Source organism: Catenovulum maritimum, assembly GCF_001050375.1.
Classification (GTDB): Bacteria; Pseudomonadota; Gammaproteobacteria; order Enterobacterales; family Alteromonadaceae; genus Catenovulum; species Catenovulum maritimum.
In genome coordinates, this window is the sequence record NZ_KQ130482.1 from 602,323 (window position 1) to 659,993 (window position 57,671).

The window sequence follows — 57,671 nt, forward strand, 5'->3', positions numbered from 1 at the left end:
TAAAGATAGGTAACTTAGGTTTTATCGTCTGTGGCTGAGTGTTATCAAAGGTTAAATATAAAACAGGTTCAACTGGTTTAGGTCTAATAATTTTAACCAATATCTTGGCATCTAAGAATTGATTGATGGAGTCGATTAGCTTACCAATTTCAGATGACCATTCGTGTCGTGTTAATAAAGAGGGTGGGGACGATATTTTTAGTTTTAATTTACTCAGCTCTTTGTCAAAGTTATCTATGTTTTGATGTATGTAATCTAGATTCCAAGAAAAAGACGCCGATTTAATCTGGGGTTCATAAAATTCAATTTGACGCGTGATCATCAATTGGTTTGTCATTGGCAGGCTTTTATACAGCAAATCATTGGTTGTATAAACAGACTCACCGAGCTCATTGATGATATTGTTTGCTCTGCCATGTTCGGATAAAAATGCTTTAAATGCGCTTTTCTCTTGGTTTATTGTCAGTATTTGTTGTTTTATTTGTTTAAATTCTTCTAATGATTGAATCAAGATAACCCCAGGGTATCGATTAACATGTTTAACCACTTCTCCGGGTTCTTGCTTAAAATGACTAAAGGCAATATCAGCCAGCTCAATCCCACCTTGATCCATTATTTCAGGAGACTTGTTTAAAGGGTCAAGCACGCTCAGCTTATAGACTTGCGCTGCACTGCCTTTATATAGCTCAGCTAGCTTGTTTATTTCGGTGTTTATCGAGTTAAACATAGTTAACACATGGCTTATTTTATCCATAGCGAATTAAACATGATGTAAATCCAAGTTATGAAGTAGATCTTGGGCTTTTTAAATTCAAGAGGTTACTTGGATTTTGCAAAGATCTTTTTCTAATATTTCCAAGCTAACAGATAGATCTTTATAGCGTTTGTAAGTTAACGATTAGATCTTCAACAACGCCAGACTAAGAACCCCATACATAGCAAGATCTGCGGGGCATCGCAGGTATATAAATAAAATATATACAAATGCTAATAATGTCTAGTTTAAATTGAACAGGTGAAAGGTGGGAAAGTAATGGTGGTGTTTGAAGCGAAACCTATTTTACTTGGTAATTTATTGGCGGAGATCTACATTGGAGACGAAATTGTAGTAGTTTTTCATATGTAATAGGTATAAATATCGGGTAAGTTTTTACGTCACAAGTTTGCCAAGTATACTTTTATCGCTTTTATAACAACGAGCCAACGCAAAGCTAACTTTTCTTTTAACCCGCAATCAGTGAGGTTGAAGATACAAACAGAAAGCGATAAAGGCTATTGGTTTGATGTAGGGCGGTACTTTATAATTGGCAATCATAATATTGTTCAATATAAAAATTTGATTTTGAATCATAAAGGTAACAAGAATCTTTTTTGAACAATAGAATTGTCACCATGGCATTTAAAAGTGAATATTTTAGGCATTCAATAGAAAAAAGGTTTAGTTTGTCTTCTACATTGACGGACAGAAAACTACCGTGTGATTTCTTTTTTCGTATTAATCGCTTATCATCATCCCTTAGCTTTATCAATTTCAAAGCTAAGTCAAAACTTACATCACAGTCTTTAGCTAGCCGATAGATTCGAATATAAATAGCTTTATGCTTTTGGAGTATTTTTTTCATATTCATTATTTTAATAGTAATGTCGAAAGACATTAATTATAAATAGTTCGTTACATGTAACTGTAGCTAACCTTATGTTTTATATAACTTTGTTTAAGGTTACACTTTTGGATGTTTTTAACTATCTCAAAAGTAACCTTAATTTGAAATTATTACCATTAAATTCAGGCAATTAGCTGTATATTAGTTGCGTTACATTGTTATTGTCCGCACGAGCATTGCTCAGAGCCATGTTTTTTCGTATTAACGTAGCATTTTGTGATTGAACTTTAGCGAGCATAGCTTTCAATTCTGCCACCTCAGACCGCAACTCTCGATTGCGGTCTTTGTATTTATTAAGTTCAGTTTGTTTGGCATCACGTTGCTGTCGAATGTCTTTGTTTACACCGCCTTTAATACGCTCTAATAGTTCAGGGCAATCACGGTGAATCAATGCTCGACTTACACCTGCTTCTTCGGCAACGGCAGCGACACTCATTTTACGTTTATGAGAAACAGTATTTGGACGACCTTTTTCGATTCGAACAATGGCAAGTCGAACCGCTTTATGTGTCGCTTTTTCTTTCTGGTTAGACATTTATCACCTCGATATCCTTTCTCTCGTTAATCTCTTGCTTCATAGCTTCAACATCAATACCCAATGCCACTAGAACCTTTTCACAGCGTTCCATGCCTTTTTTTACCGCCGCTCTACCAGCTTCACCAATATCATCCAATTGCATCAGTTTCATTTGCTGCACTAGCATTCCCTCCCAATAAGGCAGGTGTCGCTTATCTACAATGCCGCTTTCACAGCTATCAGGCTTACCACACTTACACTCATCATCATTGGTGCACCACCCAATACCTGTTGAGCGAATTGGTATGGAGCTAGAGTATGCCTTTGCCATAGCACTAAGAGAGCCAAAAGATTTAATTAACTCTTTATCCTCACGGACCTTCATGATGTTTTGAGCTATGTCGCCACCAGTGATAGGCGTGTCTAGTTCAAACCAATCTTGCTTAATTTCTTCTTCAACCAGATATTTCTCTCGAAGCATTTCTTCAAACAATTCAGCATCCAAAGCATCATTAAAGGCATACAAAGTGGTCATGGTAATTGACCAATGTTTAAAGTGATCTTTTAATGCTCTCAAGTCACCTAATTCAGAGTGAACCGCATAATTAGCAAAGGTACGTCTGAATTGGTGCGCTGATAGGTTCCAATTACTCCCTATCTGTTCACATAAGTTTGGCAACCTAGCGTTAGTCATTGCCACCCCTGACAATAGGTAAATTGCGTTTCCTTTTCCCAGGTTTTTCGATAGGCAGATGTGGTTTGATATTTCCTCAAGTCGATGTGCTTCCACATGATCGTTGCTTGCTTTCGCTTTTAGTAAATCACACTCAAGTTGATCTTGAAGTGGAGCGCTCAAACGGCCAAGAATATCAATCGCTTCCGTGGCTATCCTTGGCGCAATCCACTCAGCTAACCCTGTATGTGTTTTCTCAGAGACAGTTTCGATGTGGTAGTAAGTGGTGTCACCTTTCGTTTCAGAGCGATACGCATCACGCTTAATGCCTAATATTTCATGGATACGCATACCCGTTGTGAGTAACAGCCAGAAGATACAGCTATCTCGCAGTAGCAATGTTTCTCTCTTTTTTGACGATTTCAGAATTTCATCAGCTTTATCTAGGTATGATTTAGTAAACTGGCACAGCGGAATTAGCACTTTATTTGGAATAATGGGGGTCTTACCTTTGGTAATGGCTTCCCGATACGCTTCACCAACATACCCTGCTTGCTCATTAGCGGTTGATTGAGGCCAAGGATGCTCTTTGACAAAATCAAACTCTTTGCAGTGGTAATAAAGGTCTTCTAGAATGCGGAATCTATCCACCTTGGTGACTGCTGTCAGTGGTTTAGTCTCGCCTTTTCGTTTTGAGTGCAGGGTATTTACATGCCTAACGTAGGCATTTGAGGTAAAAGCTGTCAGCCCATGTGTAACTGTAGTATCTGAACTTAAAACCCACTGAAAATAACTTTTCAACTTGTCCAATGTTTTCACAAGAGTATTAAGAGCTAACCCCTTTTTGAATTTGCTCCAGATTACCCACTTTGCCATGCGCTTCATTTGAGTATCATCAATCGTAGAAAAAGTAAGGTTTAATGCACTTGCTATAGTTGCTTTCGTACCTTTACTAGCAGGAAACACCCATACATCTTCCTCAAATCGAGATAGCGTTTGGTATTCACCATTGGCGAGTTTAATGTAGGTCACGATACCCGTTAGAGAGCCATCAATGACTTGCTCAAGCGCACTGGTGCTTGGCTTTGGACATTGCTGAATTGCAAACTCAGCTTGTGTGAGTATTAACTCAATTGAACTCATTGCGTCACCTTCAACATATCAAGGTTTTGCCAGTACGGATGTGGATTAGATCTTGCCCGTTCTTTTTCAGTCTCTACACGCTGTAGCTGGCCAAGCTTAGCAAATTCAGGGACAACTTCTTCATCTACGATTCTTAGAACATTTTTTAAATGACGCTTCCAGTCTTTACGACCAAACTCGTCACGGCTTCGAATAATCGCCCAATAAAAACTAAAGAGTTTATACAAATCATCACCTGTAATAACGAAGCTTTTACAGCGGAAGCAGCCTAAAAAGTCATTACAGAACGAGCCATTTTTCGGTGCTTTATCGCCATTCTTAGGGTCTTTACAATGCCCTACAGGGACGCTTGGCTCTGCGCACGTTAGCTCTTTAACTCGTATCTCACCCATTAAGCCCAAGTTGCGCTTTGATTGCTCGGGAGCTTGCAGGTAGTGGTCAAGCGTTCCTGTCCCACTGTGTTTGGCTTGCCGCGCAGCAATTAACAAACTCTCACCACTCAGCTCATAAATACCATTGATGAACGTCTTGCGAAAACGGCTTACATTAAGTTTCATCGTTCGACCATCTTCATCTCTTAAGTCGTACTCTTTGATGAATTTTTTGATGTTATATCTAAGCAGCCTTTCTGCTAGAGAGGAGGCCGTACCTCTCTCGGCACCTATGTGGGCAACTCTAGACTCATAGACAAATAACAAGTCGGAATCGATAGACTTTCTCACTTGGCTATTACGCTCAATGATAGCCTCAATAAGATAAGCCACATCAAGCTTTATTCCTTGCACTACTTCAAGTTCCTGTGATTTTCGTAAATTGTGCAATTGCGTGGAGTTGCCTCTTTTTTTGAATACGGTTAAGAGCTTGCGGCAATCTTTAAGTGGGTGGTCGGTCAATGAGTCGGTAGTCATATTGAGAAGCGGAGATGTGTTGATGCCTGTCTGAATCGCCACAGCTAACAAACACAGTGTTAACTGATAACCTGTTAGTGGTTCGGTCTTTTGATAAATCGGCTTAATTGCTTGTTTTAGCGCAACCACCACCTGCCTTTTTTCATGGGGAGTCAGTGGTTTCTCGCCCTTTGCACGTTTACTTGAATTTGGAAATGGGCTCTTAGGAAAGAAATCACTGTTTAGGTTTATGTCATCAATGACTGACCAATAGCCCTTGTCCCTCATGTGTATCAGCATTGACTTGAGATGAGTGTAGTAACCTTTTAGGGTGTTATACCCTAACTCACAACCTCTAAGGTGCAGTAAATATTGCTCGATCAACTCTGGCGTAATGTCATCTTGTGTTAAGTCCTCACCCGCTGAATACCTAAATAATGTAAGGTATTCAGCGAAATGGAAAAAACCATTTTTAAAATAACCTTTTTGAGTTTCCTCGCTAAGAGCATCGGTATTTTTCAGCAGAGCTTTTGCGGTGTAGTACACTCGATTTGTAATGTCGTCATAACCTTTGCCATAGAAACGAGTAAAATTGACGTTAGAACCATTGCCACCTTTTGAACCGATATTCGGGTAATTCACTACAGGGTTGATTGGTCGGACTATTTCTCGATTTTGAGCAGTGTCAGTTGTTGACTCTACTGCCGATGTTTTCTTTAGCTTGTCTTTGTTAATAGACAGTTTTTTTCTTTGTCTCGCCATATTTCACCTACACAATCGCATCAATCTGTTGTTGATACTCAATCGACAAGTCATCGACCAAATCATTAACCAAATGTAAATATTTCATCGTGGTTGTGATACTTGAATGTCCAAGCCGAGCTTGTAGGTACATCAACGGTTCAAATTTACTGCTTTTATGCTCTAACATTCCTTTCAGCATGTGCGTTGCATAAGTATGCCTTAACATATGCGGTGATACGTGAAAGGGTAATTTAAGCGACTTGAGAGCCTTACCAAAAGCAGAACCTTGAGAAGCCCACCCTTGACCATCAGGCGTTAAAAACAAGCAATTTGACTCCACTTCCGACTCTTGTTGCTTCTGAAAACGAGCCTCATTGACATAACGCCACAAGTCCTCCATCAATCGTGTCGGGATGTGTATTTTGCGCTCTTTCTCACCTTTGGTTCGTGAAATATTGACCTCATAGTAAGCTCTGTTTCCAGTAGGCTTTCTTATTATATTCAAGGGAAACAGCAACAGTTCTTTTCGTCTAATTCCTGTCTGTAGACATAAGCGAACCATCAGCTTTAAGGTTGAATTTTCAATCGCAGATAAAAGATCTCGCACTTCAATTACCGATAAAAATTGAGCTTTTTTCTCAAAGGTTTTCATCATCAAATCAGAGCTGTATTTCTTACCACCATTTCTTTCTGTATGAGCTAAAAACTGCTGGCCTTTATTCACTGAAACGGATTCTAGAGAGTAAGGTAATGACTTAAACCACTTACCGACGCCATAAGAATAGAAACGCACTATCGTTCTTAAATGCTGATTGGTTGAATTTACCGACATGCCAAACTCACCAACACAAAGGTCACGATAAGCACTGACTAACATTTCATCTTCACTGCTTTCTGAAATGTCTCGCCAATCCAAACTGTTCTGCTCACAGAATGTCAGGAATTGAGCTAGGTGATTGCCATACGTCCACCAAGTGTTCTCACTATTCACTCGACCTCGTTTTAAGCACTCATATACCAAGAACTGCAACGCCTCTACACAAAGCATTCCTGATTCAATCCCTAGATCTGAATTATCAACTTCCCACGTTAAGAGGGGAAAGTTAGGGTACTTCACACTTTCAATTTCAAAGTCAGATGTGGATTTAATGCAAAGCATAATCGCCCTAATTCACTGTATATTAACACAGTATAATTGTACGCATTATGCTTTGCTACAAAAATAAACGATTTTTTATGTGGACATTGGTATGTAACACGTTTCTGGACAAGAATGAGCTAGAAGTATTGATCTAGCTCTGGTGATTTGAATTAGAAAATGTATTAATGTTGTGTATAGTTTATCAGCAGGTATTCGTAAGCATCTAGTCAGGAAAAACAACAATACCCAACGCTTCGAGAAGCTGTTCTTGTTGCCAGCTGGCAATTTTGATACCTGATGTATCGACTTTTCGAGGATCTAAACCGTCGAGTTCGGCGTGACATAAATTAGCACCCTGTAGGCTAAACTGTCCCCAGACATCTTCAGAAAAAACACCTCGACTTAAGTCTGACTCTTTCAGTGATGCGCCCGCGAGGTGAGTCCCTATCCAGCGATTTTCAAACAGCTCACATTTTTCTAAACAGACCCGCTCCATATTGGCATAAGACAGGTTACATCCAGTAATAAAGGCTGAGCAAAAGTACATACGATTACTCACTTGATTGGCAAAGTTTGCTCGGGAAAAGTTGGCCCCTTTTAAATCACACTCACGTAACTCAATACCGTAGCAATTGGCGTTACTAAAGTTTGCCATCGCAAGCTGGCATTGTTGGAAACTTGCATCGCGAAGGTCTGCGACATCAAAATGGCAACCTTCGATATCACCCTGTTCAATGAACTTGCAGTTAATAAATGTCGCATCACGCAAGTTAGCACGTCGAAAATCGCATCGGATAAAGGTGCAAGCAGTGAAAGTAATATCACTTAGATCTTGATGTGAAAAACTGTGGTGTCGATATGTGTGACGGTAGGTTTCCATGTTGACTCCTATGATGAACTGGACGCAACACTACCATCAAAGCCACATCACATCAACAAAATAAAAACACTAAAAATCAAGATCTTAAAAACCCTCATTTTGCCTATTTTAAGGGGGTAAAATAGCGCCCTGAGCCTCTATGTTAACGTTCAAAGTACGCGGCACCATTGAAAAAAGTTATCCGCTTAAAAAGCCACAGAGAAAAGGAACCCAATAGATTACTGATGTCCGCCATTAGGTAAAGTAACCTTAAACGGAAGCCTGCAATTTGAAGTAGATACAAGGTCTAAGAAGGAATGGGGCAGAAATGAGTTTGGCAACATCGCCTCTGTTAGATTCCAATCAGCACAGAAAGTACTACCTCTATAAGAACTATGCTTTAGTTCAGTTCACCCTTACAACCGCAGATATTAACCATTAAAGGAGATGTTACACTTTTAAGTATGCATAACAATAAAGATTGATACGCCCGTTTTCCCTCAAAGTCCCATGCTGCCCAACACAGCTTTAATCCGTGATGTGTGTTATTCCGGTAACATCGAGAAAAACACATATGAGAAAAGCAAGATCACTCACCCAATCTGAAATCAAATAAGTTCTTAAACGATGTTTGCTCATGCAAGAACCGGAGCTAAAGCGAGTTGCTTTGGTTTTGTCCCTATCAACTATCAGAGTTAGCAAACTGGCTCAAATCACTATATTGAAATGTTACTAGCTACTGGAAAAATTAAAACGAAGTTGCATCTTAGGGCGGCTTTGTGCAAGCGCAGACGACCAAGAAAGGTTTAGCTTAGTCAGCAAACTAAATTGGTACTCCAAGAGTGGTTAGACTGTCGAAAACTTAGAAAGTGGGCTGTTACCTTTGATCGTGATTACCAAGGGCTAAATTCTAAAAGTAAAGTATTGCTAAATAATCGTGGGCGCAGTTTTTCGATGAAAAGGAAAACCCGTTATAACAAAAATAATGAGCGAGTCGATTACTTGTGATGTTCTTAAATTCTCTCTTAGAAACATTTATCAGCGTTGCGGCTTTCGTGGTGCGTCTTCGCATTCTGGAAGACGTAGTTATGCCAGTAATATGAATGCCGCAGGTGTACCACTGAAACCATACAACGAGCTTTGGGACACAAAGAACCGTCTATGTCGATTGAATATATAGATGTTTATGAGAGCCAATTAATTAATGCGAGTAAATCACTATTTAAAGACCTATTAAAAGGTCTTTTTGATTGACTTAAAGCCATTGGAGACTTATTATTAACACTGTTAAATGGTCATTAAGGATTTAGTTATGACAACAATTCGTCCAATTCTCGCTGATAACTCAACAAGTATCAGCGAACTTAAAAAGAACCCTATGGCAGTTATAGAACAAGCTGACGGGTTCCCTGTTGCGGTACTGAACCGTAATCAACCTGCATTTTACTGCGTTCCTGCCGATGCCTATGAAATGCTCATGGATAAACTGGAAGATATTGAGCTTGCTCAGATAATTAAAGAGCGTGAGCATTCAGAAGAAATAGAGATCAGCATCGATGACTTATAAGTTAGTTTTCAAGGTTGAGGCAGAGAAAGAATGGCGCAAGTTGGACAGCACCATTAAGTCTCAGTTTAAGAAGAAGCTGATTGAACGTTTAGAAAATCCGCACGTACCAGCGGCAAAATTAAGCAGTATGCAGAACTGCTACAAAATAAAACTGAGAAGTGCAGGATACCGGCTTGTTTATCAAGTAAGAGATCAGGAAGTAGTTATTTCAGTTGTAGCAGTTGGTAAGCGAGAACGTAATCAGGTTTATAAAATCGCTGCAAAGCGAGTGTAGAGAGGGAAAATGGCATGTTGGATTTTGAGTTGTTCAAACAGGGATTTGAGAAGAAATACTTCACTCCCTCTCATATCAAATTCAACTATGACACTTGCCTGTATGAAACATGATGTGGCAGCGTATATGCGCTATTACAACTTAGAAAGGCTTCATACGGCTAATGGGGATAAATCTCCAGTAGAGTATGAGTTAAATTCCTTTAGGAAAGTGTCCTGAATTAGTTGTGCAGAACATTTTTACAGATCAAATATCTAAAAACAGTATAAAAACTTTATTAGGTTTGGCCACCGGTTCAACGTTTCCAAATTGGAGTCGACAAACCTTGAACGAGTTTAAGGTAATTCAACCTCAAAACAGTGTTATAGATGTATTCAATCGTTTAATTACTTCAAAAGTACAAAAAGTGGAGTTAAATGTGAATGAATCTCAGTCACTTGTCAAATTGAGAGACACATTATTACCAAAACTCATCTCTGGCAAATTAACCTTGCCCGCTGACCACAGCAAAACTAAGGCCTAGGCAGAAGCATATTTATCATGAAAACCTATGACGACGAAGAACACCCTATCATGAGCCAGCTAAAAAGCTGGTTTAAACAAAAGTCGGTTGATGAGCTCAGCGACATTATTCTCAATTATATTGGTGAGTCAGCCGATGAACAAAGCCGTTGGCAGCTTGCCATGTTAAACGACCAAGGCGGGTTAAGTGGCGGTGAAATTAAAAAAATGATCACCAAAGCTTTACCAAAAAAACAAGCTTGGAGTTATGCCGAGGTTCGCGCCTACTTTCATCATAGCGAGAATATGTTTGTTGATATTTTTATGGCTATCGAGCAGTTACCGATTGATAAACAATGGCAACTTACCTTACATGCGCTTGTTCGGTTAAATACCGTGCTAGAGCAAATAGATGATTCTGGCGGTTACCGCTTTGATTTAGAAGGGCAATTAAATCAGCGGTTAAGTAGCTTGTTTAACCAGCAAACTTGGTCTGACGATGAAAAGGCCCAATGGATATTTGAGCATTATAAAGAATATAAATACGATGTGTTTCCAAGCGTACCGGAAGACTTTGAGTTAACCGAGTCGGTGCAGTGTATTTTTGTCGCCTTGTGCCAAGCAGAGGCAGAAAAACGCCACAAGCAAGGGCTTGATTTAAGTATATGGAAAGAAAAGTATGCCTTTGAGCGTTTGCTTGAACCGCAAATTGAACAGGCGAAAAACAACAACGACTTACCCGCGCAATGCCACTTAATGGCCATGTCAGCTTATGATGAAAGAGATCACCTTAAAATTGCGCAGCTTTGCCTTGATCACAATGAGCTATTAGACGCTGAATATTGGTTAAAAAAAGCCTATAACGCGGTAAAAAAAGAGGCCAATAAAATAAGCTGTCAAAAATTTGAAGTTGAGTTACGCCTTGCGTTAAAAGAATATCAACAAGCATGGCAGTTGGCGTGGCAACTCTTTAGCCAAACGCCTAGTTTTTCGGGTTACAAAGCGTTAATAACACTTGAACAAAAAACAGGGGTGATTGATGATAAATGCAAAGAAAAAGCCGAGCATATTTTTACGCAGTGTTATGCCGAAAATAGCTACGGGAATATTGTGCGTGAGGCGGATGCGCTATTAAGCTTTTACCTTTATCATCAACAAGTAGCCCAAGCTCGTTTATGGGTAAAATCACATAAAGCTGAACCGAGTAAGCTAATTAAATTAGCTGATTTAATTGTTGGCGAACACCCACAAGAAGCTATCGATTTATATGCGCGTGTTGTGCTGCCAACCATTAGCCAAAGTAACAATCAAGCCTATCAACAGGCTACTGATTTATTGCTAAGCCTAGAAAATAAACTGCAAGGTGAAGATGCTGAAGCGCTACAGGTGATGATAAACCAAGTCATCAAACTGCATAAAGCCAAACGCAATATGATGAAGCTACTAAAAACACATTTTCCTGCGTGTTTTTAAGGGTAATAAAATGACAAGTGAGTATATTCCTCCATTTACGCTAACCAATAAAACCTTAACGTTGGTTGCTCAAATTAGCGAAGCGATTGGGCGTTTAACGGTACAAGCCGAACACGAAAAATTATTACGTTTGCGTAAAGTAAACCGTATGCGCACCGTAAAAGGTTCGTTAGCGATTGAGGGAAATACACTAACTGAACAGCAGATTACGGCAATACTTGATGGAAAACGTGTCATTGCACCACCAAAAGAAGTGCAAGAAGCCCATAATGCAATTGCCGCTTATGATGTAATTCGTAATTGGCAACCAACCAAAACCAACGATTTATTGTCTGCACACCAAATATTAATGAAAGGTTTGGTAGAACAAGCGGGCATGTTTCGTTGTAAAGGGGGTTGTGTTATGTCGGGCGATAAAGTAGTACATATGGCGCCGCAAGCAGACCGTGTACCCATGTTAATGACACAATTATTCACTTGGCTTACAAAAACAGATGTTCACCCTTTAATCGCGAGTTGCGTATTCCATTACGAATTTGAATTTATTCATCCTTTTGATGATGGCAATGGCCGCATGGGACGCTTATGGCAAACGTTAATATTATCAAAATGGCATGATGTATTTATTAATATTCCTGTCGAAAGCTTAGTGCACCAACACCAGTCAGACTATTATTTAGCCATTCGAAAAAGTACAGAATTAACGGATTCATCACCCTTTATTGAGTTTATGTTACAGATGATTCTTGATGCAATATACACTAGTGGCTCAAGCCGCAAAATTGGTGTGAATGACGGGGTAAGTGTCGGTATAAATGACGGTATAAATGACGGGGTAAAACTTTCAAAACTTCAACAATTGATCTTATTTAAAATACAAGAAACACCTAGCATTACCATGCAAGCATTGGCAAATCAACTAACTAAGTCAATACGCACCATTGAGCGACATATCAAAGTGCTTAACGACAATAACTATATTGAACGTGTCGGCTCTGCTAAAACAGGCCATTGGAAGGTAAAAAATTCATGAAATTTACCGAAGCACAATTAGAAGCGGCGATTATCGAATTATTGGGTGAGCAGGGTTATCCCTATACCTCTGGTTCAGATTTGGCTAGGCAACCTGAGCAAGTGCTCATTAAAGATGACTTACGAACCTATTTAGCTAATCGTTATGCTGCTGATGAAATTACCACAGGTGAAATTGATAGCATTATCCTACAACTCGAAACCTTGCCTGTAGGTGACTTATATGAAAGCAATAAAACCTTCTGTAAATGGTTAAGTGATGGCTTTTTATTAAAGCGTGAATCAGGTAGTAAGCCAGGTGAAGTTTCTAAAAAAGATTTATATATTCAGCTAATTGATTATGACCAAGTAAACAGCGAAGAAGTAGCTGTTGCTCAAGAGTCATAAGAAGCGTTACCTATGGCAGCTGAGCCAAGCGTACCTTATGTTGCAACAACACAGCACAACATTTTTAAAATCGTTAACCAGTTAGAAATTGATAGCCCATCTTCCGATAACTCCAAACGTATTCCTGATGGTATTTTATATATCAACGGTTTACCTGTGGTTGTGTTTGAATTTAAGAGTGCTATTCGAGAAGAGCAAGCTAATATTCACGATGCATATAAATAACTAACCATACGTTATCGCCGTGAACTACCCGTGCAGGCTAAGTCCTTTTTTACAGAGCGCCTTAAAGAGGCTCGAAATCGAATGAAAATAAGCCAAAAAGATTTAGGTGTAAAAATAGGGATTGATCCCAGCTCAGCTAGTGGTCGCATGAATCACTATGAAACTGGTCGTCATATGCCAGATCTTGCTACCCTAAAAAAACTTGCTAAAGAACTTAATGTTCCGGTGAATTACTTCTTTTGTGAGTCTCAAGAAAGTGCGACGTTGGCGTGTTTAATTGACCAGCTTGATGAAGACGGTAAGCTTAAACTGATTGAGTTACTGCAGTCAGAATAACGACATAGAACTTTATGCTGTGTACTGACCACAAATGACAATCCATAAATGAACCAACTCCATTAAAAGTTTGTCCCTCAACATAAACCGTAACTGCGCCTGATTGTTTTCATGTTGCACCACTTGCAATCAATTTGATTGACTCATTATGATTACATGATATATTGAAATTCATCAGTAACTCACTTGTAGTTAATATGCCTCAAATAGCATTGGATTCGCTAACTCACGCACAAAAGGAACGCCTTGCGTTTATCGACTTTAGCCTTCAATATTTTGGCCAAGTTGCGCGTGCTGACCTAATTCAGCGTTTTAAAACTGGTTTAGCGGCCTCTACACGCGATTTAACCGCTTATCGTGAATTAGCACCACACAACCTTGAATTACTCCATCAAACGAAAAATTACCACCGTACAGAAGCGTTTAAACCTATATTCACCCATAACCCTGAATCAATACTGGCGGGTTTATGTCGTGGCTTTGGTGACGGTCTTTCAAGTGGGCAAGAAGTCAGTGAAAACTGCTTTGATGCAATATCCTTGGTTCATCCAAAAAGTGAAATAATTGCCGCAATAATGCGTGCAATCAACAACCAGCAAGCCATCACATGTGATTATGTCTCATTATCTTCGGGGCCAAGTACGCGCGAAATTGTTCCTCATGCGTTAGTCAACAATGGCAACCGCTGGCATGTACGTGCTTTTGATAGAAAATCGAATGAATTTAGAGACTTTGTGTGTACGCGCATTCAAAACGTCACGCTTTGCTTTCAACCGGTAAACGAACATCCAGAAAACGTGGTCAGCTACCAAAGTGACATGAAGCCTGAAGAGCATAAATCGAATGATCGGCAGTGGAATAAAATTGTCTCGGTAGTTTTAAAACCACACCCCGCAATTAAGCATAAAAGCGCAATAGAGCTTGATTACAACATGCACCAGGGCCAACTTATGCTAGAAGTACGAGCATCTGTTTTAGGCTATTTGCTTAGGCAGTGGAACGTAGACTGTACTGATAACGCATCACTCCAAGGAAACGAATATCAATTATGGTTAAGTAACGTCAACCAAATAAAAGCAGAATTAACAGGCATTGCAGACCTTGCAATTGCACCGGGATACCACGCAGCAATAGTGCGTCCCCAATCAAATATTCAGGAAGATAAATAAATGGCAACTGCTAAAAGCAAAAAGAGCAACACCGCAAATACCAACTTTGAAGAAACCTTATGGGATACTGCCAATAAACTGCGAGGTAGTGTTGAATCATCAGAATATAAACACGTGGTACTTAGCCTTATTTTCTTAAAATTTATCAGCGATAAGTTTGAAGACAAACGCCAAGCATTAATTGACGGCGGCATGGGTGACTTTATCGACCAAGTTGAATTTTACATGCAAGACAATGTGTTCTATTTACCTGAAGAGGCTCGTTGGTCGTTTATTAAAAAGAACATGAAGCAAGACGACATTGCGGTAAAAATTGATACCGCATTACATACGGTTGAAAAGAACAACCCATCATTAAAAGGCGCATTACCAGAAAACTACTTTAGCCGTTTAGGGCTTGTTACCAGCAAATTAGCTTCACTTATCGATACTATTAATAACATCGACACCGCCGCTAGCGAATGTGAAATGACTGAAGAAGATTTAGTCGGTCGCGTTTACGAATACTTCTTAGGTAAGTTTGCCTCAAGCGAAGGTAAAGGTGGTGGTGAATTCTATACGCCAAAATCAGTAGTCGCGTTAATTGCTGAAATGATAGAGCCATTTAAAGGTAAAATTTACGATCCGTGTTGTGGCTCTGGCGGCATGTTTGTGCAATCGCTTAAGTTTATCGACAGTCACAAAGGCAACCGTAAAGATATTTCAATTTACGGTCAGGAATACACCAACACCACCTATAAGCTAGCCAAAATGAACCTAGCAGTACGTGGTATTTCAGGTAATTTGGGTGAAGTTGCCGGTGATAGTTTCTTTAAAGATCAGCATCCTGATTTAAAAGCCGACTTTATTATGGCAAACCCGCCGTTTAACCAAAAGCAATGGCGTAGTGATAGTGAGTTAGTCGACGATGGTCGTTGGGCTGGTTTTGATGTGCCACCAACTGGTAACGCTAACTATGCGTGGATCATGCACATGATCTCAAAGCTAAGTGAAAATGGTACCGCAGGTTTTGTATTAGCTAATGGCTCTATGAGTTCAAATACCGGTGGTGAAGGTGCAATTCGCCAAAAAATCATCGAGCAAGATTTAGTTGATTGTATGATCGCCTTACCGGGGCAGTTGTTCTACACCACACAAATTCCAGTGTGTTTATGGTTTATCACCAAAAACAAGAAAGGCAACGCAGGCTATGACGTGCAAGGAAGCACTAATGTCGCGGGTGCAGGACGCACAGGAGCGACCCGCAACCGCCAAGGTGAAACCTTATTTATTGATGCCCGTGAAATGGGCACCATGATCAGCCGCACTAACAAAGAACTCACCACAGAAGACATCGCTGAAATAGCCACTACTTACCATAATTGGAAATCAGGTGAATGGAATAAAGAAGACGATGAGCAGGATAGCTCAAGTGTCGCGAGAGGGCATGGAGCCCGTAGCGACCAAAGCGGGTTTTGTAAATCAGCATCACTTGAAGACATTAAAGCGAATGACTTTGTTTTAACACCGGGTCGCTATGTCGGCGCTGCTGAAATTGAAGATGACGGCATTCCGTTCGAAGTCAAAATGAAAGAACTAAGCAAAACCCTATACAGCCAAATGGAACAGGCAGAAGAATTAGATAAAGCTATTCGCCAAAACTTGGAGGTGCTGGGTTATGGTGAATAACTGGCCTACAGTAACGCTTGAAGAAGTTGCAAAAATTAAAAGTGGCAAACGTCTACCTAAAGGTCAATCGTTGGTTGGGTATCAAACGGATTACCCATATATTCGGCTAGTTGATATATCGGGTGGCAGAATTCAAACTAATGAACTTCAATATTTGATTCCAGAAACTAGAGAGGCCATAAAAAGATATATTGTAAATGCAGATGATATTTGCCTAGCTATAGTAGGCCATACAATCGGAATGGTTTTCTACATAACTGAAGAGTGGGACAATGTAAATCTCACAGAAAATGCTGCGAGGATTACTGAGCTGGATGAATCGTTTCACCCTAAATTTATTTATTATTTTTTAATTTCAAACTATGGACAAAGTGAAATAATTTCCAGAACTGTCGGTTCAGCTCAAGGCAAGTTACCACTATACAATATTAAATCTTTACCTATTCCTAGACCACCCAAGGTGTATCAAGATGAAATAGTCGGTATTCTTGATTCAATTAGTGAAAAAATAAAACTAAACTGCCAAACCAGCCAAACCCTTGAACAAATGGCGCAAGCGTTATTTAAAAGCTGGTTTGTCGATTTTGATCCTGTTTTCGACAACGCCCTTGCTAGCGGTATGGCCGTTAACAACTTCCCTGAAGCCTTACAGAAAAAAGCGGTTCAGCGTCAGCAAGTACAGCAACAAATGGCTAATGGCGAGCTAGACGCTAAACCACTACCCGAAGACATCAGCCAACTATTCCCAAGCGAATTTGAACAAACCGATGAACCATCAGTCGGCATCAACGGCTGGATACCGGAGGGGTGGAAATTAGACTCTTTCTCTAAGGTTGCTACATTAAAAAATAAATCCATACACCCTAAAAAAGAGCCAGAAAAATTATGGACTCAATTTAGTTTACCCGCTTTTGATGACGGAAAAGTGCCAACTCACGATTTAGGTATTGAAATCAAGAGTGGGAAGTACAAGCTTTCTGAGAATACAGTATTAGTATCTAAATTAAACCCGCATACCCCTAGAATCTGGATGCCAAAAGTTTCAGATACTGATGTTTCGGTATGCTCCACCGAATTTATGCCATTTGAGCCAGTTAATAATGAGCATAGAGTGTTTGTTTACTCCTTAATGAACTCAGAAAACGTCAAATCAAAAATTGCGAGTCGTGTAACAGGAACAACCGGCAGTCACCAAAGGGTTAGCCCTAAAGAAGTCGCAGTGATGCCGATACTTCTACCTTCATTAGATTGTATCACCTCTTTTTCTAACTTAATTAAAAGTAGCTTTGATAAAGTTGAATTGAATTTAGAGCAAAATATTGAGCTAACTAAATTGAGAGATACATTACTGCCTAAACTAATCTCTGGCGAATTGCAGCTTCCAGCCGAAAGTATTAATACCGAGGTTCCTGCTTAATGAGTGAAGTTTTTCAGTGGGAAGATATTAGAGGGAACTTTTCAGATTGCTTAATTGTCGGTAATGGTGGCTCTATTGCGATTTCATCCAATTTCTCTTATAAGAAACTTTATCAATGGGGGAGAGATAACGAGCATATTAAAAAAGCTGCACAAGAAATATTTGAACATTTTTCAGCAAGCCAGCGTGATTTTGAACGAATTTTAAATAAGTTAAATCAAGCTGACTTTATAAATAAAAAAGTTGATATTACTAAGAGTGAGCAAAATAAAGTTCGTAAAGCGTATACTGATGTACGGCGCTCGCTGATTGATACAGTTAAAGGGTTACATCCAGAATGGGCGGAAGTAAAAAATGAAATTGATTTTGTAAGACAATACCTAAGCAATTTTAACACTATTTTTAGTTTAAATTACGATTTGCTAATACATTGGGCTACACAAACTCAAATATCATTAATTGATTCTTCTGATGTTTTTGACGACGGTTTCTCTAAACGTGATAACGTGAAGAACAGTACAAGCTTGTTATTCGATTATAAAAAACTATTACCTACTAACGATAAAACAACTCAACTTTATTTCCCCCACGGTAATTTATTATTATACAGCACCAAATTGGGTGACGAAAAAAAGATTACTGCGAACCATAAAAAAGATTTATTAACAGCATTAACCAAAGCCTGGGCAAATAATGGTTCACAGCCCTTATTTATATGTGAAGGGGATAGTCACGAAAAACTTAAACAAATTAATACTTCAAGCTACCTATCTCATGTATATCATCAAGCATTACCGAAAGCTAAAGAGAATGTAACGATCTATGGTTGGAGTATGGGGACTCAAGATAATCATTTATTAGCACAATTAAAACAAGCCAATCCTATGCGTGTTGCTGTATCTATATACACTGGACAGGATATAGAATCACAGGAAAAAGAAATGAAGCATGCTTTAACTGCATTAAAAAATGAGGTAGGTATTAATTCAAATAACGTGACTTTTTTTGACTCACAAAGTGCGGGTGCATGGAACCAGCCATCAACAGTGTTTTAAAAGAACAGAAAGCAATAGCTGAAGCAATTCAAAAGCTATCACTAAAAAAAGCGCATTAAGTGGTTTTTATATAACTAAGAGCAGAAGTTATAGAGTTGTTGGCTACTTAAAACTTAGCCTGTGACTACTAATAACCAAAAGATATAAACCTGAAAGGTTAACTAAATAATAAGAAGTAAATATGGATATCAAATATTGGGACGGTGGCCTTGAGCGCCACGAAATCGATGCAATTAAAAAAATTGAAAATGTACTTAGCACCCCGAATGTGCAAAAGCATAAAGGAAAAAGTTCAAATCAAGGACAAGGGTTTGAAGCCCTACAAGCGTTAAAGAAGCCCTTTAATGAGGGCTGGAAAGGTTATGCAGACTTTCGTTTTATCAATAAGCATAAGCAAGGCGAAATCGATTTATTAATCGTTACTCACTGCAATATACTGATTGTTGAGCTTAAACATTGGAACGGTAAACCTGTAACTTCAAGTAATGGTAAGTGGTACTGGGGTGATGAAGACCGAGGTAAATCTCCAGTTGAGGTCACTCGTAATAAAGAGTTCCTGTTAAAAAATTTACTAAAGCCATTTGCTGGTAAATTCAGAAACGAAGGCCGCACTCCTCATGTACATTTTTTGGTAGTAATGAGCGGTGATAGTAACTTCTCTAAGCTACAAAAAAATGATTTAGCCCATACCTTAACGTTAACTGACTTTTGTAAATTATGCTCTAACGAGCATCAATTTAATAAACGCTTTACTCCTCACCCTGATGCAAAAGTATTGCTGCAAGATATCCCGCTACTAGAAAAAAGCTTGCTGCTAAATGATAAAAAAGTAAAAGCAAGACCGTTATCCGTTGATGGTTGGTTAGTGCAAGAGCAAGAGCAAGATCGAGATCGAGGGAATATTTTTGAACACCCGAATAAGGTTTATATAGAGTACCTTGCGCAAAGTGAAGCCGACAAAAATGATCGTGCCATTATCCGCAGCTGGGATTTTGATAAACTTTCAAATCATGATGCTAAAACCCCTGATGGCAGACTAAAAATTGTCTCTCGTGAACGTGAAGTACTCACCAAGATCAAAAGAGAAAATAGAGAGCTATACGAGCATTGTGTTTCTTCACTAACCATACCGACTAAAGAGAAGATAACCTCACAATACAATGAGGTTGTTGAACTTCCTCTTGGGCATGAACGCCTTAATGATTTTATTGTTACCTATGGTGAAAACTTATCCATTGATGAGCGTGTAAACTTAGTTAGAGTGTTAATAGCTCGCTTTGCAGACCTGCACCAATTACAACTCGCTCACCGAGATATAGGTAAACACAGTATTTGGTTAAGTACCGGACAACGTGTTGCGCTTTCAAACTTTATTTCTGCATTTGCTCGCAAGAAAGAAACCGTAGGTGATATTCGTGATGAGCTATCGGTTTACAACCAAGCTACGCCTTCGTTATCTCCCTATCATTACGATGTTTCTCGACTTGCCATTATTGCGTGGTCAATTCTTGAAGCTAAACGATTAACACCTGCGCTTGAAAAATCGTTAGAGGTTGAGCTTTCGCAATGTGATGCGTGGTATGGCGACACGTTATTACAAGCATTCAACGGTAAAGCCTTCGCTGATGCGGGTGAGTTATTAGATGCTTTGGTTGAGCAAGAGCCAAGTAAAGAAGGCGATTTTAGCTTTTCAACGCAAGAGCTAGAACGATTTGTTAAACCGACTAAAGTTGGGCGATTGCACCCAGAAGTGACATTTATTTCTGAAACCGATTCGAAAGAAGTTTATAAGGCAGACTCGGGTGTAGTAAAAGTTTGGAATAATATAAACCCTACTGACATTAATGCTGGACTTGGGCTGCGCACGTTATCGTTTTTAGAACGAGTAGAAAAGCTGCAAAGCCTCAATTTAAGTTTTATCCCAACCATTGTTGATTATGGTATTACTGCACGAGATAGTTCGTTGTATTTGGTGAGTGAATGGATTGAGGGTGAAGCTTTAGATCCTTATCGAATGCGTAATCGCAGAAACGATATTGTGAAAAGCTTAGTCGCCCATGTTGAGCATATGCACTCTTTAGGCTTTGCACATGGCGACTTAAAGCCTGATAACGTTCTTGTAGATAAGCATAGTGACGTGTTTATTATTGATGTTTTAGATTTTCATCATGATGCAGAAGAGTTGCTTAATACCGAATATAGCCCCGCAGATGTTGATAATAGTTCAGCCTTTGAACGTGATAACTATGCGGTAATGAAAATAAGTGCAGAGTTACTAGAAATTGACTGGGGCACTGAAAGCTCAAGCTTTGAAGCTATTAGCAAAGCTATTATTCATGAACTTGAAGATGTTGACTTTGGCTTTAGGGAGTTAACTCGTTTTAAAGATGCTGTTTTAAATCCTGAAAAAACAACACAACCATCGGTTGAAATAATTGATATTGAAATAGGAGGAGCAAGAGAAAACTTTGATCCTCTAACAATATACCCTGATAACGGTAAGTTATATGTTTCGATAGAAGAAAGTGATACCAAAGCTTCTGGTTTGGTAATGAGCTTTTGTGGATTAGGTGGCTTCTTTAGGCTTTTCTTCGATCAAGTAAGTTTCACTTTTGAACATGGTTTAGCGCCTAAAACTAGAGATAGTATTTCTCCTAGAGATATCGAAAATGCAGTTTTAGAACTTCCTTTTGCTATTCGGATTACTCAAGGTAGAGCAAGTAATTTAGAAGCACTGAATAGACGTATTCGACAGTTTTATAGTTTTGAAAACGCGGTTAAACAATTTCAGTTAAAACAGAGAAAAGTAGCGCCGCTTTCTATAGAACAACCCACCGATATTATTGAGGATGAGATCAGTGTTGAGCCGATATCGACCAAAGAGCTTTGGCAGGCAATTCTTAAAACAGAGACTGAGTCTCATCCATATGTAGAGCTTATTGGCGAGCCTAGAACACATAAAGATGATAAAGATATTCTAATCCTGCAGTACGAAGCTGAAAAAGATCCACTTGATGGCTTTACCGCTAAAGATCAAGTTGAAGCCATTATCGTTAATGATGAAGAAGACTACTTTATTGGCGAAGTTAATCTATCAGCCTCAGGATTGAATAGAGTTCAGTTATCGCGTTACTCTCATAGAGCACATCGCTTAAAAGAAGATGATGTAATTTTCTTTCGTAGTAAAGCAGATAAATCATCTTTCAATAAACGAAAAAATGCATTAATCCGGATTCTTGATCAAAACTCTGTTATCGAAAATTTATCAGATTATTTTGAGCCTGACTGTGACTTAGCGCCTACAGACTATGATTTAATTGTTACTGATGAAGACTTTAAACGTTATGACCGTAAAGATGATAACGGTAATGCTATTAAGCTTAATGATAAGCAACGTATAGCCTTTCAAAAGCTTCTAAGATTTGGCCCACTTTCAATGTTGCAAGGACCACCTGGTACCGGTAAAACTGAGTTTATTGCTGCTTTTGTTCATTACCTAATTGAAAAACAAGGCACTGAGCGAATTTTATTGGTAAGCCAGTCACATGAAGCTGTAAATACTGCTGCTGAACGAATTCGCAAACACTGTGGCCGTTTAAAAACGGATCTTGATGTTGTGCGTTTTAGTCGAAGTGAGTCAACTATTTCTCACTCTTTGCGTGATGCTTATTCTGACAACATTGTTAGTCAAAAAGTAGAACAATTTGAAACTCAATTAAAATATCGAGTGTTGAACCTAGCTAAGTCATTAAAAGCCCCTGCTGATTATTTAGAAGCCTATTTAACCTTAGATAAGCAAATCCTTTCACACATTATCGAGCAACAAAGTGCATTAATAGCGCTTGATGATGAAGAGTTAGTTGCTAAACAGAAGAAAGTGCTTAAAAAACAAATAGGTGAAAGGAAGTCATTAATTAACAGTAGACTGCCACAGAGTATACGTACTAACAAAGATTGGCATGATAACTTAAGTGATGTTCGTGAAGGCTTAATTAAAGATTTAAACCATGAGTATGCTATTGAACCTAATATCTCTAGCTCAGTTCAACGATTAGTAAAATTGTCGAAAGATATGATACGGGTTATGCAATCTGGCAATGCCAATATCGATGAGTTTCTGGCTCGTTCAAAGCAGTTGGTAGCGGGTACTTGTGTTGGTATTGGTAACTGGAATATTGATATAGCAAGTAATCAATATGACTGGATCATTATTGATGAAGCAGCTCGTTCTATTGCAAGTGAACTTGCTATAGCTATGCAAGTAGGTAAACGAGTGCTGCTTGTTGGTGATCATAAGCAACTACCACCTCTTTATACCGACCCTCACAAAAAAGCGTTAGCAAGACACTTAGGTATACAATCATCGAATGATATTGATGAATTAATTGAAAGTGACTTTGCTCGTGCTTTTGAAAGTGATTATGGAAAACAGGTAGGTGCAAAACTACTTGTACAATATCGTATGGCTCCTGCTATTGGTACTTTGGTTTCTCAGTGTTTTTATGATGGTGAGCTAGAAAATGGTGAGAGAAAGATCCCTGATATTTACCGTGCTGTACCCAAAGCATTGAGTTCAGCTACAACATGGCTTGATACGTCGAATTTAAACAAAAAAGCACATCATCAAACGGGTTCTGGTCGAAGTATTTACAACGATGCTGAAGCTGATGCTATTGTCGATTTGCTTAAACAGGTTGATGAAAACGAGACTTTTGTTCATTCATTACTAGAGCAAGTAAAAGAAGGTGAAGCCGCTATTGGTGTTATTTGTATGTACGCCGAGCAAAAAAGACGTATAAGACAGAAAGTTAAAAAAGCCTCTTTGTCTGATGAACTAACTAAATTATTGAAAATTGATACTGTAGATAGTTATCAAGGTAAAGAAAATCGCGTGATTATTTTATCGGTAACACGTTCAGAGCAAAAGCAAGGTTCAGGATTCTTAAAGCTACCAAACCGAATTAATGTTGGCCTTTCAAGAGCTATGGACCGTTTGGTAATTGTTGGTGATAAAAGAATGTGGCAAGGAAAGAATAGCCAATTGCCATTTGGAAAGGTTATTAAGTTTATGGAAGAAAATGCTAGTGAAGACTTGTATCGCTTTGTAGACATTACAACCAAGAAATTTAAGAAGGCGGTATAACTGTTATGGAAAACACAACGATTGAATTTAATGAAGTTGATTATATTGTGCCTACGGAAACATTTAGCATTGAATATTCTTATTTAAGTAAACAAGGCTTTCCTTTTATAAAAGAATTTTTGCTTAAAGCACTTTATATTTCACCGCTTTCGAAGTTTGAACTGTCTTCGTTTTTTGGCTTTAACCAGCGTGAATTGGCAGCTGCTATTGAAGAGCCTATCAGCAAAGGTGAAGTTGCATATTCTGACGAAGGAAAGCTATTTTTAACTACATTGGCAAAAGGTTATTTTTCATCATTAGATGATAAACCTATGATTGAAAAGCCACAATCTCGAACTTCTTCTGTTTCATTTGAATTAACTGGGTTTAATAAAGTTAAAAACCAGCATGAAAACTGGCACACAGGTCTTCGTTTAAATGTTAATCATGAAGTACAAAGCTTAAGTGAACAGCATGCAAGAGCTATGTTTACTAAACACTTTCAGCAGCTAGTAGAAAGAGGTGAATTGGGTGTTATTAAAACTCATGATAACTCGTTACCAAGCCTTTATTCAGTTGATAAAGTGTCTAGAAAGAAAACTATCGCTCACAGAGTTAAGCGTAAGTTTGAGGTAGATTTAGACAGCCGAATTAAGCCTTTTTACGTTGATAAACTTTACGAAAATGATGAGGCGATAACACAGGCTATTGCACAAGAAACTGACAACATTAGATTGGGTAACAACCTAGATAGCATTGCTGCCGCATGGGATGCTTTTGAAGATATGTCTGTTAGTCGTTTTATCAAAGATGACAGTATCGACTTTCGAGGAATGCTGGCTGAAATGGTAGCGGGCTCTTTTGATAAACCGTATGAGCTTTTAGTTGGTCCATTATATGGTAAGCAACCTTGGAATGTTATTGAAAACAATTTAAAGAAACTCAAGCCCCATAAAAATGTGCAAAAACCAAGAGAGCTATGTTGGTTTGGTGCTAATACTCGTTATTGGGGAATGAGTGAAGGCTTTATTAAAGCTAAAGATAGCCTGAATAACTATAAAACGAATGGAAAAAATACCAATTATAAGCTGAAGGTGTATTTACCTTGTGATGACCATCAGAATGATGAAATGCAAGCTGGTAAAGCATGGAAACACAAATTAGGTAGCATTGAGTTTTGTGAAGGTATTAGAAACGGCTTATTTGATGGTAGCGTTGAGGTTTTACTTTTAGATAATGAATTTGCAGCGGTAAGTTATCACTTATCACTGCCTGACCTTAGCCCTGTTCACGTACCTCTAGGTTTTTTCACTACTGACCAAAAGTTAGTTGCCAAAATAGCTAACGTTGCTAGTGAGTTTTTGAAAGGCTCGGTATCTCACGGTAAACCGAATTTAATCGGTAAGTTATAATAATCAAAGAATTTTCTGAGGCGTATATGAAGTTTACAGAAGCACAATTAGAAGCAGCCATTATAGAGTTACTGGTTGATCTAGAACTTTTATACATTTCAGGTAATTGCATAGTTAAATAATATAGATGAAGACTCACTGAGAAATAACATGAACCAAATTGAAATTTATCAAAACGAAGAGGGTGCATTAGAGCTACCCGTTGCTCTAAAGGGCGATACCGCGTGGTTGTCGCAAGCGCAAATGATATTACTATTTGGACGAGATAAGTCGGTTATTTCTCGACATATTCGCAATATCTTTAAAGAAGGTGAGTTAGAGCGGGAGGCAGTTGTTGCAAAATATGCAACAACTGCCGAAGACGGAAAAACGTATCAAGTAGATCACTATAATCTAGATGTCATTATATCGGTGGGCTATCGTGTAAAATCGCAACAAGGTGTGCGTTTTCGTCAGTGGGCGACTAAAACCTTAAAGCAGCACTTAATTCAAGGTTACACCATTAACCAACAACGCTTTGAGCGCAATAGCCAAGAGTTAGAACAGGCGTTAAAACTAATTAATAATGCGCTTAAAAATCCCGAAATCAATAAAGATACCAGCAAAGGTTTAGCTGAAATTGTTAGCCGTTATACACAAACTTTCTTATGGTTACAGCGTTATGATGAAGGGCTATTGGATGAGCCTGTTGGTAAAAGTGGCGGTCAGTTAATTTCAACCACTGATGCGATGCAAGCGCTCAATACGTTAAAAGCCCAGCTAATAGCCAAAGGTGAAGCGACTAGCTTATTTGCTCAACCTCGTGGTGATGGTTTAGATAGCTTATTAGGTAATTTAGAACAAACGGTATTTGGTGAACCTGCTTACCCAACGATAGAAAGCAAAGCCGCGCACTTGTTATATTTTGTGGTGAAGAATCATCCATTTTCAGACGGCAATAAACGCAGTGGGGCATTTTTATTTGTCGATTTTTTATATCGTAATCATCATTTGTACGCTGACAATGGCGAGCCTGTTATTAACGATACTGGCTTAGCTGCATTGACCTTATTAGTGGCAGAGTCCGCACCCGATCAAAAAGAAACCATTATACGATTAATTATGAATATGTTGGCAAGGAGCTAAACCGTTGAAGTTTACAGAAGCACAATTAGAAGCGGCGATTATCGAATTATTGGGTGAGCAGGGTTATCCCTATACCTCTGGTTCAGATTTGGCTAGGCAACCTGAGCAAGTGCTCATTAAAGATGACTTACGAGCCTATTTAGCTAATCGTTATGCTGCTGATGAAATTACCACAGGTGAAATTGATAGCATTATCCTACAACTCGAAACCTTGCCTGTAGGTGACTTATATGAAAGCAATAAAACCTTCTGTAAATGGTTAAGTGATGGCTTTTTATTAAAGCGTGAATCAGGTAGTAAGCCAGGTGAAGTTTCTAAAAAAGATTTATATATTCAGCTAATTGATTATGACCAAGTAAACAGCGAAGAAGTAGCTGTTGCTCAAGAGTCATATGAAGCGTTACCTATGGCAGCTGAGCCAAGCGTACCTTATGTTGCAACAACACAGCACAACATTTTTAAAATCGTTAACCAGTTAGAAATTGATAGCCCATCTGCCGATAACTCAAAACGTATTCCTGATGGTATTTTATATATCAACGGTTTACCTGTGGTTGTGTTTGAATTTAAGAGTGCTATTCGAGAAGAGCAAGCTAATATTTACGAAGCATACAAACAACTGACCATTCGTTATCGCCGTGATATTCCCCAGTTATTTGTTTTTAATGCATTGTGCGTTATTAGCGATGGTGTAAATAATAAAATGGGCAATGTATTTGCACCCTATGATTTTTATTATGCATGGCGCAAAGTTACGGGTGATGAATCAATTGAACAAGATGGCATTAATGGCTTGCATACTATGTTGCAGGGCTTGTTTGATAAAGAACGTTTGTGTGATGTTATTCGTAACTTTATTTACTTTCCTGATAAATCTAAAGGTGAAGTAAAAATAGTTTGTCGTTACCCACAATATTACGCTGCTAGAAAGCTCTATGAGAATATTAAAAAAGAGCGAAAACTACCTAATGGCCAAGGCGGCAGTGGTAAAGGCGGAACGTATTTTGGTGCAACGGGCTGTGGTAAAAGCTTTACCATGCAGTTTTTATCACGGCTTTTAATGAAAAGCGTTGAGTTTGAAAGCCCGACCATCGTATTAATAACTGATAGAACAGATTTAGATGATCAACTATCTCAACAATTCTCCAATGCTAAAAGCTATATTGGCGATGATCATATTGTTAGTGTTGAAAGCCGCGACCAATTAAGACAACTACTTAAAGGCCGACAAAGTGGTGGTGTGTTTTTAACTACAATTCATAAATTTACTGAAGATATAGAAGTATTAACCGAACGCACTAATGTTATTTGTATTTCTGATGAGGCACATCGTAGCCAGGTTAATTTAGACCAAAAAATCACTATTACCGATAAAGGTGTAAAACGTACCTTTGGTTTTGCTAAGTACTTACATGACTCTTTACCTAACGCGACTTTTGTTGGTTTTACTGGCACGCCTATTGACGCCACGTTAGATGTATTTGGTAAGGTTATTGATGCTTATACCATGTCAGAGTCAGTTAAAGATGAAATAACGGTGCGTATTGTTTATGAAGGACGTGCAGCAAAAGTATTGTTGAACAACGCTAAGCTTGAAGAAATAGAGGCTTATTATAAGCAATGTGAAGATTCTGGTAGCAATGAACATCAAATAGAAGAAAGCAAAAAAGCTACTTCGAGTATGAATTCAATTTTGGGCGACCCTGATCGTATCCGTACTCTGGCTAAAGATTTTGTTGAACACTATGAAGGCCGCATCAATGAGGGTTCTACCATAAAAGGTAAAGCCATGTTTGTAAGTAGTTCTCGTGAGATTGCTTACCTGTTTTATCAGGAACTTGAAGAGTTACGCCCACAATGGTTTGAAGTAAAAGAAGCAGAGGATATTGAACAATATTCAGAACAAGAGCGGAAAGGAGCCGTCAGCGCAGGTAAATTAGCCAAACCTATGGAACGTGTCAAAATGGTTATGACACGTGGTAAAGATGATCCAGAAGCCTTGTATAACTTACTAGGAACTAAAGAGTACCGTAAAGAGTTAGACCGTCAATTTAAGAATGATAAATCTAATTTTAAAATCGCTATTGTTGTAGATATGTGGCTTACCGGTTTTGATGTACCGTTCCTTGACACCATTTATATTGATAAACCACTGCAAAAGCATAGCCTCATTCAAACCATCTCTCGTGTTAACCGTAAGTTTTCTGGTAAACATAAAGGCTTAGTAGTTGATTACATTGGCATTAAAACTGCGATGAATAAAGCGTTAGCGCAGTTCTCAAAGTCAGAAGAAACTAACTTTGAAGATATCAATCAGTCGGTTATTGCCGTTAAAGATCATTTAGATTTACTCAATCGTATCTTCCATAAATTCGATTCCTCGCCTTATTTCACTGGCGAGCCAGTGGCACAGTTAAATTGTTTAAATAATGCGGCTGAATTTGTATTATCAGTTGGCAAAATTGAGAAACGATTCATGGCGTTAGTTAAGCGTTTAAAAGCGGCTTATGATGTTTGTTGTGGTAGCGAGAAGCTATCTCAACAAGAACGCGACTTTATTCATTTCTATCTTGCTGTGCGCTCTATCATCTACAAGTTAACTAAAGGTGATGCACCTGATACGGCACAAATGAACGCCAAAGTGCGTGAAATGATTGCAGAGGCACTAAAAAGTGATGGTGTTGAGGAAATATTTAAACTTGATGGCAGTGATGGTGAAATTGATATTTTTGATGAAGACTATCTTGCCAAAATTGGCAAGATAAAGCTGCCCAATACCAAGATAATGTTACTTCAAAAAATGTTAGCAAAAGCTATTGATGAAATGAAAAAGGTTAATCTTGCTCAGGGTGTTGATTTCACCAAACGCTTTAAAGCTTTAGTTGAAAAATATAATGAACGAAAAGAAGAAGATGTATTGGTGAGCGAAGTATTAGAAGACTTCTCCGATGAGATCATCAATATGTTTACCGACCTTAAAACCGAGATGGACTCTAACGATGACCTAGGTATTAGCTTTGAAGAAAAAGCATTTTACGACATTCTTAAATCGTTAGCTGTTAAGTATGACTTTACCTATCCAGACGGTAAGTTGATTGAGTTATCACAAGCGGTAAAAGAAGTTGTTGATGATAAAGCCAAATATACCGACTGGAATAACCGTGACGATATTAAAGCTGAGTTAAAAGTGGATTTAATTATGCTGCTAGCAAGGTTTGGCTACCCGCCTGTAAGCCGTGACGAAGTATACAAAGAGATTTTTGCACAGGCTGAGAACTTTAAGAAAAATAGAGCGGAATAGAGAACATTATGATAAAAGGACGACAAATAAAAATTTACCTTGCAGATGGAACCGTAACAGGTTTTCGGCATGCTGAAATTATGGGATGGACTGGTCAGGCCCTATCGATACCTAGGAACCGAGTAAAAGAGCTCAGTGATTGGGAAGAAAGTCATAGACCAGGGGTATATTTTTTATTTGGCGTTGATGCCGAGTCTGGAAATAGTGCCGTTTATATCGGTGAGGCTGAGCAAGTATCTTCACGTATTTATCAAAAATTTATCAGGTAAAGATTTTTGGAACGAGGTTGTTTGTTTCACCAATAAAGATGAAAACTTAACAAAACTCACGTTAAATACCTTGAGTCAAGACTAGTCGCTTTAACCGATAAAGCTAATCGCTATGTTCTACTAAATGGCAACCAACCTCCACAAGCTGTACTGTATCAGAATAAGTAAACTCAACTCAACTATAGCTAACACTTCCCAACATCCAATTATTTATAATTGATGGATTTTGCTTGCAGCTATCTAGTATAGATAAACACTAGCGTTGAACTGAAATTCTGAGTATCCAGTTATCAGAGGATTAGTTTTTTGTATGCCCAATAAGTGATTGGCATTGATAGAGTTCTTAAATTATATTGTTGAGATTAAATAAGAGTGAACGGACTAGAGTGTAGTTATCCGTTTTATGTAAGGTTAATATTTCCTAAGCGCTGGAGTTGGAATGGAGTTCGAAATTCGTACGAAAAATGCTGAATTTTGGTTTTCGCAAGCAAGCCAAATGTATGAAGCTTCAAAAATTTTATATGCTGAATTATCCGATAGAAAACAAACCAAAAATTCTTCTGATAACGATAGAAAAGTAGGTGCACATAAAGGTTCTCTATTTTTCCTAGGTATTTCTATCGAAAATGCTATTAAGGTTTTTTTTGCATACAAAGATAAAATTCAGGTAGAAGATGGAAAATTAAAAGTAAAAAACTCATTTCCACTTAATAAGGCAAGCCCGCATGATCTTCTTGCTTTAGCTATTGCTATAGAGCTTGAACTGCTTGATGAAGAAAAAGAGCTATTATCTCGTCTCAGCGTATTTACTATATGGGCGGGTAAATATGGAACACCTCTGAGTGAATCTGATTTAAATAAAGCGCAAGGGTTACTAATTCAAAGCGAAATAGATTACCAAGTAGCTGCATTGTTTATTGACAAATTAAAAAATAAATCAGGGTTTAATCACAATACTGGCTGGCCTCAATTGAACCTATAACAAGTTAATTAGGCTCAAGAGAACTAGTATAAATCAATTTATATTTTAAAAGCCTGTCTCCAAGATTCAAGGATATGTAATGTCACCTGAAAATATAATACAAATATTAACAACAGAATTAGATGGCGTTGCACCTAAAGCCAGTTGGGGTGAAACCGCCTTATTTTATAATCCGGGTAATCTACTCCCGAATGGTGTCTATTTTTGCACTATCAAAGAAAAGGATGGTGATCATGATAAGTCGTCAAATTTAAAACGTGACTCTATCTTTAGGTTGAGTATTGGTGTTGGTAAAGATAATTACGAAAAGCACTTTGGTACTAAACCTAAGCGTCCTGCAAAAGGTTGTATCGTAAATACTGGCCATGACTTTACTAAACTAGATGAATTAATGCCTCATCCAATTTATGCATGGATGTCTTGGGTTCAAATTCTATCACCTTCTAAAGCTTCGTTTGATTTAATCCTACCTTTGATTAAAGATGCTCATGCGATCGCATCGTTAAATTTTAATAAAAAAGTGACTAAAAATAAGGGCCAAGCCGTATAGCTAAATCACAGCTCAGCTATAGCTCAAGTGGTTAAAGTTAGGAAATATCAGTTGGCTTTGTTGAGTGCTTTCTTACTTTACCCTTTAAACTACCAAGACATGTTAAAATTGGTTTTGTGAGTTTAGTAAGGCATACAAAATCTCGCTAAATCATAAAGCGGCTAAATGATTTATTGATCGGATTGTGTGAAGATATCACTTATTTTATCTGGCGATTACTAGCGAATTTAACGCAGTTATCAGGAAAAAGACCTTCCAGAAAGCTAGTTGTTACCCCTAGTAAAGGTTAACGAGCTCGGGTATAAAAACCATACAGGAATTATATTAAATGAAATTAGAAACTTTAGCGTTACACCATGGTTATGAGTCTGAAGCGACAACTAAAGCTGCAGCTGTTCCTATTTACCAAACCACTTCTTTTACGTTTGATAATACCCAACATGGCGCTGACTTATTCGACTTAAAAGTCCCAGGTAATATTTATACACGTATTATGAACCCAACCACAGATGTACTCGAACAAAGAGTATCTGCTATGGAAGGGGGGATAGCAGGTTTGGCTTTGGCTTCTGGTATGGCAGCTATAACCTATGCGATTCAATGTATTACCGAAGTAGGATCTAATATTGTCAGTAGTGCCCAATTATATGGCGGTACTTATAATTTATTCGCCCATACCTTGCCACACCAAGGGGTTGAGGTGCGTATGGTACAGGCCGATGATTTTGACGGTTTTGATGCAGCTATAGATGAAAATACCCGAGCTATATTTTGTGAATCTATCGGTAATCCAGCAGGGAATGTCGTTGATATTGCAAAGTTGGCAGAAATCGCGCATAAGCACGGTGTACCACTGATTGTTGATAACACAGTTGCAACGCCTTTTTTGTGTCGGCCAATAGAGTTAGGCGCCGACATTGTTGTGCATTCTTTAACTAAATATATTGGCGGCCACGGCACCTCTGTGGGCGGGATTATCATAGATTCAGGTAAATTTGATTGGGTTGCTAACAAAGAAAGATTTAAAATGTTAAACCAACCAGACCCTTCTTACCATGGGGTGATATATACCGAGGCTTTAGGCGAGGCTGCTTATATTGGTCGGTGTCGGGTTGTTCCTTTAAGAAACACAGGGGCAGCTATCTCACCTATGAATGCATTTCAAATTTTACAGGGCTTAGAAACATTGGGTTTACGAATGGAGCGCCATTGCGAAAATGCAGAGCAATTAGCCGCATATTTATCTAACCACGATAAGGTTAACTGGGTGAATTATGCCGCATTAGACAACAGCCCATACAATGCGACTTGCCAAAAAATATCGGGCGGTAAAGCGTCTGGTATTCTCAGTTTTGGCATTAAGGGCGGGGCGGAAGCTGGGGCGCAATTTATTGATGCATTGCAAATGATTTTACGCTTGGTCAATATAGGTGATGCTAAATCATTGGCTTGTCATCCTGCTTCTACAACCCATAGACAGCTAGATGCAGATGAATTGAAAAGTGCAGGTGTTAGTGCTGAATTAGTGCGTATATCGGTCGGCATTGAATGTATCGACGACATCATTGCAGATGTTAGCCAAGCCCTAGATGCAGTCACTTCAAGTTAATAAGAGTAGAGAATGAAATTAGATTCAATTGCGTTGCATCATGGCTATGACGCAGAACAAACGACTAAGGCTGCTGCGGTACCTATTTATCAAACGACATCTTATACGTTTGATAATACCCAGCATGGCGCTGATTTAAATAACATGAAAGTTAAGGGTAATATTTATACTCGGATTATGAATCCAACCGCTGAAGTGTTAGAGAAACGTGTTACTGAAATGGAAGGCGGAGTGGCTGGACTTGCTTTGGCATCTGGCATGACAGCGATAACTTACGCGATTCAATCATTGACTGAATCAGGCGATAACATTGTCAGCACCAGTCAGTTATATGGCGGTAGCTATACGTTATTTACCCAAGTATTACCGCGAATGGGGGTTGATGTTAAAATGGTATCAGCCGATGATTTTTCAGGATTCGAATCAGCGATTAACGATAAAACCAAAGCGATTTTTTGTGAGTCCATTGGTAACCCAGCAGGTAATGTCGTTGATATTGCTAAGCTAGCTGAAATAGCGCATAAACATGGTGTGCCGCTTATTGTTGATAACACGGTTGCAACGCCTTATCTATGTAAACCTTTTGAACTGGGTGCCGATATCGTCGTGCATTCTTTAACTAAATACATTGGCGGTCATGGCACCTCGGTTGGCGGTATGATAGTTGATTCGGGTCGATTTGATTGGGCGGCAGATAAAAAACGCTTCAGAGTGTTAAATGATCCAGAGCCTGCTTATCACAATTTAAACTTTGCAGAAGCCTTAGGCCAATTAGCCTACATTACACGTTGCCGAGTGGTTTCGCTAAGGGTAACTGGGGCAGCTATTGCGCCAATGAATGCATTCCAAATATTACAAGGGTTAGAAACCTTAGGGTTAAGAATTGAGCGCCATTGTCAAAATGCACAAAAACTTGCCGCGTTTTTATTAACACACGATAAAGTTAATAAGGTCAATTACGCCGCTTTACCTGATAGCCCTTATTACCAAACATGTCAGAAAATAGTAGGTGGCAAGGCGTCTGGAATTTTAAGTTTTGATATTAAAGGCGGAGCTGAAGCCGGAGCTCAATTTATTGATGCTCTAAAAATGATTTTAAGGTTAGTGAATATTGGCGATGCAAAATCGTTAGCCTGTCATCCTGCTTCAACTACACATCGACAGTTAACCCCCTCGCAATTAGAAAGTGCAGGTGTGAGTCAGTCGCTCGTGCGTATTTCGGTTGGCATTGAGCATATTGACGATATTATCGCTGATGTAAGCCAAGCATTAGATGCTGTGGCCGTATAGTTTTATGATTAAATCCTATATAAGCCATTACTTATATAGGATTTTGATTTTATCCTGACCAAGGTTATGGCTAGCTTTAGCTGTGTTTATCGAACTCGGCTAATTACTTACAAGTTGGAATCGCTAAGCCATCTAATTCTGCTAAGTTGCGATTATGTGCGCCTACAGCAAAGCTTGTTACATTTGAGACGTTAGGCTCTTTCCAGTTTACTTCTAAACGATTGTCCCCTAAAAAAATATTTTGAGCTTTTGTACGTAAAACTTTCGTTATTGCCTTATATGCTGATGCGTAAGCTAGATTGTTGCGCTCATGCGGATCACATTGCATATCATAGAGTGCCATTTCTGCTTCTTTATCTGACGCATTGACGGCCCACATAATGTCTTGACCCGCTTCGTGCGTTTCGCCTGGTTTTCCCATGAATGGGCGAATTTTCATTGAAAAGCCAAAACGTTTTGAGCGTAAGTAAACTCGATCACCGACAATTTGATTCATTTCACCCAATACATAATCTCGTTTCAATTCGGGTTTACGAATCACTTCAGCGAGGTTAAAACCATCTAAGTAGGCATTGTCTTTTTTGACATCAATGCCTGCGGCCGCATATATAGTCGGTGCAATATCAACATACTCGACAAAGTCGCTGTGTATGGTATTTTTTGGAAAATATTCACCGGATGAGTCCATGACTATCATGGCGCCATGTCCAGATTTATTCCATGGTGAAAACTTGGCAGAGATCCCTTGTTCACCTAAGTGCCAGCCGTGGTCGCCAACTGTTGCAATAATTAAATAAGGTCGATTTACTCTCTGGTTGTATGCTTTAAAGTCTTTTATCGCTTTACCAATTAATGAATCGCCATAGGCAGTGAAAGCATAGTAGTCTTGCACCATGCGTAACTTCTCAGCAGGTGTCATGCCGTCTGTTTTCATATTTTTGTAGATCTTAACTAACTGCTTAGGCAATTTTTTTAATTCGTCTTTAGAAAACTCTGGGAGTTTATACGGGAGTTTTTCGAAACGATCTTGAAACGATTTAGGCGGTAATACAGGCGTGTGTGGAAAATGAAAACTTAGACTGATCATCACAGGCTTATCATCTTTTGGCCCTTCAATTTTGTCACCTAACATTGAGCTGTAAGATTTATTAGCGTTATTTAGGTAATTTTGAAAAGCCTGTAAAATTTTACCATCTAAAGTCTTATCTTCTGGCATTGGACTTTCGCCTGCCAAAATTAACGTTTGAGAACTGCGCGTATAAGAACGAATAATATCTAATTTTTTATCTATCGGATTTGGCTCAGTGGTGTACTGACCATCTTTAAAGTATTCAAATGAATCTATCGTACCATCTGGAAAATATAAGTTTTCAGTGATCTTTATTGGTTTGTTGCTCACTTCCCAATTGTAAGTTGACTGTTTTCCCCAATCGCCAATTCCAGCTCGTTCTAAGGCATAACGTTCAACTTCATAATCGTAGATTAACGGTGAACTGCCTTGTTCGGGTGCACTTTTTATCCGTAAACCTGCTTTACCTGCTAACATGGTTTGGTAACCATTTGCGCGTAAAACTTCGGGAATAGTTGGCTTAGCCGTGTCATTTTGTTTATGCGAATATTCAAAACCATATCGACCGCTATGATGCGGATACTGGCCAGTCGCCATAGAATAACGAGAAGGCGAACAGCCTGGCGATTGGTTATAAGCGAGCGGAAATAATACGCCTTCGGCGGCTAATGCATCTAAATTTGGTGACTCGACATAACCCAGTTCACTTTCTTTTGTACCACGCAGGGCTAAGTTTACAGCGGCGACTGAGTCGGCGCGTTGGTCATCAGTTAAAATCCATAATATGTTAGGTTTAATTTTATTTTGGGGTAATGCTTTTGCCGCATTCATGGCAACTCGGTCAGAAGAAATGCTGTATTCATTAACGGCTGGGGTATTTGTGCTGACACAGGATATTAAGCCTACGCCTAAAAGTGAACTTGCACATATGCTCCATTTTATTTTGGTCTTAAAATTATTTGTCATTGTTAGTTTTACGCTTTGTTAGTTAATTTACCTGCCGCACTAAATTAAAATTATTTAATGAAGTAAATGCAGCTTGGTTTAAATATTTAGTGGGATTAATTGATTGGCGAGTAACCGAAGGCAGCTCGCCAATCAATTGCTAAAGACAAATGATTACTTCGGAATTAAATCAGCTGGAATATTCAATGTTTTATCATCCGCACCTTTAGCAAAATTACTGATGTGATAGCTGTTCGCTTTTGACCAGTCGGCTTCTGCACGGCCGTCACCTAATACTATGTTGCCGAGTTTTTGTCTAAACCAGCCTGCAAGTGCTTTATATTCTTCATCGTATGCTAGATTGTTACGCTCAAGTGGATCTTTGGCTAGATCGTACAGGCTCATTTCCACTTTTTTGGCCGGTGCAACTAATGCCCATTTTAAATCTTTACCTAGCTGCTTTTCATTGACCCAATTGTTGAAAGGTCGGGTACGCATAGAAAACCTAAACCTGTCTGTATGTAAATAAGCTCTAGGGCCAGAAATTACATTAACTTCACCTAAAATATAGTCTCGTTTGGGTAAATTTTCGCTGTACACGTCAAACAAGTTTAAGCCATCTAGGTAGCTATACTTCTCTTGATAAACATCGTCACCTGCGGCTGTTAAAATGGTTGGTGCAAAGTCGACAAACTCGACTAAATCTTTATATACTCCGCCTGCCGGTACTATGCTTTTGTCCGATGAAACAACTAAAATGGCATTAGCGACAGATTGCTTCCATGGTCCAAATTTAGCTTCCATACCTTGTTCACCTAAATGCCAACTGTGATCCCCAATTGCAAATACAATTAAGTATTCTTGATTGTTTTCAATACTATACTTTTTAAATGCATCGACTGCTTCACCAATGAGAGCATCGCCATATGCAGTAAAGGCGTAATAATCTTGAATAGCTTGTTGTTTTTGTTCATAGGTCATTTCATCAATTTTACCTGCTGTGTAAATCCGACGAAGTTGTTCGGGTAATTTATTAAGCTCTGATTTTTCAAATTTAGGAATGTCATAGACCTTATTTTTAAATCTATCTCTAAATGATTTTGGCGGTAAAACGGGTGTATGAGGTAGGTGGAAACCTAAGTTTAAAAATTGAGGTTTGCTGGTATCTGCACCTTTAGCATCTTTTCCCCAAGTGGTTTTGAAATTTTTATTGGCGTTGGCTAAATAGTGTTTAAATTCTTTAACTATGTAGGCATCAACGGTTTCACCTGCAGGTTGCGGATTGACACCGCCCAAAATTAAATTTTTATTGCCACGTGTATAAGCACGCAGTATGTCAAACTCTTGGTTTACGCTTTCAATAGCCGTTAAATCTTGTTGAGTTAATTCCGCTTTATGTCTTTCAAGGAAATATTGTTTTTTGCGTCCATCTGGGTACAAAACAGTTTCAACTGTACCTTGTTTATTAGGTTGTTTATTCCAATCGTATAAAACTTTGGTAAAGAGATCGCCTTTACCATTTTTTTGTAAGTCATGTTTAAAATGAACTTGGTAGTCGTATAAGTTAGCATCATTGAAACCTTGCCCTGGGCCCCATTTAAATATATAGCTGTCTTCTTTACCAAAAGTTGCGGTTTGATAACCCAATTCGCGAACCGATTGTGATACGGTTGGTTTGATAAAGTCAGGATTTTGATGAGTTAATTCGAAAGCATAATGGCCGTTTCTAAACGGATAGCGGCCTGATAACATTGAACCGCGAGAAGGTCCACATACTGGTGCTTGGTTAAAAGCATTGGTATAAAACACGCCTTCAGAGGCTAACTTATCAATATTAGGAGATTCGACATAACCTAATGGGCTATTTTTTGTCCATAAACTAATTGGTTATAATAGCTGACTGAATCGGGACGTTGGTCGTCGGTAATAATCCAGAGTATATTTGGTTGCGACTTAAATTTAGCGGACTCTTTCTGAGGCTTAAAAATCTTTTTGTATGCGATAGGTGCTTGGTGAGTGCTTGGGGCGCTACAACTTGCTAACGTTAATGGAATTAAACATGCTGCCAACCAGGTTTGACTCGAAAGTAAACTCAACTTCATAGTTATTTTCTCTTAGTTTATTGTCTATATTTACTTATTGGTCATAAAACAAAAAATTGACACAAATAATTGTATTTTGTTTACAATTATTTTGAGAGGAGTAATAAGTATTTGGAGAACATAACTGGCAAGGGCTATTTACCAGTTATGTTTTAGCTACCTATTCGCTTGGTATAGCGGACAACTCAAAGTTATCGAAATGAACGACAGCACCTTCTTTCATTAATATTTTCATCTCGAATTTTCCGTTTTCTGGTATTTTTTCTGCAGGTATTTCAATTCGCACTCTAATTAGGCCATCATCATCTACCCAATAAATACCACGTTGATAACCGTAGCCTGCCCATTCTGGGGTGTAATAAATACCACCTGTACTGGGTACTTGCCTGAGCGCTGCTTTGCCTTCTATCACTCGCAAATCGTAAGCAAATAAATAATCCGTTTTATTATTGAGTTTATTCGTTTTAAAAGCATCGCTGGTAAATTTTATATGCATTTCACCCGTTGTGCTGTTGGCATATAAACCATAGTTCCCTTCTATGGCAGCTTCTTCTGTTACTTGTAATATGGCAAAATTTTCTTGGCCTATTTCGCGCTGTATTGTTAAGCCTGTACCTAATACACCGTCTTCAAATCCTCTGGTTTGCTCTTTGATAAAGTTTTCAGTCGGCAATATTTCTATCAGCTCAACGTTATCTAAATACCATTCTTCGTTAGGAGTCCAAAACGCAATTTCTACGAAGGTATGTGTATCTGGCCAATCTTGACCATGGATTACTTTTTCATGGTGTTGCCATGTATTGTCTTTTGGCATTCTAAACCATGGGCCATGCGCTGTTGTTTGATACTTAGCGTTAAAACTGTTGTTAAACCGGGTGTAGCCTATGGCGGATTCAGCATTGTCCGTAAGGCGTTTAATGTCGTAACTGAGTTTATATTGTTTATGCTTTTTGACAAAACCGGCAGGTAAATAGGAATGTTTTATTTTTATAAACACCGGGCCTGAGTCCATCGTGCTTATGTGCAAGCCATAATTTCCTGATTTAGCCGCTTCAGGTTTAACTTCGGCATAGCCTAAACTCGTTACGTCTATTAACCAGTGGGTTAAATCCCCTGTTTCAAAACCCATATTAAGGCCACTAACTATATTTACTGGCGTCAGTTTGTTTGTTTCTTCTCTAGGTTTTGCTTCTTGTGGTAATGCATGCCCTGAAGGTACTATTGTTTTGCTTTTGAACCTTTGCGTTTCATTGCTAGCTCGCTTATGTGTGCCGTCCAGTGAAGCTGATGTTTCAACTAACCCTTGGGCGTTAATCGTTAAAGAAAAAGGCAAATTGGGCTGACGATAAATAGGTGTGAAATCGGTTGTATCAGTAGCAGCTAAAGTTGAATTTTGATCATCTGTTACTTGTGCAACGACATAATTTCCGTTTGCAGTACTAATGTAAAACTCTGACGATTTTGCGGCTAAATCAATGGTTAATTGCCCCTGAATAATCTCTATACGCTGTACATCATGAATGTTCAGGTGCGTTGGTGAACTTGCTGTAATTTTATTGCCATTGGTAAATTGTATATGTGCTTTACCACTGAGCATTTGAAAAGGACCCGGAGATAATTGAAATGTTTCTATATCTGATAATTCCGAATCACCGGATGTTTTAGTATATTGTACAGTTGCAAACGCTTGAGCGGTTTCTGTATCTGTAAAAAATACTAATGTACATAATAAAAGACTGGCTGCAACGGATATAGCTTCAAACCAATAATGTTTCTTTTGTTGTTTGTTGTTATCGCGATCACTTGGATTAATCTGACTAACATTATCAGAAGTGGTTTGTTCGGGGTTATTTTGTTCTAACTTGATGCGCTCCATTATGCCATCGGCAAAAGCGTTAGCATTATCGTCTTTGAGTTTTAATTGCATTAGTCTATGGGTTAGTACCTGACGCGCTGACCTTTGTTTAAACTCGGGATCTTTTGACCATTCGTGTCGCAGTTCAGCTCTATTATCTTCACCTGCAATAAAGCGAGCTAAAAGTTCGTCTTGGTACTTGTTCATGCCATTGTCCCGGTTAGACGTTTATCTATACAGTTGCGTAATTTTTCGCGTATTCTATGCAAGCGCATTGTCATTGCGGAATGCTTCACCTGATGTATTTTTGTTAGCTCATCTACTGTGTAGCCTTCTGTATAATGCTGCTTAATCAATTTATGAAATTTATCATCTACTTTTTCTAAACATTGTTCGAGCGCTACTAACATTGAGTTTTCATCTTGATTGCTTAGTTTATTTTCAATTTCATCAGATAAAATCTCTTCAAAATCACTGATATCAGAATTTAAGTGGGCGTTAGAACGACGGTAAAAATCTTTTAATTGATTTAATGCTATACCTTTTATCCAAGGACTAAATGCTCTGCTGTTATCAAAGTCTTTTAGTTTTCTATGCGCAATGATAAAAGCCTCTTGCGCTAAATCGTCGGCATCAATTATGTGTTGCATTCGCACGGCTAAAAAAGCTCTGACATCATCTTGATATTTCATAATAATTTGTGCGAAAGCTGCATTATCTCCGTTTTGTGCCTTAGCAATTGTTTTTCTTTCATCGTCCGAATTCAAAGACCACCCCAATCGACAATTTGAGAAATTTGTTCGTGTTTAACATTTATATTGGTAAAAAAATTGGGTTTTGACACATTTATTTTTAACTATTATGCAAATAATCAAATAACTTCAATCCATGATGTAAGTGGCAGACTAATTTTTAAGTTTTTACAATTATTTCAGGAGCTTCACAGACAGCTAACTTCTGTGGTGTATCATCTTAAAAGTTGCTTACATTTGTGCAATGATACGCCTTAAATTGAACTGTCTTTGATAGCTCTGATACTCGCAATTTATATTGATTTAGCGCTAGATGTTGAACCAAAAAAATCCTATACAAGCAGTTGCTTATAATAGGATTTTTTGGGCTTAAGTTTTACGAAAAACCTTACTTAACTATTTTTTGTAAGCAGGAGCATCGAATTCGCCTTTAAAGCGTTTTTCATACACAGTCGACATAAATGATTTAATTGCATCTACCATTTCAGGGTATGGAATGTCAGTACTAGATACAAAACCAACATTGTATGGTTCGCCATCAAATGCTCGGCCTGTCAGTGGCGAGTCTATATACTGGAACCAATGCGCACCAACCATATTAGGGTGAGCAGCAACACTGGTAATGTAATCTAAATACATTTGTGCTCTGTCTTTATGGTCGTGAGCTTGTACTAAGCCTGCATGGAATACACCAGTATCGGTTGTTGAACCAATATGGAATTCACCAATCGCAACAGGTAAGTCAAACTCGGTTAAAAAGCCCCATTCTTCAGGCTGTACACCTTCTTCATAAATATTGAATGACAATACATCAGAGTATTTAACCGAGGCTTTAATCGTCTCTTTTGGCATACCAAAGTTCGCCATACGTGCGCCCATATATAAATGGTTTGGCAAAGCTTCAGCTAAGGTATCGTGGACCACTTTAAAGTAACGATCTGACAAGGCTTCAAGCATGTAAGATAAATCAGCAACGGCTTCAGTTGAGAACGGCGCTTCTAAATGCACACCTTGTTCAATACTAGCCCAGTTTTCAGCTTTAAAATTCCAAGCTGAGTTTAGCTTTTTAATGTCTCCATATTTACCTTTTAAGTAATCTGTGAAGAAAGTTTTAGCAGGGCTGTCAGCGTTGTTAACGGTTAATGTTGCTAAAATCACCCCATATTTTTGTTCAACTGTACCTTCTGGTAATCCCCAGCTTTTTTCATTATCGACGAAAATACCTGCACACCAAGGTGAACCTTTGATTTCTTCAGCGATGACATCAATCGTAATTTTTGCGCGTCGGACAAACTCAGGATCGAAAGGATCTGGAAGTGGCGCCCAAACGTCGTGTTCAGATTTTAGGGTTTTAAAATCACCAATAATCCAACCATTGGCAAAATATGGCACTTGCTCGTTAGGATAAAATGCTGGATCAACCCAGTTACCAAAAGAGGTAAAACCCCAATTGTTCATACGATCCAAGGTGACTTGTTGCCAAGTTTCTTCAAAATTTTCACCGTAGCGTCTTTCTAAATTTGCTCGATAAAAACTAAAGGTTTCACCTGAAGTTAATGGCCCTTTGTGTACTTCACGGCGGTAGCTATAGTGTTTAGCCATAGGGTTGTCATAACTTGGCAACCAGTTAAACATATCATTACGTAAATCAGACGCAATATAACGTGTTTTTCTGACTTCATCAGAAACTTCTACTATGCCCATTGAATCTTCTGGCGTTACACGACTTGGGTCAATATAACGAACTGAATCATCTTTAAAATCAACACCGGTTAAAGTTGTTAAATTAGCCATGCGTACATTAGCCGGACCGTGTGAGAAGAATATATGTCCTTCTGGATCAACCATCCACCAACGGCCATCAATTTTCTCAGTTCTAAAATAACCAGTCGCTTTCAGTTTAGGACCATCTTTCCAGCCGCCGTATTTAGAGCGATTAGCCATTAGCCCGCCTTGAGCTAACTCTGCTAACTCTTTGTTAGCCACTTGCTTTAGTTCTTCGACAGATGAAACTTTTATTGGAAAATCTTGTTTAGCATTTTGACCAAACTCATCCGCTAAACCTAGGAGATAACTATCATCGTATTCGGGATTCTTACGCAACCTTAAATTTGAAACTTCTATTTGTTTGTCATGTAAGTTACCCCTAACAAAAAGTGCGACTTCAGTAATGCGACTCAAATCGAGCTTTTTACCGAAACGGGTAACAAACATTTCTTCATCTGTTTTCCAAGGATATGGTTTTTCACGTACACCTGCATTGGTGTCGTTAAACTTACCTTTAATTATTGAAAAGTATGTACCTTGTTCACCAGCGGCTAAATTTGCGGTTCTATTTAAAGAACGCGCTCGGCTACCAGTAATTTCCATATCTTCTTTAACACCGGCTTCATCCGTTAATGATAAATAGACTTGGATGGACTCATTGGATAAATTTTTAATATCAACGGCTAAGTTAAATTCATCAAATTTGGACCAATCCCAAGGTTTTTCCGGATGAAATTTCACAGAAGGACGGTAGTGGTCGCTCTGATAGCTGACCTTAACAGATTTGTCTTCTAGTTGAGTTTGGGCACCCCAATTAGCAATTTCAACACCGCTGCTTTTAGAACCATTCCAAATAACCGCAAGTGGTGTGTCGGTTGTTAATGCTGGATTTTGAGTTTGTGAACTATTATTGTCACAAGCTGTTAGCAGTATTGCAGACAAAACGGCTGCAATGGGAAGTTTACGCATTTTGGACCTCATTTAATCTATTTTGTTTTAAATTTATTAGGGATTGATAACTTCCTAGCTATGCTGTTTGTAAAATCATTTACAAACACCTAAAGGATACATTTACTTTTCATTAACCCTTTTTGTTAAGTGTTCATTGTAAACAATTTTTCTTGGTTGTGTTGTAAAAATTTTATCTATTTGTTTTAAAATAGGTTAAGTATATTTGTTATCTGAATTTTTTGATGTTTTATGGAAAAGTTAAATTAATTGTAAGCAGACCCTTGCAGGCATAGATAATATTGTTAGCCGTTAGCTATATAGTTGTCAGTGATAAGCAGAGATATAAGCAATGATAAACAAACTGGGCATTGAGATTGATGATTTAAAGGCGGAAGGTGTTATGTCATAGGAATGAATAAAATGTCACGGCGTGAAGGGCACTTATCAGAAGTATCTTATGTTTAAGTCTGCTCCTAGAACCTAGAGGCTTTATCTATTAAAGTGACAAAATCATTTGTAGCGAATATCTTCACGGTACAACAAAAGATATACTAGTGAAGCCGAAAGCTATTTAACCTCAACTCGATGTATGGTTATTTAAGCGATCTAGATCGCCTAAATAGTTTATAGCTTTCATAATTCTTCGTTTAATGTCTAACTTAATTTATCTAAGCATATTTGCAGCCATAGCGAATAACAAAATAGCGAATATTTTCTTAATGATGGAAACGGGCAAATATTGAGTGGCTTTTGCCCCTAAAGGCGCAGTAAACCAAGAGGTACAGACAATACCAAATAAAGCGGGAAGATAAACAAAGCCAGCGAAACCCTCTGCTAAATTTAAATGTTTATTGCCAGTGCTGATGTAGCCAACGGAGCCAAACAAAGCGATAACGATGCCACAAGCAGCAGCGCAGCCAATGGCTTTTTTCATGTCGATCGAAAAATACGTTAACAAAGGAACTAGTAAGGCGCCGCCACCTATACCTATCATAGCCGCTAAACTACCTATAATAGAGGTTAAAAGGGTTAATAGGCCTTTATTTGGCATTGGTCGATCTGTGGTATTTGTACTTTTAGTACCAAGCAGCATTTTTAGGCCTATCAGTAATACGCTAATCACAAAGACCCAACGAACAATTTTTTCTGGTAACAAAGCCGCCATAAAGCCACTGATAAGGGCGCCAATTGCTACCCCAGTCATAATCCATGGCGCAATATTCCATGGCACATTTTCGTTTTTATGATGCGCTATGGCCGAAGAGGTTGACGTAAATAAGATAGAGGCGAGTGAGGTTGCAATAGCCGTGACAACCACTAAATCCGCGGGCAAAACTTCAAACTCTAGTAAAATAATACTGAGTATAGGCACAATAACTAAGCCGCCACCTATACCTAATAATCCAGCTAAAAAACCAACTGCACTGCCTAATATAGCGCAGCTTAAAATCAACAACCCCAACTCATTCATTCAATGACCTTTCCAATATTTTGTTAAAACTGCCGTTAGCTTAACGGTTTAAATTAGGCTTAAGTTGAATTTAATTCATGATGGGTTTGAAATAAACTCGATTTTATTCATCTAGAGTTAGGCGTATAAATTACACATCGCTCTTAGTTAGGATGAAATCCAAATGGTCATCTTGAAAAGAGCACTCATTAAATTCAAGTTTTAACTTGTTACGCTTTTATTATCTTAAACGGATGCCAAGACATGAATAACACAGATTTCACTTATACCATTAAGCGCGTTAGTTTCGATGAAAATTATCAACCATCGGATAATACCCGTATTACTACTAATTTTGCTAATTTAGCGCGCGGAGAAAGCCGCCAACAAAATTTATCCAAAGCATTAAGCATGATTAATAATAGATTTAATGCATTAGCCCCTTGGGATAATCCAAAAGCAGATCGTTATTCTATTGAACTTGAAATTATTCATGTTGATATCGATGTTGAGGGTAAAGGCGAAACTTTCCCAACGATTGAAATTTTAAAAACCAATATTATTGATCATGTCTCAGGTAAACGAACGGATGGGATTGTTGGTAATAACTTTTCTTCTTATGTTCGTGATTACGATTTTAGTGTGCGTTTGCTCGATCACAACAAGAGCCAAACACAATTTAGTATTCCGGATAACTTTGGTGAATTACATGGAAAAATGTTTCAATCATTCTTAAATTCAACGTCTTATAAAGAGAACTTCGCCAAACCACCAGTGATCTGCCTGAGTGTTTCGGATAACAAAATTTATCACAGAACAGAGAATCAGCACCCTGTTTTAGGGGTTGAATATAAGCCAAACGAATCCTCATTAACTGAGCTTTATTTCACCAAAATGGGTTTAGATGTGCGTTACTTTATGCCACCAAATAGCGTAGCACCTTTGGCATTTTATTTTATTGGCGACTTATTGACTGATTACACTAATTTAGAGCTGATTGGCACTATCAGCACTATGGAAACATTTCAAAAAATCTATCGACCTGAAATATACAATGCAAATGCCATTGCCGGCAGGTGTTATCAGCCTAATTTAAAAAACCAAGATCATTCTCTCACTCAAATTAATTATGACAGAGATGAGCGTAGTCGCTTGGCTATCGAGCAAGGTAAATTTGCTGAAGAAAATTTTATGAAGCCATATCGCAGGCTGCTAGAAAGCTGGTCCGCTAACTATGCACTGTAACTACCAGACCCTGTCTGTATTTCACAATAAAAACGCAGCGAAAAACCTAGCTCAACCAATAGCCGTATAGAGAAAAGAACTTATTATGACAAAATTTAAAACATTATTACCCACTTCAACTGCTGGTAGCCTGCCAAAACCGAGTTGGCTCGCTGAACCTGAGAAACTTTGGTCACCTTGGAAATTACAAGATGAAGCTTTAAACGAAGGTAAACAAGATGCACTAAGAGTTGCGTTACAAGAACAAGTACATGCAAATATTGATATTGTCAGTGATGGTGAGCAAACGCGTCAGCATTTTGTAACTACTTTTATAGAGCATTTAACAGGCGTTGATTTTGAAAAACGTAAAACAGTTAAAATTAGAGACAGGTATGATGCTAGCGTGCCGACAGTTGTGGGCGCCGTTAGCCGTGAAAAACCTGTGTTTGTAGAGAGTGCTAAATTTTTACGTCAACAAACCGATCGACCGATCAAATGGGCTTTGCCTGGTCCAATGACAATGATAGATACCTTATATGATGATCACTTTAAGAGTCGTGAAAAATTAGCATGGGAATTTGCCAAAATTCTAAATCAAGAAGCTAAAGAATTAGAAGCTGCTGGTGTAGATATTATCCAATTTGATGAACCAGCATTTAATGTGTTTTTTGATGAAGTAAACGACTGGGGAATTGCCTGTTTAGAGCGGGCAATAGAGGGGCTGAAATGCGAAACTGCGGTACATATCTGTTATGGTTATGGCATCAAAGCTAATACAGATTGGAAGAAAACTTTAGGCTCTGAGTGGCGACAGTACGAGCAAGCGTTTCCTAAACTTCAGCAATCGAATCTGGATATCATTTCTCTAGAATGCCACAACTCTCATGTTCCTATGGACTTAATTGAGTTAATTCGTGGCAAAAAAGTCATGGTAGGTGCGATAGATGTTGCGTCTAATCTGATTGAAACGCCGGAGCAAGTCGCCAATACTTTACGAAAAGCACTAAAGTTTGTCGATGCAGATAAACTCTACCCAAGTACCAATTGTGGTATGGCGCCATTATCTCGCGAAATCGCGAGAGGAAAACTTAAAGCGTTAAGCGCAGGCGCAGCCATTGTCCGAAATGAACTAAAGCTGACACTTGCTTAGTTTTAAGGTGACCAGAGTGAGTAATTCGGGTTCAAGTTAAAACAGAGATTAAAGGATTAGCCTAATATAGTTCTTTAATCTAAAGTGAGTTAGGGATAGGGCGGTAGCAGTTTGTAACTATCACCTCGATTAATTTGGAATTTTTACTCTTGATTATATTTCAGCTATCTTTAGCATATTTTATTCGCTTGTGTTGGCACCATATGCTAGCGAATTAAAGCTTTGAACAGTCACGGTTAAACGTTGTAAAGATGAACTCAGACAAGTTAATTTCAATTTTGAGCAAACACTCGATTAAGAAGAATATTGTCGAGTCTGATTCCATTGTTATTGATTTAGAGCTTAATGGTGATGATTTTGATGAATTATATTTCGACCTTATCGACAACTATGGAATAGATTTGAAAAAGCTAGGCCATATTGAAAAATGCATTCATTCAGAAGGTGAGTTGCTTGATATGCTTTTTCCTTGCAAATGGTTATTACATAAAATAGGTTTACGGAAGCACCGGCAAGACGAATTTTACAGCCTCTGCTCGTAGCGGATCTTACCGAATTCGTAAAGTCTCGCTAGTGGAACGCCTAGCAGATGGTAGTTTGATATTTAGTGTTGAGGCGAATAGGTTTAGATAGTCGGGGTCGTATCTACTGATACGACCCGTTAATTGTTAGTAATAACAACGGTATTTTGATTTATCGCCGTTAGGATCTATTTGTTTGTATAGCGCTAGTGTGAAGCTATCAGGTTTTGGCATAATTAAAAAACACTGTGCGAGTTCACTGCGGTCTTCTTTAATGATTAGTGGCATTAAATCTTCAATTGCTTGTGCGTATTTATCATCACCATAGCGTTGATAAGCATATTGTAAGAAATAGTATAAACGGCCGCGGCGCATCTTTTTATCTTTAACATTTGCCCAATAACCTTCTTTTTTTATCGCTGGTAGTAAAAAGTCGATTGCTGTTTTTAAGCTGACACCGTTATCGATTTTATATTGCCAATAATCTAAGCCTAGTTTATCAGCGATCAGTGCAGCGAAATAGTAAGCTTCTAAATTGAACACTGAGTAGTGGAGAGGCCGAGTGCGTGCTAACTCATCTGGTTGCGCACCGGATGGTTCAACCTGTTTGCTTAATCTGTGTTTAAAGATTCGCTCGACATATTCTTTCGCTAATTTTTTGTTACCTGTATAAAGCGCATAGGCTGCGACTTGAGCTTCGCAATAGGTGCCATGGTTATTATGAGCATCACAAGCGCCTTGGCCTAATTCATTTGTCAGTAACCAATTAAGATAATCACTTACCCATGCTTTAAACTTCAGTTCGTCCTGCTGAGAAAAGTGCGCTGAGTTGGTTAATAGTGTTACTTCATCAATTAATCTAATAAACCAACGCGTTTCAATTACACCATAGATACGACCATCACTTTTACCTGGCACTGCTTGACCAAAAGTGAGTGAGGGATTCATACGGGTTCCAGGGTTTAAAAACCAATTTTTGATATGAAGGGCTGCATGTTTAGCGTATTTTTCATCTTTTGTATAATAGTAGGCTAATGTTAAATCACTAATTTGAAATAGCATTTCATTCATGATCGTTTTATCTGTGCCACCCGTCGAACTGGTTGGATTTACTTTGCCATCGCGTTTAATCCAAGGTAAGCCATCTGCTTTAGTCGGATCAGGCCACCAGTATGGGCCGATGCTAATGTAATCGTGTTTATCTCCGCTTGGCGGTGTGTGCGATTTATCCATAACAGAATAAGGCCCTTTAGTAAGTGCTTCATCTGCATGTGATATTAAGCGCTTAACCACTAATTGCCGGACAGGCTCGCCTTGAACATAATCTTGATAGCTATTATCTAGCCAATTAGAATCAAGATAAACTAAGCTAGATTTATTTGTTGAAGTTGGCGAAACAGCTGATTGTGAGTCTTTTACTGTCTGTTGGCAGCCACTAATCCCAATTGTCAAACCTAAGATCGAAGCAAGTAATGATGTACGCATCATTGGCATAACTAAACCTAAAATAAATGTTAAATGTAAATAGATAATAAATTAAACTGGACTAAATGTTTAATTAAATTAACAAGTATGAGTGATGTCGATTATAAATTTAACATTATGAGTATCAAAAAAGGCTAGTCACTCATAAATAACCAATAAACTAGAGCTAAATTAGTAACCATGGAAATTGATTGGAATGAATTAGAGTCTTTATATAAAAATCGAGATTAAATTCTGAGGAGTTTAGGATGGTTTTTACACTGTAAGCCGAGGAGGGAAGTCCTCAGCTTACAGCTATTATTGTGACTGGATATTAAAAACTTCGGACTAAGGTTTTGCTACCATTAAATACTTGCAAGCTAGCACTAGCAACTCGGCCACCAGTGTCTGCAAAAGTTAGACTGACTTTATTCGACGCTTGTAATAACGAGTAGTCGACAGGTATTTCTAACACACCGAAAAAGTTTACGCGTCCAGTTAAAGTAGAACCTTGTTTTTGGTCGTAGCCTCTGAAATTAGTTGGTACTGTGATTTGTGTACCGTTAACTTTTACCGTTGGTGTTAATGACATACCGTGATCACGACCTACAGCGATTCTTAATACAGCTTCACCTTGGTTACCAATAACAACATCATTGATTGTGTATTCGATTTCTTTATTGGCTTCGATTGTTTTTAAATAGTCGGTGGCGTAATATTTTTTCTCTTGGATTTCTTCTGAAATTTGAACATCTTGTGTGTAGCTGACTTCGATTATCATAGTCGCTTCAGCGCCTAGAGAAACAACATTTGGCAATGTTTGGCTTTCAGTCGTTATTAAACTAGTTTCTAAATCAGCACCATCTAATGTTTTTAGATGTTTTATTTTTACAGCGGAAACTTGGTTACCGTTTAAGCCTAGCGTATTTAATTTTACGTCTACATCGTTGAATTCCAAGTTATTTAGAATGACATAGGCTTTTTTACCATTAACATATGAATCTACTTGAATGTCTAAATTCGATGACTTAGTTTCAACTCGAGTTCCATTTACATCAGACCATAGTTGATAAAACATAACAATGTCAGAATATACCCAGTCTTTTTGGCTAGTATCACCGGTTCTTTCAAATTCTTGAATCATTAAGCGAGGACCATACGGAAAATCATTACGGCCCCATTCTGCTTTTACTACAAAGAATGGAATTGATTTAGCAATTACGTCAGGACGTTCTAAAAATTGCACTAGCATGGAATTAGCTGCTCGTAGCTGGTATGTGTTGCGTCTTGGGCTCCAACCTTCTTTGTTTAAGCAATGAATTGCCGCACCGTATTCGGATATGACATAAGGCTTCATTGTACCTGTTGCTATTAGGCTATAGTGTTCCATCATATCCATGGTAGCTTCTGCGTTTGAACCTTTGCGATAGCGTTCGCTATTTTGAAAACAAGGGAAGTCGTATAGGTGGATTGAATAGAAATCCATATTGCTGCCGGCAATATCAATAAACTGCTTATCACGGTCAAACCAGCGTTGGAAGTTATCTTTATCAAAATCAGGGAAGGCAACAGTGTAACCGCCAACTAATATGTCACTATTTTCTGGTAATTTTTTAATCTCGGCGGCCACAGTATTATGGAATTCGTAAACAGTTGCTGGATCGACTCTATTAGAGCCGCTTCTAACTGTGGTGAGGTCATATAGCGGTTCGTTCATTACCTCAAAATACTTTGGTTTTGGTTGACCTTGAGTGTCACCGCTTTGTTTGAAGAATTTAGCTAGGTAATGGGCTAAATAATGACCTGTCGCTGTCCCCAATGGTTCATCGTTTGTATCTGTAGTTGAAAATGCCCAGTTTGTGTTATTAGCATTTACTGGGTTGATTAGCGTACCTTCAGGCCAATATGGGTGTTGTTGCGCACCAATGATAATATCTGTACCACGAGCTTCTTCGGCTCTACCATCTTGGTTCAGTTTTTTGACATTGTTACTATATGCCCATTTGGTATCACCGCCTCTTTTAGCCACCAATGCTTCGTCGACAAAACCTGCTTTGTTAGCGTCTTCTGCGACATTACGTAAATGCCATTTATTACTACCGGTTTCACGACCAAAGTAAACATCATAGTTATTGACGAAGTTCAGCATTAAATCAGGATCTTTATTGGCAGCGTTTGCACTATGGCTGTCATTTTCACCCCAATCAGGCTCAATATGGGTTGCATGTATGGTGATGTATTTTTGTCTATCGAATGTTTCAAAGCCATTTATGCTGTGTTTGGTATCTAAATTTATATCAACTTGCACACCCGGGAATGTCAAAGTCGTCACATCAAAGTTATCTGAAACGCCACCAATTGTCAGTTTAGCTAGGGTTGCATTGTTATAATCGTTTGAGCTTGTTAAACGAACTCGGATGATTTGATTATTTTCTACTTGACCTTTAGTCGAAGTAAAAGGGCCGTTGTTAATTGAATATTCACCACCGGTTATTTCGATATCTGTTTTTGTGTCAATGCCACTAATGGTAATGGGAGCGGAAATTATTTTAGACGCTAAAGCGACGCTTGTTTGATCGGTAAAGCTGAAAGCATTAGGTGTTGTGTCAGTTTTATCTGGTGGGGTCGTTGGGCTATCTGTGTCAGTATCAACGGATGCTCCCCCACATGCAGAAAGAGATAAAGCTAAAATAATTAAACTTGCTAGTTTTGTATATTTAGTGGTTGAGGTATACATATCAAATTACCTGATTACTTTGTAAAAAAATTGTGACTATGTGTATACATGTTAATTTAATTGTTCATTGTTTACAATGTTCGTTTGCGAGTTCGTATCTTTTTGCCTCAGTAAAATGAGATGATTTAAAGATTTTTATGTCTTTTAATGAATGTAAATTGCATAAATATGAAGGGTTTTATGTTTTTCTTCTTGAGCTGATGTGCCATAGGTAAACAGGTTTTATTTAGTTTAAATATAGACTAGAGAGTTTGCTTGTATCTTCTATGCTAGTTAATTTGGCTGAATTTTAGGAGGTAACAAATTGTATTTGCCCAATTCAGCAGAGGAATTATTTATTTCGGGAAAAAGAGATACTGGGGTGTGTTGATGTTTGCTGAAAAATTGTACTCAAAAGATCAACACACCCTAGGTAATGGGGCTTAACTAGCCAGTCATTGTTTTGATTTTAGTCAAATTAGCTTGAAACACTCGCCCCAGCTTTAACATTCTTAATGATTTTTTGTTCGCCATTTGCCCAAGTGATTTGCACACTGTCAGCTTTATCACAACGACCAATACCAAAGTGCATTCGATTATTTAGCATATGATGAAAACCATCACCACTGGCACCAACCAGTTGAGTCTGTTGTATTCCGCAAGCTGAAATAGTAACGCGTGCACCTATCGGTTGAGCGTGTTTATCAGGCGATGCTGTTACTTTTACCGTTAAATAATTACCAAGCTCTCGTTCGCTCAGTTGGTTTTTAGCCAAATACCAACGACCACGTTCGTTACCAAATATAATATCCATTCGACCATCGTGGTTGTAATCTATTGTACTTATACCTACACCTGTGGCTCCAATTTCGTCCGAGATTAATCCAGCATTAGCGTGTTTAGTAAAGCTTTTCCCAGCATTATTAATTAATACAAAGTGTTCAACAGGTAGTGCCATATTGCCATATGGTGAAATGGCTAAATCTATATAGCCATCGTTATTAAAATCTGCTGCAGTAGCACTTACCGTTTGCTCACTGATGTTAATCCCCATTGCTTTGGTCACATCAACAAATTGACCATTTTGATTTTCTAATAACATAGCAGGTAAAGGCTTACGTCTTAGTTCTTCTGGTTGCGATATAACGTTTTTAACAACAGCACTCAGGCGAGATTTTACATAACCTCCGATACGCCATGTACCGTCGCCCATATAACCAATGTGCATGCCCTTAAGTGTTTCTCCTTCGGGCCAACCTTGTGCCTCTTCAGATTTGATAACTAACTTGCCGCCAGTGTATTTTTCTTTTCGCTCAGGTGTTACCACGGTGCGGTTTTTACCTAACTGGATATCATAGGTTGCATAAGTTTCTTGGATATTTTCAATAATTAACTCATTGCCTTCTATATTAATGTTTTCAAAATTGAATTTATCGCGAAAAGCAAAAAAAGCTAAGTTTTTATTGATAGGGTCGTAATAAGCTTCCTCTTCAAATTGGTAAGGGCTTCGAACAAAAAATAAATCAAAATCACCATCGTTGTCATAGTCAATGTCAGTAATATTATTGACATGTTTAGTTTTTGCTAGCTCACCTAACAACTCGGTGGTTGAATCTTTATATTTTCCCGCTCCTAAACCAATGGAAAGTGTTAAGTCTTTGCCGCCAAAGGTAAAAATATCGATAATTCCATCGTTATTTATATCTGTGGTCAGCGCTTTCATCGATAATGGATCATTGGCTTTACGCAATGTGTGCGGATCTGTAAATGTTGTACCGTTATTTAAATATAGTTGGTTGGTAGTGAGTTCTTTTGCTTTTTTAGGTGCGTAACCTGTGGCAAATAAGTCTAATTTTTCGTCATTGTTAGCTTCGACAAACTTTACTGAGCGACCTCGGCTTGGTGTGAAATGGTCAAATGTGCCTAACCGCGTTATCTTTCTGTCTTGATCAACTGAAAAGTAGACAGGACGTCTTGGATTACCACCATCACCGCCACCTTGCGCAACAATGATGTTAACTTTACCGTCGCCATCGTAATCTGATACGGCTAAGCCATGAGTATCGCCATTGATCAGTACTGTTGGGTCAGTAAACTGGCCGCCTTCATTCCAATAAATTAGGGCATTGGTACCATGCTGGGTTGTAATGACGTCTTCCCAGCCGTTTAAATCTAAATCAGCTACGACAGCTGCCCCCCATTTGCGTTGCATTTCTTTAGTGAATGGAATGACCCCTTCAGTTTTTACAAAAAGAGATGAATTCTCGTCGTTGATTTGATTCTGGTTATTACTTACGCAACTGACTATAGCCGAGCTACAAACAAGACTTAATAATAAAGTGCTTAATCTCGTTGATTTAATCATTTGATGATCACCCTTAATGTATTTTTAATGCAAAGGTATTATGTTTGGTTAAGTGTAAGTTAACAGATTATTTATTCAAGTGCATAAGTAAAATCTCATCTTGAGAGTAAAAATTGTGTAAATTTCAATATACACTATGTCGTTTTCATACAAAGTTTAGAGGATCTAGCTATATATTTAGGGCGTTAATTCTGAGGTTTAAAAAGAATGTTTAATGCTAAGGTTGTAAGTTAGGTAAATCTAAAACTGAAATATACTTGTTCCAGTTACTACTGAATCCATGTATTTTTTTGAATTTTTACATGCTAAGTTAATTAACAACTAAAGTTGTGATTCGCGCTCATCTTGAATGTTTCTTAATTACATTAATGGCCTAGTCATGACGATTCCAAACAACAATATTACGAAGGGTTAGAATGGATTCATTTAAGCAAGCTCAACAAGATATGAACAAGGCCTATTTTTATGGCGTACCTGGAATTATTTGTTCAGGAACAGTTTGGCTGGTCGCCGGATTAATTGCATTTTTTTACCAAGCTAATGCGGGTATAGGCACCCTCATTTTTGGTGGAATGGTGATATTCCCATTATCCGTTTTAATCTGTAAATTATTAGGTTACAGCGGCAAACTGAACTGGTTATTAAAAGTTCCACAACCGACGCGTGAGCAAATGAAAAGTGATGTTGCTGAATATATGAAGTATTACAATCTGGAAAGGTTGCATTCAGCTAATAACGATCAGTCACCAGTAGAGTGTGAAAATTCTTTAAGGAAAGTGTCCGGCTGGAGTTGACTAGAACACTAGGATGAAGCTCAAGCAAGTGTACAGTCAAACTCATCCATCAGCATTAGACCATAATAGTTTATTTGAAGCAGATGATAAAAGTTAATACTCAACGAGTATTGAGTGTGATAAACTTTAAAGGTACGCTAATTTTCGTACAATTATATAAAAAGGTTTCAAATGGGTTTTAAAGACGTAAAAAAACAATTGCTCGAATGCTTGGCTGAAGGAAAAATATTACACCAAGCGCGAAATAATATTGATGTCAAAAATTTATTAGAAACGGGACAAATATCTGTAAGCGTGGTGACAGATATTGTTAAAAAGGCTCGTGGGAATAATTATGAGTGTAGTCCACACCACATGATTAAATCCATTGATGTACACATTATCAAAACTACATACCAAAACGAAAGTTGGTATATCAAATGGTACTATGTTGAGCCAAATAGCATTTTTATTAGTGTGCATAATTAAGGTACTGCTATGAATATTTTTAAAGTAGGTGATTCACAAAAAGCAATCTGCGAGTCTTGCCAATCGGTTGAAAATGTTACTTTTCAATTAAGGAATGTACCTTTTAACGACGGTAGTGGCATCGCAACAAATATACTGGCAGGGGTATGTAACAAATGTAACGAAGTGATACTCATTCCCCAGCAATCAGCACCGTTAATAAACAAACAATTACGTGCAACCCGAAAGCCGATTGAGTCTAAAGTGCCAGCACATTTTGTTGATATGTTAAATAATGCCTGTGCAGAGTTGGGCGCTCAACCTGATTTTTCAAATGCGCTGATTAAATATTATGTTCACATGCTGTCTCATGAAGCTATGCCGACAGATGAATTGAAAACTTATTTGAAAAGCAATCTTGCGGCTGGGAAAAGTGATAAACGAATATCTTTAAAGAGCTCAATCCTGCGAGATGAGTTGGCTACTTTAAGAAGTAAAACTCATATCAAAAGCACGAGCAGTGTTATCAAAGCGATTGTATTGAAAATCCATGATGATATTCAAGTTCATCCTCAACCTAACTTGATAAATCAACTAAAAGGTGTTGTAGCTGCCGTTTCTTAGTTGCTTGAAAATTGACTAGCAATAAAAAATTGGAGCGTAGTGTTGATTACTGTATATGCAGGCACGATACTATGATCCAGTCATAGGTCGATTCTACTCGAATGATCCGGTTGGGTTTACTAATGCAAGTCCAGTGCATTCATTTAGCAGATATACATACGCAAATAACAACCCGTATAAGTATACTGACCCTGATGGCGAATTTCCGGTATTAGGTTTTATTGCTGGCGTGGCTTTAGAAGTGACTAGACAAGCTTTAACAGGTGAAATAAAGGATACTAGTTTTTCAGGGATTGCAAAAAATGTAGGTAAGGCTCTAGTTTCTGGTGCAGCAGGAGCTACAGGCGCAGGATTGGCCTCCAAAGTGGCATCATTGAGTTTAGCGGGCAGAACTGCTGTTAATGCTGCGAGTGGAGCGGCCATTGGAGCAAGTTCAACAGTAGCTAATAATGCAATTGATGGCAAAAACCTGACTGATAATGTTGGGACTGGTGCACTAATAGGCTCTGCGGCTGGGGCTGCTGGTTCGTTAGTTGGAGATGGTATAGATGCTGCGAAGACAATGGCAAATCAAAAAGCATTTAATAATTTATCAGTGTCAGACCAGAATTTAATACAGCATATAAAACAAACTACAGGTACTTCATCATCGTCTAATACTGTAGGGGTAGCTGATGCTGTTGGGAATGCTGTTGCTAATTCTAATGGGGTAGCTGACTCTTGTGGAGTACAAAAACAATGTTAGAAAAAGAGAAGAGTAAAGGGCGATATTATTTGTATCTGTCTGTTTCTTTGGACGGTCTTGGAGTTATTCTATTAGGAATTGTACTTGAAGTTCTGATCCAGATGGGTATTTATTTTGAATTATTAAAACCCGGATTGGAGTGGTTTGTGTTTATCTCCTTGTTTTGCTTCGGCGGTGCTTGGGCTTTAATTAAACTACTATTGCACTGGATTAAAATCCGAAAGTATGACCGACTTTCCTAAGCATTTTGAATTCAAAGTCTCGCACTTTAGTTATGCCAGTAAGCTCTATACTTACTGGTATTTTCTTTTGTAAGGAAATTTAGGAAGTCGTTC

The 57,671-nt window shown here is 38.3% G+C and carries 43 protein-coding genes and 3 pseudogenes (2 of these 46 only partly in view); 29 read left to right on the forward strand and 17 right to left on the reverse strand.

The window, feature by feature from the left end:
- From XM47_RS02060 to XM47_RS02090, 6 genes are all read right to left on the reverse strand, one after another.
- Window positions 1-754, reverse strand: the 5' portion of a protein-coding gene (locus XM47_RS02060) for a DNA replication terminus site-binding protein (protein WP_048688851.1). 152 nt of this gene lie to the left of the window's left edge; 754 of the gene's 906 nt are visible here — the first part of the coding sequence; it begins with the start codon at window positions 752-754; its stop codon lies beyond the left edge, outside the window.
- A 1,040-nt stretch (window positions 755-1,794) separates the two neighbouring features.
- Window positions 1,795-2,199, reverse strand: a complete 405-nt coding sequence (locus XM47_RS02070; RefSeq protein ID WP_024592037.1) for a hypothetical protein — start codon at window positions 2,197-2,199, stop codon at window positions 1,795-1,797.
- Window positions 2,192-3,997 (reverse strand): site-specific integrase, encoded by a 1,806-nt coding sequence (locus XM47_RS02075; RefSeq protein WP_024608498.1) that lies wholly within the window; start codon window positions 3,995-3,997, stop codon window positions 2,192-2,194. The genes XM47_RS02070 and XM47_RS02075 overlap by 8 nt, the downstream gene beginning before the upstream one ends.
- The gene (locus tag XM47_RS02080) at window positions 3,994-5,646 is read right to left on the reverse strand and encodes a phage integrase SAM-like domain-containing protein (RefSeq protein WP_024608497.1); all 1,653 of its coding nucleotides are present in this window, start codon (window positions 5,644-5,646) and stop codon (window positions 3,994-3,996) included. The genes XM47_RS02075 and XM47_RS02080 overlap by 4 nt, the downstream gene beginning before the upstream one ends.
- Window positions 5,647-5,653: 7 nt before the next feature.
- Window positions 5,654-6,649, reverse strand: coding sequence for a tyrosine-type recombinase/integrase (locus XM47_RS02085; RefSeq protein ID WP_245623400.1), 996 nt, complete (start codon window positions 6,647-6,649; stop codon window positions 5,654-5,656).
- A 343-nt stretch (window positions 6,650-6,992) separates the two neighbouring features.
- Window positions 6,993-7,649: a quinolone resistance pentapeptide repeat protein QnrS2 gene (locus XM47_RS02090; protein WP_012537714.1), complete on the reverse strand. Its 657-nt coding sequence runs from the start codon at window positions 7,647-7,649 to the stop codon at window positions 6,993-6,995.
- A gap of 1,300 nt (window positions 7,650-8,949) precedes the next feature.
- Here XM47_RS02090 and XM47_RS02095 point away from each other — a divergent pair.
- The 20 genes and pseudogenes from XM47_RS02095 to XM47_RS02195 all read left to right on the forward strand — a co-directional run bounded on the left by XM47_RS02095 (window position 8,950) and on the right by XM47_RS02195 (window position 34,392).
- Window positions 8,950-9,195, forward strand: a complete 246-nt coding sequence (locus tag XM47_RS02095; protein WP_459553597.1) for a type II toxin-antitoxin system Phd/YefM family antitoxin — start codon at window positions 8,950-8,952, stop codon at window positions 9,193-9,195.
- Window positions 9,185-9,469 carry a type II toxin-antitoxin system RelE family toxin gene (locus XM47_RS02100; protein ID WP_048688870.1) on the forward strand — a complete coding sequence of 95 codons (285 nt, stop codon included), beginning with the start codon at window positions 9,185-9,187 and terminating at the stop codon, window positions 9,467-9,469. The genes XM47_RS02095 and XM47_RS02100 overlap by 11 nt, the downstream gene beginning before the upstream one ends.
- Before the next feature lie 226 nt (window positions 9,470-9,695).
- Window positions 9,696-9,992, forward strand: coding sequence for a restriction endonuclease subunit S domain-containing protein (locus XM47_RS02105; RefSeq protein ID WP_048688872.1), 297 nt, complete (start codon window positions 9,696-9,698; stop codon window positions 9,990-9,992).
- A 17-nt stretch (window positions 9,993-10,009) separates the two neighbouring features.
- Entirely contained in the window at window positions 10,010-11,443 is a 1,434-nt protein-coding gene (locus XM47_RS02110; protein WP_048688875.1) for a hypothetical protein, read from the forward strand.
- Between the two features lie 10 nt (window positions 11,444-11,453).
- Complete coding sequence (locus XM47_RS02115) at window positions 11,454-12,476, forward strand: Fic family protein (RefSeq protein ID WP_048688878.1); 1,023 nt, start codon at window positions 11,454-11,456, stop codon at window positions 12,474-12,476.
- Window positions 12,473-13,084 (forward strand): annotated as a pseudogene (locus XM47_RS19005) (type I restriction endonuclease); the annotation flags it as partial. The gene XM47_RS02115 and the pseudogene XM47_RS19005, both read left to right, overlap by 4 nt.
- Window positions 13,085-13,168: 84 nt before the next feature.
- Entirely contained in the window at window positions 13,169-13,423 is a 255-nt protein-coding gene (locus XM47_RS02130) for a helix-turn-helix domain-containing protein (protein ID WP_048688884.1), read from the forward strand.
- A 197-nt stretch (window positions 13,424-13,620) separates the two neighbouring features.
- Window positions 13,621-14,592: a WYL domain-containing protein gene (locus XM47_RS02135; protein ID WP_048688887.1), complete on the forward strand. Its 972-nt coding sequence runs from the start codon at window positions 13,621-13,623 to the stop codon at window positions 14,590-14,592.
- On the forward strand, window positions 14,593-16,260 hold the full coding sequence (locus XM47_RS02140; protein WP_048688889.1) for a type I restriction-modification system subunit M: 1,668 nt from the start codon (window positions 14,593-14,595) through the stop codon (window positions 16,258-16,260). It abuts the gene before it with no gap.
- Window positions 16,250-17,677, forward strand: a complete 1,428-nt coding sequence (locus XM47_RS02145; RefSeq protein ID WP_048688891.1) for a restriction endonuclease subunit S — start codon at window positions 16,250-16,252, stop codon at window positions 17,675-17,677. Before XM47_RS02140 ends, XM47_RS02145 begins: the two co-directional genes overlap by 11 nt.
- Window positions 17,677-18,732: a DUF4917 family protein gene (locus XM47_RS02150; RefSeq protein ID WP_048688894.1), complete on the forward strand. Its 1,056-nt coding sequence runs from the start codon at window positions 17,677-17,679 to the stop codon at window positions 18,730-18,732. Before XM47_RS02145 ends, XM47_RS02150 begins: the two co-directional genes overlap by 1 nt.
- Before the next feature lie 181 nt (window positions 18,733-18,913).
- The gene (locus XM47_RS02155) at window positions 18,914-23,875 is read left to right on the forward strand and encodes an AAA domain-containing protein (RefSeq protein ID WP_048688897.1); all 4,962 of its coding nucleotides are present in this window, start codon (window positions 18,914-18,916) and stop codon (window positions 23,873-23,875) included.
- 5 nt (window positions 23,876-23,880) lie between these two features.
- Window positions 23,881-25,266, forward strand: a complete 1,386-nt coding sequence (locus XM47_RS02160) for a hypothetical protein (protein ID WP_048688899.1) — start codon at window positions 23,881-23,883, stop codon at window positions 25,264-25,266.
- Window positions 25,267-25,416: 150 nt separating this feature from the next.
- Window positions 25,417-26,391, forward strand: coding sequence for a virulence RhuM family protein/type II toxin-antitoxin system death-on-curing family toxin (gene rhuM / locus XM47_RS02165; RefSeq protein ID WP_048688902.1), 975 nt, complete (start codon window positions 25,417-25,419; stop codon window positions 26,389-26,391).
- Between the two features lie 4 nt (window positions 26,392-26,395).
- Entirely contained in the window at window positions 26,396-29,692 is a 3,297-nt protein-coding gene (locus XM47_RS02170; protein WP_048688907.1) for a type I restriction endonuclease subunit R, read from the forward strand.
- An 8-nt stretch (window positions 29,693-29,700) separates the two neighbouring features.
- Window positions 29,701-29,961 (forward strand): GIY-YIG nuclease family protein, encoded by a 261-nt coding sequence (locus XM47_RS18675; protein WP_053084494.1) that lies wholly within the window; start codon window positions 29,701-29,703, stop codon window positions 29,959-29,961.
- 496 nt (window positions 29,962-30,457) lie between these two features.
- Window positions 30,458-30,943: a hypothetical protein gene (locus XM47_RS02180; RefSeq protein ID WP_149865427.1), complete on the forward strand. Its 486-nt coding sequence runs from the start codon at window positions 30,458-30,460 to the stop codon at window positions 30,941-30,943.
- 79 nt (window positions 30,944-31,022) lie between these two features.
- Window positions 31,023-31,493: a DUF6194 family protein gene (locus tag XM47_RS02185; protein ID WP_048688911.1), complete on the forward strand. Its 471-nt coding sequence runs from the start codon at window positions 31,023-31,025 to the stop codon at window positions 31,491-31,493.
- Window positions 31,494-31,821: 328 nt separating this feature from the next.
- On the forward strand, window positions 31,822-33,102 hold the full coding sequence (locus XM47_RS02190) for an O-acetylhomoserine aminocarboxypropyltransferase/cysteine synthase family protein (RefSeq protein ID WP_048688913.1): 1,281 nt from the start codon (window positions 31,822-31,824) through the stop codon (window positions 33,100-33,102).
- A 12-nt stretch (window positions 33,103-33,114) separates the two neighbouring features.
- Window positions 33,115-34,392 carry an O-acetylhomoserine aminocarboxypropyltransferase/cysteine synthase family protein gene (locus XM47_RS02195; RefSeq protein WP_048688916.1) on the forward strand — a complete coding sequence of 426 codons (1,278 nt, stop codon included), beginning with the start codon at window positions 33,115-33,117 and terminating at the stop codon, window positions 34,390-34,392.
- Window positions 34,393-34,495: 103 nt separating this feature from the next.
- On the opposite strand, the gene XM47_RS02200 is transcribed toward XM47_RS02195, so the two are convergent.
- From XM47_RS02200 to XM47_RS02225, 7 genes are all read right to left on the reverse strand, one after another.
- Window positions 34,496-36,427: a sulfatase-like hydrolase/transferase gene (locus tag XM47_RS02200; protein ID WP_048688919.1), complete on the reverse strand. Its 1,932-nt coding sequence runs from the start codon at window positions 36,425-36,427 to the stop codon at window positions 34,496-34,498.
- 153 nt (window positions 36,428-36,580) lie between these two features.
- Complete coding sequence (locus tag XM47_RS02205; protein WP_245623401.1) at window positions 36,581-38,215, reverse strand: sulfatase-like hydrolase/transferase; 1,635 nt, start codon at window positions 38,213-38,215, stop codon at window positions 36,581-36,583.
- Window positions 38,216-38,259: 44 nt separating this feature from the next.
- Window positions 38,260-38,508 (reverse strand): hypothetical protein, encoded by a 249-nt coding sequence (locus XM47_RS19310; protein ID WP_245623402.1) that lies wholly within the window; start codon window positions 38,506-38,508, stop codon window positions 38,260-38,262.
- 160 nt (window positions 38,509-38,668) lie between these two features.
- Window positions 38,669-40,570, reverse strand: coding sequence for a hypothetical protein (locus XM47_RS02210; protein WP_048688922.1), 1,902 nt, complete (start codon window positions 40,568-40,570; stop codon window positions 38,669-38,671).
- Window positions 40,567-41,130 (reverse strand): RNA polymerase sigma factor, encoded by a 564-nt coding sequence (locus XM47_RS02215; RefSeq protein WP_048688925.1) that lies wholly within the window; start codon window positions 41,128-41,130, stop codon window positions 40,567-40,569. The genes XM47_RS02210 and XM47_RS02215 overlap by 4 nt, the downstream gene beginning before the upstream one ends.
- 381 nt (window positions 41,131-41,511) lie before the next feature.
- Window positions 41,512-43,851: an agarase gene (locus tag XM47_RS02220; RefSeq protein WP_078061808.1), complete on the reverse strand. Its 2,340-nt coding sequence runs from the start codon at window positions 43,849-43,851 to the stop codon at window positions 41,512-41,514.
- 646 nt (window positions 43,852-44,497) lie between these two features.
- Entirely contained in the window at window positions 44,498-45,304 is an 807-nt protein-coding gene (locus XM47_RS02225; protein ID WP_048688929.1) for a sulfite exporter TauE/SafE family protein, read from the reverse strand.
- A gap of 243 nt (window positions 45,305-45,547) precedes the next feature.
- On the opposite strand from XM47_RS02225, the gene XM47_RS02230 reads away from it, so the two are divergent.
- The 3 genes from XM47_RS02230 to XM47_RS02240 all read left to right on the forward strand — a co-directional run bounded on the left by XM47_RS02230 (window position 45,548) and on the right by XM47_RS02240 (window position 48,202).
- Window positions 45,548-46,528, forward strand: a complete 981-nt coding sequence (locus XM47_RS02230) for a DUF1852 domain-containing protein (RefSeq protein WP_048688932.1) — start codon at window positions 45,548-45,550, stop codon at window positions 46,526-46,528.
- An 85-nt stretch (window positions 46,529-46,613) separates the two neighbouring features.
- Window positions 46,614-47,660, forward strand: coding sequence for a methionine synthase (locus XM47_RS02235; RefSeq protein ID WP_048688935.1), 1,047 nt, complete (start codon window positions 46,614-46,616; stop codon window positions 47,658-47,660).
- Window positions 47,661-47,911: 251 nt separating this feature from the next.
- Window positions 47,912-48,202: a hypothetical protein gene (locus tag XM47_RS02240; protein ID WP_048688938.1), complete on the forward strand. Its 291-nt coding sequence runs from the start codon at window positions 47,912-47,914 to the stop codon at window positions 48,200-48,202.
- Between the two features lie 126 nt (window positions 48,203-48,328).
- Here XM47_RS02240 and XM47_RS02245 read toward each other — a convergent pair whose 3' ends face one another.
- The 3 genes from XM47_RS02245 to XM47_RS02255 form a co-directional block, all read right to left on the reverse strand.
- The gene (locus XM47_RS02245; protein WP_048688940.1) at window positions 48,329-49,675 is read right to left on the reverse strand and encodes an alginate lyase family protein; all 1,347 of its coding nucleotides are present in this window, start codon (window positions 49,673-49,675) and stop codon (window positions 48,329-48,331) included.
- Between the two features lie 304 nt (window positions 49,676-49,979).
- Window positions 49,980-52,382, reverse strand: a complete 2,403-nt coding sequence (locus XM47_RS02250) for a hypothetical protein (protein WP_048688942.1) — start codon at window positions 52,380-52,382, stop codon at window positions 49,980-49,982.
- Between the two features lie 457 nt (window positions 52,383-52,839).
- A complete protein-coding gene (locus tag XM47_RS02255; RefSeq protein WP_245623403.1) occupies window positions 52,840-54,726 on the reverse strand; it encodes a CRTAC1 family protein in 1,887 nt (628 codons plus the stop codon).
- 416 nt (window positions 54,727-55,142) lie between these two features.
- Between XM47_RS02255 and XM47_RS19495 the strand changes: the two are divergent.
- The 6 genes and pseudogenes from XM47_RS19495 to XM47_RS02280 all read left to right on the forward strand — a co-directional run.
- A pseudogene (locus XM47_RS19495) lies at window positions 55,143-55,334 on the forward strand (DUF7010 family protein); the annotation flags it as partial.
- A gap of 18 nt (window positions 55,335-55,352) precedes the next feature.
- A pseudogene (locus tag XM47_RS19315) lies at window positions 55,353-55,520 on the forward strand (IS3 family transposase); the annotation flags it as partial.
- Window positions 55,521-55,691: 171 nt separating this feature from the next.
- The gene (locus XM47_RS02265) at window positions 55,692-55,988 is read left to right on the forward strand and encodes a hypothetical protein (protein WP_048688948.1); all 297 of its coding nucleotides are present in this window, start codon (window positions 55,692-55,694) and stop codon (window positions 55,986-55,988) included.
- Between the two features lie 9 nt (window positions 55,989-55,997).
- Window positions 55,998-56,591 (forward strand): hypothetical protein, encoded by a 594-nt coding sequence (locus XM47_RS02270; RefSeq protein WP_048688951.1) that lies wholly within the window; start codon window positions 55,998-56,000, stop codon window positions 56,589-56,591.
- A gap of 55 nt (window positions 56,592-56,646) precedes the next feature.
- Window positions 56,647-57,336 (forward strand): RHS repeat-associated core domain-containing protein, encoded by a 690-nt coding sequence (locus XM47_RS19320; protein ID WP_048688954.1) that lies wholly within the window; start codon window positions 56,647-56,649, stop codon window positions 57,334-57,336.
- Entirely contained in the window at window positions 57,330-57,578 is a 249-nt protein-coding gene (locus XM47_RS02280; protein WP_048688956.1) for a hypothetical protein, read from the forward strand. Before XM47_RS19320 ends, XM47_RS02280 begins: the two co-directional genes overlap by 7 nt.
- Before the next feature lie 51 nt (window positions 57,579-57,629).
- Here the strand turns inward: XM47_RS02280 and XM47_RS19015 are convergent, their stop codons facing one another.
- Window positions 57,630-57,671: the 3' end of a hypothetical protein gene (locus XM47_RS19015; protein ID WP_149865428.1), read on the reverse strand. It continues 252 nt past the right edge of the window; 42 of the gene's 294 nt are visible here — the last part of the coding sequence; its start codon lies off the right edge, out of view; its stop codon occupies window positions 57,630-57,632.

Excerpts from the sequence above, each read along its gene's own strand:
- XM47_RS02220 (WP_078061808.1), bottom strand. The coding sequence starts at position 43,851 with ATGCGTAAACTTCCCATTGCAGCCGTTTTGTCTGCAATACTGCTAACA.
- XM47_RS02100 (WP_048688870.1), top strand. The coding sequence starts at position 9,185 with ATGACTTATAAGTTAGTTTTCAAGGTTGAGGCAGAGAAAGAATGGCGC.
- XM47_RS02230 (WP_048688932.1), top strand. The coding sequence starts at position 45,548 with ATGAATAACACAGATTTCACTTATACCATTAAGCGCGTTAGTTTCGAT.
- XM47_RS02225 (WP_048688929.1), bottom strand. The coding sequence starts at position 45,304 with ATGAATGAGTTGGGGTTGTTGATTTTAAGCTGCGCTATATTAGGCAGT.
- XM47_RS02185 (WP_048688911.1), top strand. The coding sequence starts at position 31,023 with ATGTCACCTGAAAATATAATACAAATATTAACAACAGAATTAGATGGC.
- XM47_RS19320 (WP_048688954.1), top strand. The coding sequence starts at position 56,647 with ATGCAGGCACGATACTATGATCCAGTCATAGGTCGATTCTACTCGAAT.
- XM47_RS02080 (WP_024608497.1), bottom strand. The coding sequence starts at position 5,646 with ATGGCGAGACAAAGAAAAAAACTGTCTATTAACAAAGACAAGCTAAAG.
- XM47_RS02135 (WP_048688887.1), top strand. The coding sequence starts at position 13,621 with ATGCCTCAAATAGCATTGGATTCGCTAACTCACGCACAAAAGGAACGC.
- XM47_RS02145 (WP_048688891.1), top strand. The coding sequence starts at position 16,250 with ATGGTGAATAACTGGCCTACAGTAACGCTTGAAGAAGTTGCAAAAATT.
- XM47_RS02160 (WP_048688899.1), top strand. The coding sequence starts at position 23,881 with ATGGAAAACACAACGATTGAATTTAATGAAGTTGATTATATTGTGCCT.
- XM47_RS02110 (WP_048688875.1), top strand. The coding sequence starts at position 10,010 with ATGAAAACCTATGACGACGAAGAACACCCTATCATGAGCCAGCTAAAA.
- XM47_RS02200 (WP_048688919.1), bottom strand. The coding sequence starts at position 36,427 with ATGACAAATAATTTTAAGACCAAAATAAAATGGAGCATATGTGCAAGT.
- XM47_RS02180 (WP_149865427.1), top strand. The coding sequence starts at position 30,458 with ATGTATGAAGCTTCAAAAATTTTATATGCTGAATTATCCGATAGAAAA.
- XM47_RS02115 (WP_048688878.1), top strand. The coding sequence starts at position 11,454 with ATGACAAGTGAGTATATTCCTCCATTTACGCTAACCAATAAAACCTTA.
- XM47_RS02240 (WP_048688938.1), top strand. The coding sequence starts at position 47,912 with ATGAACTCAGACAAGTTAATTTCAATTTTGAGCAAACACTCGATTAAG.
- XM47_RS02190 (WP_048688913.1), top strand. The coding sequence starts at position 31,822 with ATGAAATTAGAAACTTTAGCGTTACACCATGGTTATGAGTCTGAAGCG.
- XM47_RS02245 (WP_048688940.1), bottom strand. The coding sequence starts at position 49,675 with ATGCCAATGATGCGTACATCATTACTTGCTTCGATCTTAGGTTTGACA.
- XM47_RS02075 (WP_024608498.1), bottom strand. The coding sequence starts at position 3,997 with ATGAGTTCAATTGAGTTAATACTCACACAAGCTGAGTTTGCAATTCAG.
- rhuM (WP_048688902.1), top strand. The coding sequence starts at position 25,417 with ATGAACCAAATTGAAATTTATCAAAACGAAGAGGGTGCATTAGAGCTA.
- XM47_RS19310 (WP_245623402.1), bottom strand. The coding sequence starts at position 38,508 with ATGAAGTTGAGTTTACTTTCGAGTCAAACCTGGTTGGCAGCATGTTTA.
- XM47_RS02255 (WP_245623403.1), bottom strand. The coding sequence starts at position 54,726 with ATGATTAAATCAACGAGATTAAGCACTTTATTATTAAGTCTTGTTTGT.
- XM47_RS02280 (WP_048688956.1), top strand. The coding sequence starts at position 57,330 with ATGTTAGAAAAAGAGAAGAGTAAAGGGCGATATTATTTGTATCTGTCT.
- XM47_RS02150 (WP_048688894.1), top strand. The coding sequence starts at position 17,677 with ATGAGTGAAGTTTTTCAGTGGGAAGATATTAGAGGGAACTTTTCAGAT.
- XM47_RS18675 (WP_053084494.1), top strand. The coding sequence starts at position 29,701 with ATGATAAAAGGACGACAAATAAAAATTTACCTTGCAGATGGAACCGTA.
- XM47_RS02130 (WP_048688884.1), top strand. The coding sequence starts at position 13,169 with ATGAAAATAAGCCAAAAAGATTTAGGTGTAAAAATAGGGATTGATCCC.
- XM47_RS02195 (WP_048688916.1), top strand. The coding sequence starts at position 33,115 with ATGAAATTAGATTCAATTGCGTTGCATCATGGCTATGACGCAGAACAA.
- XM47_RS02155 (WP_048688897.1), top strand. The coding sequence starts at position 18,914 with ATGGATATCAAATATTGGGACGGTGGCCTTGAGCGCCACGAAATCGAT.
- XM47_RS02250 (WP_048688942.1), bottom strand. The coding sequence starts at position 52,382 with ATGTATACCTCAACCACTAAATATACAAAACTAGCAAGTTTAATTATT.
- XM47_RS02090 (WP_012537714.1), bottom strand. The coding sequence starts at position 7,649 with ATGGAAACCTACCGTCACACATATCGACACCACAGTTTTTCACATCAA.
- XM47_RS02070 (WP_024592037.1), bottom strand. The coding sequence starts at position 2,199 with ATGTCTAACCAGAAAGAAAAAGCGACACATAAAGCGGTTCGACTTGCC.
- XM47_RS02265 (WP_048688948.1), top strand. The coding sequence starts at position 55,692 with ATGGGTTTTAAAGACGTAAAAAAACAATTGCTCGAATGCTTGGCTGAA.
- XM47_RS02270 (WP_048688951.1), top strand. The coding sequence starts at position 55,998 with ATGAATATTTTTAAAGTAGGTGATTCACAAAAAGCAATCTGCGAGTCT.
- XM47_RS02235 (WP_048688935.1), top strand. The coding sequence starts at position 46,614 with ATGACAAAATTTAAAACATTATTACCCACTTCAACTGCTGGTAGCCTG.
- XM47_RS02210 (WP_048688922.1), bottom strand. The coding sequence starts at position 40,570 with ATGAACAAGTACCAAGACGAACTTTTAGCTCGCTTTATTGCAGGTGAA.
- XM47_RS02140 (WP_048688889.1), top strand. The coding sequence starts at position 14,593 with ATGGCAACTGCTAAAAGCAAAAAGAGCAACACCGCAAATACCAACTTT.